The sequence below is a fragment of the Alistipes megaguti genome (assembly GCF_944320325.1).
GTDB lineage: Bacteria > Bacteroidota > Bacteroidia > Bacteroidales > Rikenellaceae > Alistipes > Alistipes megaguti.
Genome location: NZ_CALUHA010000018.1, coordinates 1 through 55,905 on the forward strand (window position 1 = coordinate 1; position 55,905 = coordinate 55,905).

General features: G+C 62.3%; 47 protein-coding genes and 2 pseudogenes. 24 read left to right on the forward strand and 25 right to left on the reverse strand.

Annotation, left to right across the window (positions count from 1 at the left end; translation table 11 throughout):
• The coding region (locus tag PUQ42_RS06155) for an NADH-quinone oxidoreductase subunit D-related protein (RefSeq protein WP_475652128.1) at positions 1-740 on the forward strand (740 nt) is incomplete at its 5' end.
• Here the strand turns inward: PUQ42_RS06155 and PUQ42_RS06160 are convergent.
• Complete coding sequence (locus tag PUQ42_RS06160) at positions 719-955, reverse strand: hypothetical protein (protein WP_273371995.1); 237 nt, start codon at positions 953-955, stop codon at positions 719-721. The genes PUQ42_RS06155 and PUQ42_RS06160 overlap by 22 nt on opposite strands.
• Positions 956-1,248: 293 nt before the next feature.
• On the opposite strand from PUQ42_RS06160, the gene PUQ42_RS06165 reads away from it, so the two are divergent.
• The 4 genes from PUQ42_RS06165 to PUQ42_RS06180 are packed head-to-tail and all read left to right on the forward strand — an operon-like array spanning position 1,249 to position 3,652.
• Complete coding sequence (locus PUQ42_RS06165) at positions 1,249-2,013, forward strand: NADH-quinone oxidoreductase subunit B family protein (RefSeq protein WP_122120423.1); 765 nt, start codon at positions 1,249-1,251, stop codon at positions 2,011-2,013.
• 9 nt (positions 2,014-2,022) lie between these two features.
• Positions 2,023-2,586, forward strand: a complete 564-nt coding sequence (locus PUQ42_RS06170; protein ID WP_273371997.1) for a chromate transporter — start codon at positions 2,023-2,025, stop codon at positions 2,584-2,586.
• A gap of 14 nt (positions 2,587-2,600) precedes the next feature.
• Positions 2,601-3,074 (forward strand): hypothetical protein, encoded by a 474-nt coding sequence (locus PUQ42_RS06175; RefSeq protein ID WP_273371999.1) that lies wholly within the window; start codon positions 2,601-2,603, stop codon positions 3,072-3,074.
• Complete coding sequence (locus tag PUQ42_RS06180) at positions 3,074-3,652, forward strand: chromate transporter (RefSeq protein WP_087311021.1); 579 nt, start codon at positions 3,074-3,076, stop codon at positions 3,650-3,652. The genes PUQ42_RS06175 and PUQ42_RS06180 overlap by 1 nt, the downstream gene beginning before the upstream one ends.
• Positions 3,653-3,741: 89 nt before the next feature.
• Here PUQ42_RS06180 and PUQ42_RS06185 read toward each other — a convergent pair whose 3' ends face one another.
• From PUQ42_RS06185 to PUQ42_RS06200, 4 genes are all read right to left on the reverse strand, one after another.
• Positions 3,742-4,188, reverse strand: coding sequence for a DUF4405 domain-containing protein (locus PUQ42_RS06185; protein ID WP_273372001.1), 447 nt, complete (start codon positions 4,186-4,188; stop codon positions 3,742-3,744).
• Between the two features lie 214 nt (positions 4,189-4,402).
• Positions 4,403-4,690, reverse strand: coding sequence for a hypothetical protein (locus PUQ42_RS06190; protein ID WP_087310963.1), 288 nt, complete (start codon positions 4,688-4,690; stop codon positions 4,403-4,405).
• 415 nt (positions 4,691-5,105) lie between these two features.
• Positions 5,106-6,104, reverse strand: a complete 999-nt coding sequence (locus PUQ42_RS06195) for a class I SAM-dependent methyltransferase (RefSeq protein WP_273372002.1) — start codon at positions 6,102-6,104, stop codon at positions 5,106-5,108.
• Between the two features lie 4 nt (positions 6,105-6,108).
• Positions 6,109-7,944, reverse strand: a complete 1,836-nt coding sequence (locus PUQ42_RS06200) for a peptidase U32 family protein (protein WP_273372067.1) — start codon at positions 7,942-7,944, stop codon at positions 6,109-6,111.
• Between the two features lie 144 nt (positions 7,945-8,088).
• Between PUQ42_RS06200 and serS the strand changes: the two genes are divergently transcribed.
• The 4 genes from serS to PUQ42_RS06220 all read left to right on the forward strand — a co-directional run bounded on the left by serS (position 8,089) and on the right by PUQ42_RS06220 (position 11,138).
• Entirely contained in the window at positions 8,089-9,360 is a 1,272-nt protein-coding gene (gene serS / locus PUQ42_RS06205) for a serine--tRNA ligase (protein ID WP_273372005.1), read from the forward strand.
• A gap of 64 nt (positions 9,361-9,424) precedes the next feature.
• On the forward strand, positions 9,425-9,592 hold the full coding sequence (locus PUQ42_RS06210; RefSeq protein ID WP_087260820.1) for a DUF362 domain-containing protein: 168 nt from the start codon (positions 9,425-9,427) through the stop codon (positions 9,590-9,592).
• A 69-nt stretch (positions 9,593-9,661) separates the two neighbouring features.
• Complete coding sequence (gene bla / locus PUQ42_RS06215; protein WP_162992862.1) at positions 9,662-10,549, forward strand: class A beta-lactamase; 888 nt, start codon at positions 9,662-9,664, stop codon at positions 10,547-10,549.
• Between the two features lies 1 nt (position 10,550).
• A complete protein-coding gene (locus PUQ42_RS06220; RefSeq protein ID WP_122120415.1) occupies positions 10,551-11,138 on the forward strand; it encodes a sugar O-acetyltransferase in 588 nt (195 codons plus the stop codon).
• Positions 11,139-11,336: 198 nt separating this feature from the next.
• Here the strand turns inward: PUQ42_RS06220 and PUQ42_RS06225 are convergent, their stop codons facing one another.
• The 6 genes from PUQ42_RS06225 to cysS all read right to left on the reverse strand — a co-directional run bounded on the left by PUQ42_RS06225 (position 11,337) and on the right by cysS (position 18,185).
• Positions 11,337-12,464: an exo-beta-N-acetylmuramidase NamZ family protein gene (locus PUQ42_RS06225; RefSeq protein WP_273372070.1), complete on the reverse strand. Its 1,128-nt coding sequence runs from the start codon at positions 12,462-12,464 to the stop codon at positions 11,337-11,339.
• Positions 12,465-12,573: 109 nt separating this feature from the next.
• On the reverse strand, positions 12,574-13,686 hold the full coding sequence (prfB, locus tag PUQ42_RS06230; protein ID WP_087310956.1) for a peptide chain release factor 2: 1,113 nt from the start codon (positions 13,684-13,686) through the stop codon (positions 12,574-12,576).
• 21 nt (positions 13,687-13,707) lie between these two features.
• Positions 13,708-14,343, reverse strand: a complete 636-nt coding sequence (locus PUQ42_RS06235; RefSeq protein WP_087404821.1) for a cytidylate kinase-like family protein — start codon at positions 14,341-14,343, stop codon at positions 13,708-13,710.
• A 6-nt stretch (positions 14,344-14,349) separates the two neighbouring features.
• On the reverse strand, positions 14,350-15,744 hold the full coding sequence (locus tag PUQ42_RS06240; RefSeq protein WP_087404822.1) for an MATE family efflux transporter: 1,395 nt from the start codon (positions 15,742-15,744) through the stop codon (positions 14,350-14,352).
• Positions 15,745-16,123: 379 nt separating this feature from the next.
• Positions 16,124-16,693 carry a hypothetical protein gene (locus PUQ42_RS06245; RefSeq protein ID WP_273372017.1) on the reverse strand — a complete coding sequence of 190 codons (570 nt, stop codon included), beginning with the start codon at positions 16,691-16,693 and terminating at the stop codon, positions 16,124-16,126.
• A gap of 16 nt (positions 16,694-16,709) precedes the next feature.
• Entirely contained in the window at positions 16,710-18,185 is a 1,476-nt protein-coding gene (cysS, locus tag PUQ42_RS06250) for a cysteine--tRNA ligase (RefSeq protein ID WP_273372020.1), read from the reverse strand.
• 90 nt (positions 18,186-18,275) lie between these two features.
• Between cysS and PUQ42_RS06255 the strand changes: the two are divergent.
• Together PUQ42_RS06255 and PUQ42_RS06260 are read left to right on the forward strand one after the other, a co-directional pair.
• Positions 18,276-19,472: pseudogene (locus PUQ42_RS06255) on the forward strand (DEAD/DEAH box helicase); the annotation flags it as partial.
• 793 nt (positions 19,473-20,265) lie between these two features.
• Positions 20,266-23,499: a glycosyltransferase family 117 protein gene (locus PUQ42_RS06260; RefSeq protein WP_273372023.1), complete on the forward strand. Its 3,234-nt coding sequence runs from the start codon at positions 20,266-20,268 to the stop codon at positions 23,497-23,499.
• Between the two features lie 474 nt (positions 23,500-23,973).
• On the opposite strand, the gene PUQ42_RS06265 is transcribed toward PUQ42_RS06260, so the two are convergent.
• The gene (locus PUQ42_RS06265) at positions 23,974-25,644 is read right to left on the reverse strand and encodes an AMP-binding protein (protein ID WP_087310949.1); all 1,671 of its coding nucleotides are present in this window, start codon (positions 25,642-25,644) and stop codon (positions 23,974-23,976) included.
• Positions 25,645-25,740: 96 nt separating this feature from the next.
• Between PUQ42_RS06265 and queG the strand changes: the two genes are divergently transcribed.
• On the forward strand, positions 25,741-26,706 hold the full coding sequence (gene queG / locus PUQ42_RS06270) for a tRNA epoxyqueuosine(34) reductase QueG (RefSeq protein WP_273372026.1): 966 nt from the start codon (positions 25,741-25,743) through the stop codon (positions 26,704-26,706).
• 373 nt (positions 26,707-27,079) lie between these two features.
• On the opposite strand, the gene PUQ42_RS06275 is transcribed toward queG, so the two are convergent.
• From PUQ42_RS06275 to PUQ42_RS06285, 3 genes are all read right to left on the reverse strand, one after another.
• The gene (locus PUQ42_RS06275; RefSeq protein WP_262580033.1) at positions 27,080-27,202 is read right to left on the reverse strand and encodes a hypothetical protein; all 123 of its coding nucleotides are present in this window, start codon (positions 27,200-27,202) and stop codon (positions 27,080-27,082) included.
• A 153-nt stretch (positions 27,203-27,355) separates the two neighbouring features.
• Positions 27,356-28,294: a tetratricopeptide repeat protein gene (locus tag PUQ42_RS06280; RefSeq protein WP_122120408.1), complete on the reverse strand. Its 939-nt coding sequence runs from the start codon at positions 28,292-28,294 to the stop codon at positions 27,356-27,358.
• Positions 28,295-28,397: 103 nt separating this feature from the next.
• Entirely contained in the window at positions 28,398-28,844 is a 447-nt protein-coding gene (locus PUQ42_RS06285) for a nucleoside deaminase (RefSeq protein ID WP_273372031.1), read from the reverse strand.
• A gap of 190 nt (positions 28,845-29,034) precedes the next feature.
• On the opposite strand from PUQ42_RS06285, the gene aspS reads away from it, so the two are divergent.
• Positions 29,035-30,798 (forward strand): aspartate--tRNA ligase, encoded by a 1,764-nt coding sequence (gene aspS / locus PUQ42_RS06290; RefSeq protein WP_273372034.1) that lies wholly within the window; start codon positions 29,035-29,037, stop codon positions 30,796-30,798.
• A 134-nt stretch (positions 30,799-30,932) separates the two neighbouring features.
• Here aspS and PUQ42_RS06295 read toward each other — a convergent pair whose 3' ends face one another.
• Both PUQ42_RS06295 and PUQ42_RS06300 read right to left on the reverse strand, forming a co-directional pair.
• On the reverse strand, positions 30,933-31,316 hold the full coding sequence (locus PUQ42_RS06295) for a DUF2752 domain-containing protein (RefSeq protein ID WP_273372036.1): 384 nt from the start codon (positions 31,314-31,316) through the stop codon (positions 30,933-30,935).
• Between the two features lie 12 nt (positions 31,317-31,328).
• Complete coding sequence (locus PUQ42_RS06300) at positions 31,329-31,685, reverse strand: CD225/dispanin family protein (RefSeq protein WP_122120405.1); 357 nt, start codon at positions 31,683-31,685, stop codon at positions 31,329-31,331.
• 87 nt (positions 31,686-31,772) lie between these two features.
• On the opposite strand from PUQ42_RS06300, the gene PUQ42_RS06305 reads away from it, so the two are divergent.
• The 9 genes and pseudogenes from PUQ42_RS06305 (at position 31,773) to trmB (ending at position 42,808) form a co-directional block, all read left to right on the forward strand.
• Positions 31,773-33,050 (forward strand): replication-associated recombination protein A, encoded by a 1,278-nt coding sequence (locus PUQ42_RS06305; RefSeq protein ID WP_273372039.1) that lies wholly within the window; start codon positions 31,773-31,775, stop codon positions 33,048-33,050.
• Complete coding sequence (locus PUQ42_RS06310; protein WP_273372042.1) at positions 33,029-34,339, forward strand: PDZ domain-containing protein; 1,311 nt, start codon at positions 33,029-33,031, stop codon at positions 34,337-34,339. The genes PUQ42_RS06305 and PUQ42_RS06310 overlap by 22 nt, the downstream gene beginning before the upstream one ends.
• A gap of 11 nt (positions 34,340-34,350) precedes the next feature.
• Entirely contained in the window at positions 34,351-34,872 is a 522-nt protein-coding gene (locus PUQ42_RS06315) for a metallophosphoesterase family protein (RefSeq protein ID WP_273372044.1), read from the forward strand.
• Positions 34,873-34,941: 69 nt separating this feature from the next.
• Positions 34,942-37,392 (forward strand): ATP-dependent Clp protease ATP-binding subunit, encoded by a 2,451-nt coding sequence (locus PUQ42_RS06320; protein WP_273372046.1) that lies wholly within the window; start codon positions 34,942-34,944, stop codon positions 37,390-37,392.
• A gap of 290 nt (positions 37,393-37,682) precedes the next feature.
• Positions 37,683-38,345, forward strand: a pseudogene (locus PUQ42_RS06325) (efflux RND transporter permease subunit); the annotation flags it as partial.
• A gap of 66 nt (positions 38,346-38,411) precedes the next feature.
• Positions 38,412-39,773 (forward strand): MATE family efflux transporter, encoded by a 1,362-nt coding sequence (locus PUQ42_RS06330; protein WP_122120401.1) that lies wholly within the window; start codon positions 38,412-38,414, stop codon positions 39,771-39,773.
• Between the two features lie 48 nt (positions 39,774-39,821).
• On the forward strand, positions 39,822-41,450 hold the full coding sequence (locus PUQ42_RS06335) for a regulatory iron-sulfur-containing complex subunit RicT (RefSeq protein WP_122120400.1): 1,629 nt from the start codon (positions 39,822-39,824) through the stop codon (positions 41,448-41,450).
• Positions 41,451-41,516: 66 nt separating this feature from the next.
• On the forward strand, positions 41,517-41,936 hold the full coding sequence (locus PUQ42_RS06340) for a hypothetical protein (protein WP_273372050.1): 420 nt from the start codon (positions 41,517-41,519) through the stop codon (positions 41,934-41,936).
• 119 nt (positions 41,937-42,055) lie between these two features.
• Positions 42,056-42,808 (forward strand): tRNA (guanosine(46)-N7)-methyltransferase TrmB, encoded by a 753-nt coding sequence (trmB, locus tag PUQ42_RS06345; RefSeq protein ID WP_273372052.1) that lies wholly within the window; start codon positions 42,056-42,058, stop codon positions 42,806-42,808.
• Positions 42,809-42,853: 45 nt separating this feature from the next.
• Here the strand turns inward: trmB and PUQ42_RS06350 are convergent, their stop codons facing one another.
• Complete coding sequence (locus tag PUQ42_RS06350; protein ID WP_087404837.1) at positions 42,854-43,948, reverse strand: alkaline phosphatase; 1,095 nt, start codon at positions 43,946-43,948, stop codon at positions 42,854-42,856.
• Between the two features lie 83 nt (positions 43,949-44,031).
• On the opposite strand from PUQ42_RS06350, the gene ung reads away from it, so the two are divergent.
• Positions 44,032-44,694, forward strand: a complete 663-nt coding sequence (gene ung, locus PUQ42_RS06355; RefSeq protein WP_087404838.1) for a uracil-DNA glycosylase — start codon at positions 44,032-44,034, stop codon at positions 44,692-44,694.
• Positions 44,695-45,024: 330 nt separating this feature from the next.
• On the opposite strand, the gene PUQ42_RS06360 is transcribed toward ung, so the two are convergent.
• The 7 genes from PUQ42_RS06360 to PUQ42_RS06390 all read right to left on the reverse strand — a co-directional run bounded on the left by PUQ42_RS06360 (position 45,025) and on the right by PUQ42_RS06390 (position 55,084).
• A complete protein-coding gene (locus PUQ42_RS06360; protein WP_087310933.1) occupies positions 45,025-45,885 on the reverse strand; it encodes a sigma-70 family RNA polymerase sigma factor in 861 nt (286 codons plus the stop codon).
• A gap of 67 nt (positions 45,886-45,952) precedes the next feature.
• Positions 45,953-47,425, reverse strand: a complete 1,473-nt coding sequence (locus PUQ42_RS06365; protein ID WP_273372054.1) for a trypsin-like peptidase domain-containing protein — start codon at positions 47,423-47,425, stop codon at positions 45,953-45,955.
• Between the two features lie 171 nt (positions 47,426-47,596).
• Positions 47,597-48,901, reverse strand: coding sequence for a methionine adenosyltransferase (gene metK, locus PUQ42_RS06370; protein WP_087310931.1), 1,305 nt, complete (start codon positions 48,899-48,901; stop codon positions 47,597-47,599).
• Between the two features lie 431 nt (positions 48,902-49,332).
• Complete coding sequence (locus PUQ42_RS06375; protein WP_273372058.1) at positions 49,333-51,366, reverse strand: transketolase family protein; 2,034 nt, start codon at positions 51,364-51,366, stop codon at positions 49,333-49,335.
• A 50-nt stretch (positions 51,367-51,416) separates the two neighbouring features.
• Entirely contained in the window at positions 51,417-52,706 is a 1,290-nt protein-coding gene (gene clpX / locus PUQ42_RS06380; RefSeq protein WP_087404842.1) for an ATP-dependent Clp protease ATP-binding subunit ClpX, read from the reverse strand.
• 5 nt (positions 52,707-52,711) lie between these two features.
• Positions 52,712-53,380 carry an ATP-dependent Clp endopeptidase proteolytic subunit ClpP gene (gene clpP, locus PUQ42_RS06385; protein ID WP_087310928.1) on the reverse strand — a complete coding sequence of 223 codons (669 nt, stop codon included), beginning with the start codon at positions 53,378-53,380 and terminating at the stop codon, positions 52,712-52,714.
• Between the two features lie 378 nt (positions 53,381-53,758).
• Positions 53,759-55,084 (reverse strand): trigger factor, encoded by a 1,326-nt coding sequence (locus tag PUQ42_RS06390; RefSeq protein WP_087404843.1) that lies wholly within the window; start codon positions 55,082-55,084, stop codon positions 53,759-53,761.
• A 162-nt stretch (positions 55,085-55,246) separates the two neighbouring features.
• Between PUQ42_RS06390 and PUQ42_RS06395 the strand changes: the two genes are divergently transcribed.
• On the forward strand, positions 55,247-55,905 hold a 659-nt coding region (locus tag PUQ42_RS06395; RefSeq protein WP_273372064.1), incomplete at its 3' end, for a glutaminyl-peptide cyclotransferase.

Genomic DNA, 55,905 nt, shown 5'->3' on the forward strand with positions numbered 1-55,905 from the left:
AGGTGGCCTGCGAGGCGCTGCGCACGATGACGATCAACACCACGCAGGCGTGGTGCGGCAACCGCTTCGGCAAGGGGTTGATCCGGCCCCACGGCACCGACCATCCGCTCACGCCGGCCAAATCGGCCATGATCCGCCGGAACGTCGCCGAGATTGCCCGCCGCTACGAGGAGGTACGCCGCGACCTGGAGTCGTCGCCCACGCTGCTGGCGCGTTTCGAGCAGTGCGGTATGGTTCCGCGCGAGGAGATGCGCCGCATCGGCGGCGTCGGACAGGCGGCCCGGGCCAGCGGACTGGCCCGCGACATCCGCGCCACGCATCCGTGGGGCTCCTACGGCAAATGCCTCCACCACGAACCCGTCATCGAGACATCGGGCGACGTGATGGCCCGGCTCGAGGTGCGCTGTCGCGAGGTTGCGCAGTCGGCCCGCTACATCGACCAGCTGCTGGAGATCTACGAACAGAAATACGGCGCACTGGAGAACCCCTGCGAGACGCCCGACTATACGACGCAGCTGACCCCGCAGTCGCTCTCGTTCGGCTTGGTCGAGGGATGGCGCGGCGAGACGTGCCACGTGGTGGTGACCGACGCCGAGGGTCATATCGAGGCGTGCCGCATCAAGGATCCGAGTCTGCACAACTGGCTGGCGCTGGCGCTGGCCGTGCGCGGCGAGGGGATCTCCGACTTCCCGATCTGCAACAAGAGCTTCAACCTCTCCTACTGCGGCCACGACCTCTGACGCCGCATCCGCCTCCCGGCCAGTCCGCGCAACACGCGCCCTACGCCGTGTGACGTACCCGGGAAAACGCCTTGCGGAAAGCCCCTGCGCGACTGCCACGTCGAGGGCAACGTCGACTTCATCTTCGGCTCGTCGACGATCGTAGTCGACCACTGCACGCTGCACATGAACCGCAACAACAGCGTCGTGACGGCCCCTCGACCCCGGCCGACCACCAGTACGGCATCGTTTGCATGGACTGCACGATCAGCTTCCCGCCGGCGGAGCGCTCTTTTCCTTCGTACTACTACCGGACTCTCCGCACTCTACGGAACCCTCCGCACCACCGAAACGCTCCATCCGGCCCGACTCAAGAGACCCCATCACTTCATTTCCCTTTTCGACCCGCGGGCCGGAGATCCACCGACGGAACTCCGGCCCGCGGTGTGTCGATTCCGGGGCAAAGTGCTTGCAGGTTCGCGGGAATTGCGTATTTTTGCGAACGATTAAGGGCCTAACATTTGCGACCATGATTCTACCGAAAATACGGGTGCTGCGCAGCCACGGGCAGCAGGCCATCGAGGACCTCGATGCTGTCGAACTGACCGAAGAGTTCCGCGGACGCCCCGAACTGACCTTCACCGAGGATACCACCGAGGCTGAACGCGCCGAAGCCCTCTGCCCGACGGGGGCTTTCCGGGCCGACCCGCTGGAGCTCGACCTGGGACGCTGCCTCTTCTGCGGGGAGTGTGCGCGCGTGGCGCCGCGCAACGTACGCTTCACGAACGACTACCGCATCGGTTCGCCCACGCGCGAGGGTCTCGTGCTGCACGCCGGCGACTCGCGCGTGGAGTTCGACCCGAAACGCGTGCGGCCCGAGATCCGGCGCTGCTTCCGCCAGGCGCTGCAGCTGCGCGAAGTCTCGGCCGGCGGCGACGGCTCGGTCGAGATGGAGCTCAACGCCACGGGCAACGTCAACTTCGATCTGGGGCGCTACGGCATCGGCTTCACGGCCTCGCCGCGCCATGCAGACGGCGTGGTGGTCTCGGGCCCGCTGACGGCCCAGATGGCCGAGGCGCTGGAGATCTGCTACGACGCCGTGGCCGAGCCGAAAATCCTCGTGATGTGCGGCACGGAGGCCTGCTCCGGCGGACTCTTCGCCGAGAGCCGCGCCTTGGACCGCAGTTTTCTGGATTCGCACACGCCGGACCTCTGGCTCCCGGGGGCGCCGACCCATCCGATGACCTACATCGACGGTCTGCTGACGCTGCTGGGCCGCAAGAATCGCCTCTGAGAAATGCCTATGGAACGTCTGCGCACGATATTCGTCTCGTTCTTCAAGATCGGGCTCTTCACCTTCGGCGGGGGCTACGCCATGATCCCGCTGATCGAACGCGAGGTGATCGACAACCGGCGCTGGGTCGAACGCCGGGAGTTTCTCGACCTGCTGACGCTGGCCCAGTCGGTTCCGGGGCCCATCTCGCTCAACACGTCGGTCTTCGTCGGATACAAGATGCGCGGACTGCGCGGTGCGACGGCAGCCCTGCTGGGCACCATTCTCCCGTCGTTCGTCATCATCCTCATCATCGCCCTCTTCTTCGCCAACATCCGCCACAACCCCGTTGTCGACGCCGCCTTCAAGGGGATGCGTCCGGCGGTCGTGGCGCTGATCATCGGCCCGGTGATTTCGCTGGCCCGCGGCATGCACTGGTCGATGTTCTTCATCATCGCGGCTGCGGCGCTGGCCGTCTGGGGTCTCGGGTGGTCCCCAATCTGGGTACTGGCGGCCGGTGCGGCCGGCGGCATCGCCTGGGAGCTGGCCGTCGCCCCGAAGATCGCCCGACACAAAAAGAATCCCGAAGCATGAATCCGACAAAAAACATGAAATACAGTCTGTCTCTGGGGCTTCTGTTCCTTGCGCTGCTGACGGCAGGGTTCTCGACGGCCCGGACCACCGCTGCCGCCTCTACAAAAAAGCTCATGGCCGGCACCGACTCCTCCACGGAGAAGGTCCGGCAGGCGCTGGAACGCTTTTACCGGGCATACGCCGGCTGGATCGCGGCCAGCTACAACGAGCATCCGGAGAAGCCCGCCCTGCCCCTGGACAAGGCCACCCGTCGGAAGGTGGAAAAGGCTGCCGCCGAAACGGACGGGGATCCGCTGCTGCGGGCCCAGGACTTCAACAAGCGGTCGCTGCCGACGATCCGGGTCGAACACGTCGAGGGTGAATGGTATGCCATCGCCTATCTGGCCACATACGAAAACCGCTGCGTCGTCATTCCGGTCCGCGCCCTGCTGCGCAATGGACAGCTGGTAATCACGGATGTCACACTTCCCTCACTCACTGCGGAATGATTCTTCTCTGGCAACTCTTCGTCTCGTACCTCAAGATCGGATTCTTCGGATTCGGCGGCGGCTACGCCATGCTCTCGCTCATCCAGAACGAGGTGGTCGTGCAGCACCAGTGGCTCACCAACGCGCAGTTTGCCGACATCGTGGCCATCTCGCAGATCACCCCCGGCCCGATCGCCATCAACTCGGCCACCTACGTGGGTTACACCGTGGGGCTGGAGACGGGTCATGTCTGGTGCGGCATCCTGGGCTCGGCCATCGCCACGCTGGCCGTCTGTCTGCCGTCGCTGACGCTGATGATCCTCGTGGCGCGGTTCTTCCTGAAGCTCAAGAACAACCGGCTGGTCGAAGGGGCCATGCGGGGGATGCGCCCCGTAGTGATCGGCATGATCGCCGCCGCAGCCCTGCTGCTGATCTTCCCCCACAGTTCGGAGCCCGACGAGCAGAACTTCATCGACGCCTGGAGCTGGGTGCTCTTCGGAGGCGTCTTCGTCGGATCGTGGCGCAAGGTGAACCCCATCCTGCTGATCATCCTCTCGGCCGCGGCCGGTATCCTGATCTACTACGTCTTCGGCCTTTAGCCCCGGCCAGGGGAGGGTGAAAAAACAGAGCGGGTGCGGAGGAGAAAACCCCTGCACCCGCACAGACACGGTTGCCGACACGCCGGATGTCAGCGTCCCTTTCCGGTTGCGGAGTTCCGACCGCGGCCGAACAGCTGCCTCCATCGTCTGATGATGTGCAGCAACGCCAGCACCCCGAGCGCGAGACCACCCACATAGTGGTAAAATCCGATATGGGCGCCGAACAGCCACTTGACAATTCCCATTACGGCCACCACCAGAAAGGCCACCGCAAGCAGCAACACCATCCACCGACGCAACCCCTTGCAGCCCGCCGTAGCCAGCGAACGGTACCAGGCCCAATGCCCGTAGACGTGGAGTCCGACAAGGACCAGGAACAGCAGCGAAAGGATGATATGCACCAGCTTCCAGACGTGCCGGATTTCGGGAGCGCCGGCATGTTCGAACAGGTGGAGTCCGATACCGGACCCGCACAATCCGACCAGCGCGGGGAACAAGACCCGATCGGTCCAGAGATTCAATTTACGTTTATCCACTTTTATCTTATGAACATAAGGTTTCCCAATCCTGCAGGCGCGTAACGCAGTCCGGCCGGATCCGATCCGGGAACCGACGTGGGCTATTCGGGCCCCTGCTGCGGGGACACCGAGAGGCAGAGGCCGACCTCGCACATGAACCATCGCGTGAAACAGGCGACATCGGTCATCCGCACAGCCCGCAACACCGTCAAAACACGCTCCGCGTGTTTTCTCACAAGGCGAGGGCCATGGCTCCGCCCGTAAGCAGCAACATCAGAAAGACAATCAAACAGAGGATTCCGAGCAGTGCAACGGCGGTTCCGATGCAGCCCCAGCGCCGTTCGCAATCGGGCAGCGGGTCGGTCAGCAACGCGATGATCAGCCCCACGAGCGGCGTGAAGATCAGACTCAACAGAAAGGCCCAGCCGAAACCGATGCGGCGCCGGCTGCCGATGATGCCCACCAGCACCGAGAGCAGCGAACCGCTCAAAAGACCGAAAATGACAGCAAGAATACTCATATCTTCCGAATTTTTGTTTTCATCAAATCATTGATCAACAGGCGAAAGCCCACCTGCTGCATTCTCTCTCTTCTCCTCTCCTCTTCTCATCCTTTCTACGGTTGTCCATCCCCCTCTCGTATCTCTTCTTCCCCTCCCCTATTTTCTTTCTCTCCTTCTGTTGTATGCTTACGCTCTTACGCTGTCGGACCTCTCTCTGCCAGCCCCGCTCTGCCAGCCCTTCTCTGTTGGTTCCTCTCTCTGCCAGCCCCGCTCTGTTCTCTCACTGTTGGCCACCCCTCTTTCCGGACTCTCTCTTTGCCTCCCTCTTTGCCCCTCTCTTACCGGCCACACGCTCTTTGCCACCTCTCTTTCCGACCCGGAGCAGCCGTGCAGGCGATGGAACAGGCAACGGGCTGTGCGATTCAGAATCGGATCAGCGTCTGAAGCGGTAATAGGTCCCCAGCGGGAGCTCCTTGCCGGCACGGTCCGTGAAGCACAATTCGCCCCATTGCTCCTCCTCGGGAGCGCCGAAGGCCTGTCTGACGGCCGTGCGGGCCAGCGTCGACGACAGTCCCATCGAGTAGAGGTTCAGCACCAGGAAGGCCCCGCGCGGCTCGAGCAGCTGCGCACAGCAGTCGAGCATCTCGCCGATGTTCTCCTCGAGGACCCACTTTTCGCCGTTGGCACCGCGTCCATAGGCCGGCGGATCGAGAATGATGCCGGCGTAACGGTTTCCGCGGCGCACCTCGCGGCGCACGAACTTCAGCGCATCCTCGACGATCCAACGCACACCGTCCAGACCGCTCAGCTCCATGTTCTCGCGGGCCCACGTCACGACGGGCCGCACCGAATCGACGTGCGTCACCTCGGCTCCGGCGGCCCGGGCGGCAAGCGTCGCACCGCCCGTGTAGGCAAAGAGGTTCAGCACACGGGGTGCGGCAGTCGGAAGGGTCTCGGCGACCGACGCATTCCGGACGGCCGATTCCGCAGCGACGTGTCCGGCAGCAGCATGTCCGGCGGCGGCGTGTCCGGCAGCGGCATGTCCGGCGGCGGCCTCCGCACCGCACAGACGCAGCACGTTCTCGTAGATGAAAATCCAATTGGCGGCCTGCTCGGGGAAGATCCCGACATGCTTGAACGACGTAAGGGCCATCCGCATGCGGAGTTTCATTCCGCGGTAGGCATAAGCGATCGTCCAGCGGTCGGGCATCTTCGGATCGAGCTGCCACTCGCCGCGTTCATCGTTGCGCAGGTCGCGCCGGAACGAGGCATCGGCCAAGCGTCGCCACTCCGCCTCGGGGAGCGAACGCCGCCAGATGGCCTGCGGTTCGGGACGCCGCGTGACGAAACGGCCGAAACGTTCGAGCTTTTCGAAATCACCCGTATCAATGAGTTCGTAATCCGCAAAATCGGGGGTCAGTTGCTGCTGCATATCTCTAATGTTTTTTCTCCTTGTCCATCCGGCGGCGCGGGCACTCCACCAGCGTCATTTCGCACGCCTTGCAATCGAACCCGAGCCGGAAACGGTCCGCACCGTGCTCCAGATAGAGATCACCGCGCAGGCGCGACCCTTCGCGCAGGCACTCGCCGATCTCGCGGCGGATGCAGTAGGCCGAGCGCATGACGGTGCACCCCTCGAGCGACGGAGCCAGTTCCAGCGGCCGTTCGATCTTGCACACCCCGTGGTCGCGGTAGAAGGCCTCAGCCAGATGATTCGTTACGTTTTCGTCGGCATCGAGCCGCTCCGACGGGTAACGCGCCGCCCGGTTTTCGGGGAGGATGCGGTGTTCGAGCGGCCGCTCCTCGCGCTGCCGCAACAACCCGGCCAACGCTTCGCGCCGCAGCTCGGCAGCCAGCGACGCGGGGACGAACCACTCGCCGCCCCGCACCTCCACCTCGCGCACGGCGAAGATCGTGTCGCCCGACTTCATCGCCTGTGCGCGCAGCGTCGCGGCATTGGCCTCGGGGTTCTTGGCCCGCTCAAGCGGCACATCACGCCGGGCTGACGCCTCCAGCCCCTCGCAATCGGTGCAGGTGACGATCACCCCTTGGGCCGAGGCTTCGACCAGAGCCCGCGTCGGAATAACCCGCCGCATGCGGCTGCGCTCCAGAGCCAGCGAGAAACGCCGGTCGTAGTTGCGGCAGAGCTCCGCCCCGGGCGTAATCCCTTCGATGCGGTTGGGGGTAATGCGGCGCCCCTCGACGGCGTTGATGTTCGTCCCGACGACGCCACGCGGCGTAATGAGGCAGATGCCGTCACCCGGAGCCAGATCGGCATCGCCATCGATCCGGAAGCTTCCGCCCGAGACCTGCGCTACACGCCCGATACGCTCGCCGACGGCCTTCGGCGTATCGAACGAGGCCACACCGGCCCGCTTGCCGTCGAAGAAATATTCGGATTCGCCGCGCGTAAAGCTCTTTGCCGGATCGGGTTCGAAATCGGGCACACTCTCCCCCACCGAGGCGCGCCGCAGCGCAGGCCGTGCGGCCAGCACCTCGTCCAACGCCCGGCGGTACCAGGCCACCACGTTGCGGATATACCCGGCATCCTTCAGCCGCCCCTCAATCTTGAACGACGTGACGCCGGCGTCGACCAGTTCGCCCAAACGGTGCGAGAGGTTCAGGTCGCGCACCGAGAGCAGATGCTTGCCGGTGATGATCCGTCGGCCGCGGCCGTCGACGAGGTCCCACGGGAGGCGGCAGGGCTGGCTGCAGGCGCCGCGGTTTCCGCTGCGGCCCGACATGGCCCGCGAAAGGAAACAGCGGCCGCTGTAACCGACGCAGATGGCACCGTGGACGAAGACCTCCACCTCGGCCGGCGTGGCGGCACAGATGGCGCGGATCTCCTCCAGCGAGAGGGCTCTCTCGAGAATCACGCGTGCGAAGCCCGCCTCGGCCAGAAAGCGGGCCCCTTCGGGCGTACGGTTCGAGACCTGGGTCGAGGCATGCAGCTCGACAGGCAGATCCATGCGCCGCAGGGCCATGTCCTGCACGATGAGGGCATCGACCCCGGCGTCGATCAGTTCGCGGGCCGTGCGTTCGGCCTCGCGAAGCTCGTCGTCCCAGAGCAGCGTGTTGAGCGTGGCATGGACCCGCACGCCGTAGCGATGGGCATACTCGACCACGCGGGCGATCTCCGCGGCGGAGTTTCCGGCTGCCTGACGAGCCCCGAAACGGGCGCCTCCGATATAGACGGCATCGGCTCCGGCATCGACGGCCACGACGGCCGACGCGTAATCGCGGGCCGGAGCCAGCAGTTCGACAGTTCTCAAAGCGATGGAATTTTGCACAAAAATACGAAATTTCGCCGCACGGACAACCCCGGGGTGTTTTTCCCGCGGAAAAAGATACACTTTTCCGCATTTTTTGTAATTTTGCCCTGCGTAACGCGAAAACACACAAAAACATCCGATATCATGCTTACGATCAAGCAAATCCGGGATGATCGGGATGCCGCCGTCCGCAAACTCGCCAAGAAAGGCGTCGACGCCGCCCCCGTCATCGACAAGATCCTCTCGCTCGACGACCGCCGCAAGGCCATCCAGCTGGAACTCGACAATACGCTGGCCGTACAGAACAAGGCCGCCAAGGAGATCGGCGCCCTGATGGGCCAGGGCCGCCGCGACGAGGCCGAGGAGCGCAAACACTTCGTTACGGACCTCAAGGAGAAGTCGGCCCGGCTGCAGGCCGAGTCGAACGACGTGCAGCAGGAGCTGCAGGCCACGCTCGTCACGCTGCCCAACTTCCCGGCCGACATCGTCCCCGAAGGCAAGACGGCTGCTGACAATCTGGTCGTGAAACTCGTCGAGAGCTACACCAAACTGCCCGAAAACCCGCTGCCCCACTGGGAGCTGGCCAAGAAATACGACATCATCGACTTCGATCTGGGCGTCAAGCTCACCGGTGCCGGTTTCCCCGTCTACAAGGGCAAGGGAGCCCGCCTGCAGCGTGCGCTGATCAACTACTTCCTCGACTGCAACACCCGCGCCGGCTATCTGGAGGTCGAGCCTCCGGTGATGGTCAACGAGGCCTCGGGCTTCGGCACGGGCCAGCTGCCCGACAAGGAGGGTCAGATGTACCACGCCACGGTCGACAACTACTACCTCGTGCCGACGGCCGAGGTACCCGTGACGAACATCTACCGCGACGTGATCCTCGACGAGAAGGACTTCCCCGTCAAGATGACGGCCTATACCCCCTGCTTCCGCCGCGAGGCCGGTTCCTACGGCAAGGATGTGCGCGGTCTGAACCGTCTGCACCAGTTCGACAAGGTGGAGATCGTCCAGCTGTCGCTGCCCGACGTATCGTACGAGGCGCTGGACGGCATGGTGGCTCATGTCGAGTCACTGGTCAAGTCGCTGGGTCTTCCGTACCGCATCGTACGGTTGTGCGGCGGCGACATGTCCTTCACCTCGGCGCTGACCTACGATTTCGAGGTCTACTCCGAGGCACAGAAGCGGTGGCTGGAGGTTTCTTCCGTTTCGAACTTCGAGTCGTTCCAGGCCAACCGTCTGAAGCTGCGCTACCGCGACGCCGAGAAGAAGATCCACCTGGCCCACACGCTCAACGGTTCGTCGCTGGCCCTGCCGCGTATCGTCGCCGCAATGCTCGAGGACTTCCAGACTCCCGAAGGCATCCGTATCCCGGAGGTGCTGGTTCCCTACACGGGCTTCGATATGATCAAATAGTTTGATTTTATCAAATAAGTTTCTATATTTGCACTACACACATTAACCACAAACACGAAAAAAAATGGCTTACAAGATTACTGATTCCTGCGTAGCATGCGGGACCTGCATCGGCGAATGCCCGGTAGAGGCCATCTCGGCCGGCGACATCTATGTCATCGATCCCGACAAGTGCATCGACTGCGGCACGTGCGCAGGCGTTTGCCCGAGCGAGGCTATCGTTTCGGAGTAACGAACGGATATGACCGTAAAAATACACCTCGGAATCTTTCTGAGGTGTATTTTTTATGCCTCCCTCCCCATGATGCGACTCCTTCTTTTTTGCGCAGGGCTGCTGCTGACGGCCTGCGGCTCCCGAACCCGCACCCTCGAACAAGATCTGGAACAACTCGCGGCATCGCTCCCCGAGGCCCGAATCGGTATCGCCATCCGTACTCCCGACGGGGAGACCATCTCCCGGCAGGATGTGCCGCTGCCGCTGTTGAGTGTCTTCAAGTTTCCGGTGGCCCTGGCCGTGCTGGACAAGGCCGACGCAGAGGGGACTCCGCTCACGACGCCCGTCGAGGTAGGCCCCGAATGGCTCGATCCCGACACCTACAGCCCGCTGCGTGACTCCCTGCCGGCGACGGGCGGACGGGTTACGCTCGGCGAATTGTTGCGATACAGCACGTCCCTGAGCGACAATATCGCCTGCGACCGTCTGTTGGAATACGTTGGAGGCCCCAATGCCGTGGAGCGCTACGTGTGCGAGAAGGCCGGGATCGAGGGATTCCGGATCGCCGCCACGGAGCGCACGATGCACCTCGATCCTGCCAATCAGCGGATCAACGTCGCACGTCCTTCGGCCGTCTGCGCACTCTTTGCCCGCTTGCTCGAGGGCGGTCTGCTAACACCGGAGCACGAAACCCTGCTGCAACGGCTACTGGAGGGTGCAATTACCGGCACGGACAAACTCCGTGCAGGGCTTCCCGAAGGGGCCGTCCTCGGGCATAAGACCGGCTCGTCGGACCGCACGCCGGAGGGTCTCCGCATCGCCGATAACGACGCCGGCTATGTCGTACTGCCCGACGGCCGCCACTACTGCGTGACGGTGTTGGTCACCGACTCCCCGGCCGACGATGCGAAGAACGCTGCCGTGATTGCGGCCATTTCGAAACGTATTTACGAACATTTCACCGAAAAACAATAGCATGAACGATCTCGAAATGATGCGCGCGGGGCGGTGGCTCCACGCCGTGACACCCCGCATCGGCGAGGCACTGCTCCGGGCCGAAGAGCTCTGCTTCCGGCTCAACCGACTGCCGCCTTCGCGGCGTGAGGAGCGCGAGGCGATCATCCGCCGGCTCTTCGGCCGCGTCGGCCGCAACATCACGCTCCACAGCCCGTTCCACTGCGACTTCGGGGAGCAGATCTCCGTGGGCGACCACTTCGTGGGAAACTTCAACCTGACGATCCTCGACGAGGCACCCGTGACGATCGGCAACCACGTTTACATCGGCCCCGACGTGGGGATCTACACCGTGCGCCACGCCCTGCTCGCGGAGCAGCGCAACGAGGGGATCATGCAGTCGCTCCCCGTGACCATTCACGACGACGTCTGGATCGGGGGCCACGCGACGCTGCTCCCCGGTGTGACGATCGGCCAGGGGGCGGTGATCGGCGCCGGGAGCGTCGTGACACACGACATTCCGCCGCAGGTCGTGGCCGCAGGCAACCCCTGCCGGGTGCTGCACCCCGTCACCGAGGCCGACCGTATTCCGGAATCGGAGACAGATTGACCCGCTGCGGCGTAGTTTCGCTCCTTCACGCCGCAACGGTCAAAGGATCTTTCACGAGAGCGCAGCCCGTCAAACTCCCGAAGATCTTTTTCATGAAAAAGCCGCCCCAAAACGGAGCGGCTTTTTTGAGGATAGCGGGGGCTGAACGAGGCCGGTAAAGAACGACGAAACCGAACATGCAGGTCGGCTCCGGCGCGATCACTCGTAAAGCAGATATTTTGCCCGCAACTTGCGGAAGGCCTCAGCTTCGGGCAGCCAGCGGGCGCGAATCTCCTCGTCCGAGGCACCGTCGAGGATCATCTCCCGCACCCACCCCACGCCGATCAGCTTCTCGAACATCGGCGTAAAGAAATCCTCGCCCATCGCCAGATCCCCACAGGCATCAATCACATATTTCAGTGAGAAGCCCACACTGCGGGCCTCTTCGAGCGGCATGCGGCTCAGATCCTCACCCCGACACAACTGCCCCTCAAGCGGAGGATGCTTGGCACCAGGCGTCGGACGCGGCGTGAAGGAGAACGAACGCCCCTTCATCGAGGGATGGCCATAGATTTCAAACGGCTTCGAAGTTCCGCGTCCGAGGCTCACGACCGTTCCCTCGAAGGGACACAACGCCGCATAGAGGTAGACGGCACGCTGCGTCGGGAGGTTGGGCGACGGCGCCACGGGCAGCCGATACTCCGTGGCGTGGGTGTAGTTGCGGCAGGGGACTACCGTCAGATCGCACGCGCAGGCCCACCCCTCGCCCACGGCCATGCGGGCGATCTCGCCCATCGTCAGACCGTGCAGTACGGGGATCGGCAGCGCCCCGACCCCCGACCTGTAACGCATGTCGAGCAACGGCCCCTCGACCTTGTCGCCGTTGGGATTCGGACGGTCGAGGACGATGACCGCCCGGTTGAACGCGGCGCAGGCATCCATCATCCTCAGCATCGAAATATAATAGGTGTAGAAGCGCAGTCCGACATCCTGCATGTCGACCACCAACACATCGAACGAGCGCATCGCCTCATCCGACGGTCGCAGCGTCCTCCCGTCATACAACGAACGGATCGGAATTCCCGTACGGGCATCCACCGAACCGGAGACCTTTTCGCCGGCGTCGGCCGTCCCGCGGAAACCGTGTTCGGGTGAGAAGATGGCCTCGACGTCGAAACCGCTCTCGTGGAGCAGATCGACCAGATGAACCCTTCCGGCGGCATCCACCGTCAGCGGGTGTCCCTCGGCGCCGACGGCTCCGGGCATCCGCGCCACCGAGGTCTGGTTGGCCAGCACGGCGACCCGCCGGCCGCGCAGCCGGGGGAAGTAGGCGGCCGTATCGGTCATGCCGACCTGCACGCCCGCGTTTTCGACCGGACACGCCGCCTCCGCGGCCCCCGCCGCAAGGAGCCCGGTCAGCAAGGCAACGCACCCCGCGGTCCGGCGAAGGAATCCGCTACGCATTGGCGCCGAACTCCATGAGATAGGCCTTGATGAAGGCATCCAGATCGCCGTCCATCACCGCCTCGACGTTCGAAGTCTGGACACCCGTACGGTGGTCCTTGACGCGGCGGTCGTCGAAGACATACGACCGGATCTGCGAACCCCACTCGATCTTCTTCTTCGAGGCTTCGAGCGCCTGCTGCGTGGCCATGCGCTTGTCCAGTTCGCGCTGGTAGAGTTTCGACCGCAGGATGCGCATCGCATTCTCGCGGTTCATCAGCTGCGAACGTGTCTCCATGTTTTCGATCAGATACTCGACCGGTTCGCCCGTATCGGGGTCCTTGCCGTGGTAGCGCAGCCGCACGGCCGTCTCGACCTTGTTGACGTTCTGGCCGCCGGCCCCCGACGAACGGAACGTATCCCACTCGATGTCGGCCGGGTTGATCGTGATCTCGATCGTGTCGTCAACGGCCGGCGAGACGAAGACCGACGCGAAGGTCGTCTGCCGCTTGTTGTTGGCATTGAAGGGCGACAGACGCACCATGCGGTGAACGCCGTTCTCGCTCTTGAGGTAACCGTAGGCGTATTCGCCCTCGAACTCCAGCGTGCAGGACTTTACGCCCACCTCGTCACCGGCCTGATAATCGAGCACCTTGACCTTGTAGCCGTGAGCCTCGCCCCAACGCGTGTACATGCGCATGAGCATCGAGGCCCAGTCCAGCGCCTCCGTACCGCCCGCTCCGGCGTTGATATCCATGATGGCTCCCAACTTGTCCTCGTCGCGGCGCAGCATGTTACGCATCTCGAGCTTTTCGATCTTCTCGAGCGTCGAGGCGTAATGGGCGTCGAGTTCGGCCTCGGTCATGACCCCCTCCTTGACGAAGTCGGGCATCAGTTCGAGATCCTCGACATCCTTGCGGATGGCGTCGTAATCCTCGACCCACGCCTTGATGCCGGCCACCTTGCGCAACTGTTCGCGCGCCCGGTCGGGGTCACCCCAGAAGTCGGGCTCCTGTGTCTTCTCCTCCTCGTTGCGCAGGTCGATGCGCTTCTGCTCGATGTCCAGGCAGCGTTCCAAAGCCTCGCGCCGCTGTTCGAGCTCCTTGATCTGATCGGATAATACCATATGTTGCAGTCTGCTTGTTTGCTAAAATTTCTCGTGAAGCCTGCGTCCCGCGAAGTCCAGAATGAAATCGGCCGTCTCCTCTTCGCCCAGCTTCGAGGAGTTGACACACAGATGATAGGTGGCGGCCTGTCCCCAGGTTCGCAGGCTGTAGTAGTTGTAGTACGAAGCCCGCTGCGCGTCGATGCGCTCCATCATGGCGCGGGCCTCCTCCTCCGAGCAGTCGTGCCGCTTGCGGAGGCGCGCTACGCGATCGGCCTCGTCGGCCGTAATGAAGACGTTGACGCAGCGCGGATTGTCGCGCAGAATGTAGTCGGCGCACCGTCCGACGAAGATCGCCGACTCGCGTGAGGCAATCTCGCGAATCACATCGCTCTGGATGCGGAACAGCGATTCGTTGGCCAGGATATTGTTCGTGTTGCCCCCTTCGTAGCCCGTGAACGGAGCACGGAAGTAGCCGATCAGCGTAGCGAACGTACCCTTGGCTTCGCGTTCGTCGGCCCGTTCGAAACACTCGGGACAGAGCCCGCTCTCGCGGGCGGCGAGATTGATAAGCTCCTTGTCGTAGAGCTTGATGCCCAGACGCCGGGCGATGATCTCGCCGACGATCTTGCCGCCGCTGCCCAGCTGGCGGCCGATATTGATGACGAATTTATCCATAGACGATCACTGTTTTTCGGGTTCGGAAGCCTGCTGTCTGCGGAAATAGCGCAGCTGCCAGGTCAGCATGAAGAAGGCGACGATCGAGGCCAGCAGATCCGAGAGCGGCATCGAGGCCCAGACGCCCCAGCTGCCGTCCCACGACGTATATCGGTCGAAGATGTGCGGCAGGAAGATCAGGAACGGCATGAGGAACAACAGCTGCCGCGACAGCGACAGGAAGATGGCCTTGCCGGCCATGCCGATGCTCATGAAGAAGTTCGTGGCCACCATCTGGAAGCCGATGATCGGATAGCAGATGAAGGTGATGCGCATACCCTCGACCGAGAGGCGAATCAACTCCTCGTCCGCCGTAAAGAGGCTGACGGCCAGCCGCGGAAAGAGTTCGCCGATCAGGAATCCGCATACCGTGATGCACGTGGCGCCGATCATCGTCAGTTTCAGCACCCGCATGACGCGGTCGAACTGCCGTGCGCCGTAGTTGTAGCCGGCGATGGGCTGCATGCCCTGGTTCAGTCCCATGACGATCATCACGAAGAAGAATCCCAGACGGTTAACGATGCCGTAGGCGCCGATCATCAGGTCGCCGCCGAACTCCTTCAACCCCTTGTTGATGAGAATGACGATGAAGCAGGCGGCCAGATTCATCAGGAAGGGCGACATGCCGATCGAGAGGATGTCGCGGACAATCTTGCGGCGCAGGCGGTAGATGCCGCGTCGGAAGTGGAGCAGCTCCTGCCGGTCCGACAGGAGCCGGAACTGCCAGACGAGCGAGATAATCTGGGCCAGAATCGTGGCGATGGCCGCCCCGCGGATGCCCCAGTCGAACCAGAAGATGAAGATCGGGTCGAGGATGGCATTGATGACCACCGTACTGATCGTGGCGTACATCGACTTGCGGGGGTGCCCCGCGGCGCGCAGGATGGAGTTCAGACCCAGATAGATGTGCGTGACAACGTTGCCGAGCAGGATGATGACCATGTACTCGCGGGCGTAGCCGATCGTCGCCTCGCTGGCCCCGAAGAAGTAGAGGATCGGATCAAGGAAGAGCAGGGCGACAATACTGAAGGCGATGCCGATGATGATGTTGAGCATCACGACGTTGCCCAACACGCGCTGGGCCGTCTCGTAGTCGCGCTGCCCGAGGCGCATGGAGACCAGTGTCGCGGCACCCACGCCGACGAGCGATCCGAAGGCCGCGGCGAGGTTCATCAACGGGAAGGTCAGCGCCAGTCCCGAGATGGCCAGGGGACCGACACCATGGCCGATGAAGATACTGTCGACCATGTTATAGAGCGAGGAGGCCGTCATGGCGATGATCGCCGGCACGGCATACTGTACAAGCAGCTTCCGGATCCGCTCGGTACCGAGTTCCAGAGCCGCCACTTTAAGTTCCGCCATAGTTTCTGTTATTGCTTGCTTCTTGTTTTTGTTATTCGTTCGGTTCCTGCAGGGCGCGTTCCAAACCATTCAAGGAGGTTCAAGGACAGCTCCGGGCAGCCCGTTCGGGAACGGATGCCACAATGGAGAGTCTGTTCGGATTGCCGCAGGTTTCGTCTCTCCGGTTCTCCGGTCCTGCCGGGTGCACCGGGTCCTCTCCGCCTCCCGGGCCGTGCGGGGCTTCTCCCCGACTCTCCGGTCCTGCCGGGTGCGCCGGGTCCTCTCTGCCTCCCGGGCCGTGCGGGGCTTGCCTCGGCCTCTCTTCCCCCTCTCTTCCCCCTCTCCTTCTCCTTGGCCACTCACTCCAGTCCTGTCTCCACGGCTTCTCTCCCCCCCCCGATTATCGCGGCACGGCACGGTCGAGGCGGTCAAACCACCCGGCGTAGATCTCCGGCGAGGTCGAAAGCCCCAACTCCTCCGTCATGAAGGCCGACGCATCGCCCGAATACCACTGCCGCGTGACGTAGACCGTCAGCCGCACTTCGGAGGTGAGCCCCGTCGACTGCACGACAAAACTCAGGTGGCGGATCTCGCCGGCCATCGGCACAAGGATCTCCGGTTCGGCGGGCAGCACCTGCCGCGCCACAACGAGTCCCGATGCCCGGTCGGCACTCACGATCAAACACCCCTCACGCTGCAGCAGGTCGAAAAGCAGGTCGTAACACTCTGCGGCGCCGACCGTCATCCGGTGACGGGTAAGGCTGTCCAACTGCTGCGGATCGGGCATTCCGTCGACGACGGAGGTTTGTTCGCGGGCCGCAAGGTAGGCGTTCGACGTGCACGCCTGGAGCAGGCCTCCCGCCAGCACCACCACCGCTGCGACACAGCCCCACCATCCGTTGCCACGGCCCCGCCATCCGCCGCCACGGCCGGCCGGCCGCCGGCCGTTTTCCTGCAGGATACGCTTCATACGACCGGATCCGTAGTTACTCCAACTCCCAGTCCGAACCGTCCTTGCGGTCCTTGACGCGGATGCCGGCTGCGGTGAGTCCGTCGCGGATGCGGTCCGACGTAGCCCAGTCCTTCGAGGCCTTGGCTCCCTGACGGATATCGAGCAGCATCTCCACGAGCGGTGTCACGTAGTCGCGGCCCGAAGCCGTACCGGCAGCCTTTTCGTCGCGCAGTCCCAGGATGTCGAAGGCATAGAGGCGGAACGTCCGGCGCAGCTTCTCGAGATCCTCGGCCGTAATGGTCTGCGTACCGTCGGCCAGCTGGTTGATCGTGCGCACCCAGTCGAAGAGGGCCGAGATAACCATCGGCGAGTTCAGATCGTCATCCATGGCCGTGCGGCAGCGCTCCTCGAGTTCGTCGGGCGAGACGGTCGACACGGCCGAGGGCCGGATCTTGCCCAGCGTCTCGATTCCCTTCATCAGACGGTCGAGCCCCTTTTCGGCGGCCTGCAGCGCCTCGTTCGAGAAGTCGAGCGTCGAGCGGTAGTGGGCCTGCAGCACGAAGAAACGGATCGTCATCGGCGAGTAGGCCTGGGCCAGCAGGCGGTGCGAGCCCGTGAAGAGCTCCTCGAGCGTAATGAAGTTGCCGAGCGACTTGCCCATCTTCTGGCCGTTGATCGTAATCATGTTGTTGTGCACCCAGTAGCGGGCCGAGTCGTGGCCCAGGGCGGCGGTCGACTGCGCGATCTCACACTCGTGGTGGGGGAACATCAGGTCCATGCCGCCGCCGTGGATGTCGAAACGCTCGCCCAGATAGCGCGTCGACATGGCCGAGCACTCCATGTGCCAGCCGGGGAAACCGTCACTCCAGGGCGAGGGCCAGCGCATGATGTGTTCGGGCGAGGCCTTCTTCCAGAGGGCGAAGTCGTAGGAGTGGTGCTTGTCCGACTGGCCGTCCAGCTCGCGCGTATTGGTAACGATGTCCTCGAGGTTGCGGCCCGAGAGGCATCCGTAGTGGTATTTGCGGTTGTATTTCTCGACGTCGAAATAGATCGAACCGTTCGATTCGTAGGCGAAGCCTGCCTCGAGGATACGCTTGACGAACTCGATCTGCTCGATGATGTGGCCCGAGGCGCAGGGTTCGATCGAGGGCGACTCGACATTGAGGGCATCCATCGCCCGGTGGTAACGCTCCGTGTAGTAGTGGGCCACCTCCATGGGTTCCAACTGCTCGAGGCGTGCCTTCTTGGCGATCTTGTCCTCACCCTCGTCGGCATCGTGCTCGAGGTGGCCGACGTCGGTGATGTTGCGCACGTAGCGGACCTTGTAGCCCAGCGCCTTGAGGTAGTGGAAGAGCAGGTCGAAGGTCACCGCCGGACGGGCATGGCCCAGATGGGGATCGCCGTATACCGTCGGGCCGCAGACATACATGCCGACACGGCCCTCGACCAGGGGTTCGAACTCCTCCTTGCGACGGGAGAGCGTATTGTAAAGTACGAGTTTGGATTCCATAATAATTCGGTTTAACGACGTTTTGAACGGGTAAAGATACGAATTTTATGCGTTATCCCGAAAATTTATCGTACCTTTACCCCGATTATTATGAAATTTCAGGATTTAGGACTCTCGGCGCCGCTGCTGCGCGCCGTCTCGGAAAAGGGTTACGAAACCCCCACCCCCATTCAGGAACAAGCCATACCGCCCGCCCTCGAGGGCCGCGACCTGCAGGGTTGCGCCCAGACCGGCACGGGCAAAACCGCAGCCTTCACGCTGCCCATTCTGCAACTGCTGGCCCAGGAGCCGCCCGTACGGGGACGGCGTCCGATCCGGGCGCTGGTGCTCACCCCCACGCGCGAACTGGCCATCCAGATCGACGAGTGCTGCCGCGACTACGCCCGCTACACGCCGATCCGCCACTGCGTCATCTTCGGCGGCGTCAACCAGCGGCCGCAGGTCGAGGCGCTCGAACGGGGCGTCGACCTGCTCGTGGCCACGCCGGGGCGCCTGCTCGACCTGATCGGCCAGGGCTACATCTCGCTCGACGCCATCCGCTTCTTCGTCCTCGACGAGGCCGACCGCATGCTCGACATGGGCTTCATCCACGACATCCGGCGCATCCTGCCGCTGCTGCCCGCGAAGCGGCAGACGCTCTTCTTCTCGGCCACCATGCCGGAGGAGATCGCCGCACTGGCCGCCCGGATCCTGCACGACCCGGTGCTGGTGACCGTCACGCCGCCGGCTTCGGTGGTCGAGACCATCGCACAGCGGGTCTACTTCGCCGAGAAGAGCGAGAAGAGCGAGCTGCTGATCCGCCTGTTGCGCGAATCGGATGCGCGGCAGGTGCTGGTCTTCACCCGCACCAAACACGGCGCCGACCGGCTGGCCAGGATCCTCAACCGGGCGGGGATCGACGCGGCGGCCATCCACGGCAACAAGTCGCAGAATGCCCGCGTACGGGCGATGAACGACTTCAAGTCGGGAGCGTGCCGCGTGCTGATCGCCACGGATATCGCCGCCCGCGGCATCGACATCGACCAGCTGCCGCTCGTAGTCAACTATGACCTGCCGGAGGTGGCCGAGACCTACGTCCACCGCATCGGCCGTACGGGGCGTGCCGGGCGGGAAGGCTCGGCGTGGTCGTTCTGCTCCGAAGCCGAACTGGAATACCTGCTCGGGATCCAGAAGCTCACGGGGCTGATTCTCCCCATCGAGGGGGAGACCCCGGCCTATGCCGCCGAGGCACTGGAGGAGGCCGCGCGGCGTCAGGCCCGGGCCGACAGGAAGAGCCGCAGCGCCAAGCCGACGGCTCCGAAGCGAAACACTCCTGCCGCACAGACTTCCGCTGCTTCATCCGCCGCTCCGGCGACTTCGGAGGGGGAAAAGCCCCAACACTCCGGACAACCCGCTCCGACCCGAAAGTCGCCCCGGGACACCGCGCCGACAGCCGCCGGGAAGGTGGCAGCACCCGCCCAAGAGACAATCCCGGACAGCAAAGCGACGGTCCAATCTGCCGAAGCAACGGCTTCTACCGTCCGGGAAACGGCCCCGAACGCCGGAGAACGTGCCGGCACCGCCCCGAAACGCCGACGCCGCCACCGTCGCCGCGGGGCTGCCGCAACCCCGGACGCCGCCACCTCCGCACCTTCCGGCCTCTCCTCCCGGAAGCCGAAACAAGCCCCCGAGGTCTCCGCCGGCCAACCGGCCCCGGTGAAGGAGGCAGCCCGCGACATGGCGCAGCCGAAATCGGTCCCGACGAAGAATAGCTCCCGCAACGCGGTGCAACCGAAGCCGAACAGCGGCCATGCCGGCAAACGCCCGGCGGCTCCGACCTCCCGCAACGCGTCGACGGAGCCCCGTCCGGAACCGTCACCGTCACGCAACACCCGCCCGCGCAACGACCGGAACAACGACCGGCGCCATGGCAGAGACAAGACCTCGCCGAAGGGCTCGCCGCGCACGGGCCGCACCCCGCGCCCCGAGGTTCGGGAAGAAAATCGCATTTCGCATACGAACGATTGGAAAAACCGCGTTAAATCACTACTTTTGCGAACATTCGGCAAATAACCACCGCCTTTAGGAATTTGTGAACGATATGCATCTCTTCAAACGCTGGAACAACCTCGTCGGATGGGGCGTCTTCGCCATTGCGGCGATCGTCTACCTGATGACCATGGAACCCGTGTCGAGTCTCTGGGACTGCTCGGAGTTCATCGCCACCTCCTACAAACTCGAAGTGGGACACCCGCCCGGCGCTCCGCTCTTCATGATGCTGGCCCGGCTGGCCACCCTCTTCGCCTTCGGCAACCCCGATTACGTGGGCATGGCCGTCAATGCGATGAACTCGCTGGCCAGCGCCTTCTGCATCCTCTTCCTCTTCTGGACGATCACCCACCTGGCCCGCCGCATGGCTACGCGCAACGGTGCCGAACTGACCCGCCCGACCATCGTGGCCATCCTCGGTGCCGGCGCCGTCGGAGCCCTGGCCTACACCTTCACCGACACCTTCTGGTTCTCGGCCATCGAGGGTGAGGTCTACGCCCTCTCGTCGATGTTCACGGCGCTGGTCGTCTGGCTCATGCTCAAGTGGGAGGAGCAGGCCGACGAACCCCACGCCTCGCGCTGGATCGTGCTGATCGCCTACCTGATGGGACTCTCGATCGGCGTGCACATCCTCAACCTGCTGTGCATCCCCGCGCTGGTCTTCATCTACTACTTCCGCAAAACGGAGCACATTACCTGGAAAGGCGTCGTCGGCACCACACTGCTGGCCGGAGCCCTGATCATCTTCGTCAACTACATCATCATCCCCTGCACGATCTGGATCGGCGCCCAGTTCGACACGCTCTTCGTCAACACGCTGGGACTGCCCGTCAACACGGGCTTCGCCCTGAGCATGCTGGGACTGCTGGCCCTGATGGGCTGGGCCACGTGGCAGAGCCACCGCCGCCAGCGGCCGCTGCTCAACCTCTTCCTGCTCTCGACGACGATGATCCTCATCGGCTTCTCGTCCTACGCCTCGGTGGTCATCCGGGCCTCGGTCAACCCGCCGATGAACTCCAACAACCCGAACAACCCCCATGCGCTGCTCTCGGTGCTCAACCGCGAACAGTACGGCAACCGTCCGCTGTTGTACGGCGCCCAATACTCGGCGCCTCCCGAGAACGTTACCTCCAAGGAGGTCCGCTATCTGGACGAGGACGGCAAATACAAGAAGGCCTCCATCCTGACGGGCTATACCCACGCGCCGGAGTTCATGACCCTCTTCCCGCGCATGTGGAACGCCTCGAAGGGCGAAAAGGAGTACAAGCAGTGGGCCGCCTACCGCACCAAGACCGAGACGCTGCGCGATGAAAACGGCGAGATCCAGCGCGACGCCTCGGGGCGTCCCGTGCGCGGCGAGGTGCTCGACTACGGCCGCAAGCACGTCTACACGGACTCCTACGGCGATACGCGCAGCATCGTCGAGCCGACCTTCGGCGAGAACCTCTACTTCTTCTTCAACTACCAGCTCTCGTACATGTACTGGCGCTACTTCCTGTGGAATTTCGTCGGCCGCCAGAGCGACATCCAGCCCTTGCGCACGACGATCACCGACGGAAACTGGCTCTCGGGCATCCAGTGGATCGACCGCATGTACGTCGGGCCGCAGGACAACCTGCCGCGCGAAGTGGCCGAGAACAAGGGGCGCAACACCTACTATTTCCTCCCCTTCCTGCTGGGTCTGATCGGACTGATCTACCAGTTGAACCGCGATCCGCGCAACTTCTCGATCGTCATGTGGCTCTTCATCATGATGGGTGTAGCGCTGGTCGTCTACTTCAACACCTCGCCCGGCGAACCGCGTGAACGCGACTACGTCTATGCAGGTTCGTTCTACGCCTTCTCGATCTGGATCGGGTGCGGGGTGCTGGCGCTGCGCGAGCTGATCGAACGGATCGCCAAACGCCGCAACCTTGCCACGGCGGCTGCCGCCATCGTCCTTTCGCTGAGCGTGCCGGGAATCCTCGCGGCCCAGAACTGGGACGACCACGACCGCTCGCACCGTACGATGGCCCGCGATATCGGCTGGAACTACCTCCAGTCGACACTCCCCAACTCGATCATCCTCAACTACGGCGACAACGACACCTTCCCGCTGTGGAACAACCAGGAGGTCTACGGCGTACGGCCCGACGTGCGGATCGTCAACACGTCGTACCTCGGCGGCGAATGGTACATCGACGAGATGAAGACCCGCGCCAACGAAGCGGCCGGCGTCCCCTTCTCGCTGCCCAAACACAAGTATACCTACACGAACGATCTGGTGCCGGTGCTGGAGAAGCTGGACCGCGTTCCGGAGCTGCGCGAGGTGATCGACTTCGTGCGCAGCGACGATCCGCGCAGCCAGGTGCAGTACAGCGACGGCACGTGGGCCGACTACATCCCCGCCAAGCGCATTGCGCTGCCCGTCAACAAGGAGAATGCCATCGCTTCGGGGATCGTGGCCGAGAAGGATCGCGACAAGATGGTCGATACGGTCTACATCAACCTGCGGGGCAATTCGGTGGACAAGAGCCAGCTGATGATCCTCGACATGCTCGCGAACTTCGACTGGAAACGCCCCGTCTACCTCACGCAGGTCTACATCATGCAGGACCTCGGACTGATGGATTATCTGCAGTTTGACGGCTACGCCTACCGTTTCGTGCCGATCCGCACGCCGGTGGAGAACCCCTACGAGATCGGGCGCATCGACACGGACTACACCGCACCGCTGCTCCGGGATACGTTCCGCTACGGAAACCTCAACGATCCACGGGTTTACGTCGATTACTTCATCCAGTACAACCTCGCGGCCTCGCATGCCCGCGACGCCTTTGCCCGTGTGGCCAAGGAACTGCTGCGCGAAGGAAAGGTCCAGGAGGCCGTCGAGCTGCTGGACCTGGGTCTGGAGAAGCTGCCCACGTCGCAAATCCGCTTCACGGACTCCAACACCTACCCCTTCCTCGAGGCCTACTATGCCGCCTCGGCCATGGGAGACGAGGAGGCAGCCGAGAAGGGGGATGCCCTGCTGCGGGAGTATGCCCAGACGCTGATCGAGTATATCGAGTACTATCTGCGTTTCGAGGGGGCTCAGGGCGACATGGTTTCGGGACTGATCGACGAAAAGCTGGACCAGCTGGGCGACGTCTACTACCTGGCCAGCTATGCCGGACGCCGCGGCATCGTGTCCGAACTGAACAACTACTACCGTACGCTGGGCGTCTCGGAGGAGAATCTCATCCAGGTAGACAGCATCTCCGAAGCGGTCGATTCGGCCCAGAATCTCCCGGCCGAAGCCAAATAGAAACTTCCCGAAGGGGCGGGTGGGGACGAGTTGACCCGAAGCCGGCCCCTGGTCCATACAAATAAAAAACGCACGGATAAAACCGTGCGTTTTTTATTTCGTCTTTGTTTGATTGTGTCAGTCCGACTTCGGTCCGTCGCCATTCAGAGAGTGTCCGGGGCAAGATTTTAATCAGGGCATCCGGTTCGTCCGTTCATCCGGTCTTTCGGTCCTTCGGGCAGCCCATTATCCAACTCACCGGTCTACCAAGCCATCGCCCCCCCCTTTGGTCAGCCGCCGTCCAGCCTCGGTCAACCGCATTCCGTCTGGTCGGTCCCCGTCAGCCGCTCTCCGTCCACTCTCCAGTCGGGCGTTCCGTCCGGCGTCCGGTCACCCGGGGCAAACGTTTCATCCGGACAGCCCGGAAGCCTTCCGGGCCTCCAACCGGACATTCCATCCGCTCTTGCTCTTCCTCCCAGCCTCCGGGGCCTCCGGTCAGGATTTCTCGGGCGTGGGATGCTCGGAAGGCTTGTTCTTCGAACCGTTCTTGTTGTAGAGGAACCGCCGGATCTTCTGCGTCGGCGTCTTCACGAAATCCTCCTTCTCCTCAACTACCTCCGAAATCCGCGAAAAACGGTTCACCTTCGCATTGACGAACTCCATGATCTCCTTCTTCAACTGTTCGGTCTTGGCCTCCAACGCCTCCTTCTTGGTCGCCCACTCCTCGCGCCAGTTATCGATCATCGACTCAATCTCCTCGCGATTGAAGTGAACCAGGGCAATCAGACGCCCTTCGTGCTCCGTAACAATCGAATCGGCAATGCAGACATGCGAGTTCAATACACTTTCGATATCCTCGGGATAGATATTCTCTCCGCCGGGGCCCACGATCATGTTTTTCAGACGTCCCTTGATGTAGAGCCAGCCGTCCTTGTCGAATTCGCCCAGGTCGCCCGTACGGAACCACCCGTCGGCCGTAAAGGCCTCGCGCGTAGCCTCGGGATTCTTGTAGTAGCCGAGCATGATGCTCGGCGTGAGGGCGACGATCTCGCCCTGCCGCGTCTGGGGGTTGACGTTATCCAGCCGCAGCTGCACGCCCGGCGCCTGGGGGCCCGTCGAGCCCAGTCGCACCTGTGAAGGCGCCGCACCGGCCAGCAGCGGAGCCGTCTCGGTGAGTCCGTAACCGATGGCATAGGGCACACGGGCTTCCAGCAGAAAGCGTTCGGCTCCCCGATCGAGTTTCGAACCGCCGATTCCGAGGAAACGCATCCGGCCGCCGAAGACCTTCATGAGTTTCTTGCCCGCCACCCGGTTGAGATAGCGGCGCAGGAAGCCCACACGGTAGGCAGTGCGCCAGAAGCCGTTGGAGTTGAACTTGGCCAACACCTGATGGCGGTAGATCTTCTCGATCACGAGCGGCACGATGAGCATCACCGTAGGCCGCACGCTGCGCAGCGCCGGCATCAGGGCCGAGGCCGTGGGCGGACGGTCGAGGTAGACCACCCGAGCTCCCTCGGAGAAGGGGTAGATCATGCCGATCGAGCACTCGTAGGTATGCGACAGTGGCAGTACCGAGAGGAAGATATCGTCCCAATGAACCGGGAAGATCGAAGACGAAAGGTCGATCTGCCGGCACAGGGCCGCATGGGTCAGCATGACACCCTTGGGTTTGGAGGTCGTACCCGACGTATAGATGATCACGGCCAGATCGTCGGGTTTGGGGATGGCCGTGGCCCCCTCCTCCCGGACGTGCTGGGCAATGACACCGAGATTTTTCGTACGGACCACGACATTCAGACGGTCGATGGTCTTGCGGGAAAGTTTCGTGAAGAGACGGTCGGAGACCAGCAGCGCCCGGGCTTCGGCGTGTTCGATGATCATGTCGAGCTCCTCGCCCGAGAAGTCGGGCAGAATCGGCACGGCGACCATGCCGGCCGAGGTGATGGCAAAATAACAGATGCCCCAGTTGGGCATGTTGCTGCTCAGCAGGGCGACCTTGTCCCCGGGACGAAGTCCCGAGGTAGTCAGGATCTCCTGCACACGGGCAATACGACGGCCCACTTCAGCATAAGTCACATCCTCGCCGTCGAACATCGAGTAGGCGATCCGCGATGCGAACTTCTCCACACTGTTGCGAACCAGTTCGTACAGGGTATTGATAATCATGACGTATTCTTGTTATCCGTGAAAGGAACGCAATATTACGGGGCTAAGTTACGAATTTCCAACCAAAAAATACTATTTTTGGCGTAAAATATCAATATGCTCGACCATTCGAATATCAAAAGGCTCGCCGCGGAGACGGGGTTCGATCTCTGCGGCGTGGCGCCGTGCCGTCACCTGGACGAGGGCGAGTCGCGTTTCCGCGAATGGATCGCCTGCGGCTACCAGTCGTCGCTGGCCTATCTGGAGCGGAATACGGAGAAGCGCTTCGATCCGCGGCTGCTGGTCGAGGGGGCCTGCACGGCCGTAGTCTGCGCCGTGGGATACAAGAACGTCGTCAGCGACGGTTATCCCGCCGCTCACCGCACGAAGATCGCCTCGTATGCCTGCGCCGTGGATTACCACACGCTGCTGCGCGGAATGCTCCGCCAGCTGTTCGAGGGGTTGCGCGAGACTTCGCCCGAACTCCGGGGACGGGTCTTCGTCGACACGGCTCCGCTGGCCGAAAAGCTGCTGGCCGTGGAGGCCGGGCTGGGATGGATCGGACGCCAGTCGCTGCTGGTGACCCCCGAGTTGGGGAGTTTCCTCGTCCTGGGCGAATTGATTCTCTGCGAGGAGTGCGACCGCTACGACACGCCCTTCGGCGAATCGCGCTGCGGAACGTGCCGCGCCTGCGTGGAGAGCTGCCCCACGGGGGCGGTGATGCCCGGGCGGGGAATCGACACGGCACGCTGCATCGCGTGCCACACCATCGAACGCGAACCCGCACAACGGATCGATCTCCACGGCTGGATCTTCGGCTGCGACGCCTGTCAGAGCAGCTGTCCCTGGAACCGCCGCGCCCCGCTCCACCGCAACCGGGCATTCGATCCCGTGTTCGATCCGCGCGGCATGGATGCCGCGGCGTGGCGGAAGATGGACGAAGCGGAATTCGAACGCCGCTGCGGCCAGACGCCGCTGACACGCAGCGGTCTGGAGCGCATCCGCGGCAATATCGCCGCGGAGCCGGCCGCAAGGGCCTGCGACGACGTGCGGCCCGCCCCCGAAGAGACGGACCGCAGCTGAATAGGGATAACAGGCGTAAAGCGTATAGGAGGAGGCCCCTGCGCGAGGGTGATCTCCCCGTTGAAACTCCCGCCCGAGGCCGGTTCCAAGCCCGTATAGACAAACGGCGCATTGATCGTCGGAAAGCTGCTGCCGCCGGTGACGAAGACACCGGTCGTGTCGCCGGGGCTCCAGAGCATGTTGCAACCGTCGTCGGCCAACTGCGTGCGCGACGCCGGAACGGCCGCCTCGAGGCGAATGCGATGCGTGACCAGACGCTGAGCCCCGGCCGACGGACTCTCTGCCGTGGGGTCCGAGGCGCACCCCGTCAACAGGGCGGCACTCCAAAGGATCAGTGCGGCGATGCAGATCGCCGCACCCGTTCGCAGTCGTTTCATGACCACTCCTCCCGATCGAAACCTTCGATCTCTCCGTCGACCTCCGAGACGGCAAATCCGCGTTCGACGCAGACCTCCAGCACCTCGATCTCCGGGCTTTCATACGTTTGCTTTTCCATGTCGTTGCGTTGAATGATGTGGCCCGGTTTCCTGCACTATCGTACCGGAGTCTCTTCCACGCGGGAAAAGAAGGCAGGAGAAAAAACAAGGAGCGACCCCGCAAGCGGGATCGCTCCTTCTATCATCCGCACCGGAGAACTCCGGCGTCGAAATTACTTCTGCAGTTCAGCCAGCGCAGCCTTGGCATTCTCGGCAGCCGGTCCGGCCGTCACCTTCTGGAAGGCCGAGATGGCCTGAGCCTTCATCTCCTTGGCGTTGTAGGCGGCACCCAGCAGGTAGTACATCAGACTCTTGTCCTCCTCCTCGGTCTGGGCATCGGCAGCAGCCTGAGCCAGTTCGATCACCTTGTCGTAGTCCTTCTTGTTGGCATAGGCCTGCAGGCGCACGTTCTGGAACAGAGCGCTTGCCGGGTTCTTCTCGAGCTGTGCGTCGGCCAGCTTGATGATGCCGTCGAAATCACCGGCAGTCTGCATCTCGGCCACCTTGTTGTTCGTGTAGAGGGCCATCATCTCCTTGGCCTTGGCCACGTCCTCGGCATATTTCGGGTGGGTCTTGGAGGCAATGGCCTCGTAGATGTCCATACCCTTCTCGTACTCGCCCATCTCGCAGTAGCTCATCGCCAGGTTCAGCGCCATGGCCGTGTTGTCGGGATCGGCCTTGTAGCCCTTCTCGAAGATGCCGGCAGCCGTCACATAGTCCTTGTTGTTGAAGGCCTCACCGCCCTGCAGCTGGTAGATCTTGGCCACCCAGCCGTTCGATTTGGCAGCCTGCGACATGTCGCCGTAGAGCTCGGCCAACTCGGCCGACTTGGAGAAGTTCTTCAGCGCCTCGTCGTAATTCTTGGTCTTGATGGCGGCTCCGCCTAGGTAGTAGTAGCATTTGGGCAGCGTCGACTTGGCCGTGGTAACCTGCGTAGCCACCTCCTCGTTGTCGCCTCCCAGGTCAATCACCTGCTCGAACTTGGCTGCGGCGCCGGCGAAATCCTTGGCGTTGAACGCCGCACCGGCTTCGTTGTAGAGCGTCGTCACATCCTGTGCCGAAAGCGACAGGGCCGCCATCAGCGCTACGGCCGAAACAAAAATCTTTTTCATTTTCATTTTCAATCGTTTTAATTTTTTAGGTTCCGAGTCATCAAAACGTCCGCGTAGGGCGCGTTGGGACAAAAATACAAAAAAATTTCCGCTTTTGCCAAATTTAATTCCGCAACGAGGCAAAAAAAGAGGTCATCAGAGCTTCACACTCTCCGCCCAGCACACCGCTCGCAACCTCCGTTTTGGGGTGGAAAACCCGTTCGCTGTAGCGGCGGAAACCCCGCTTCGGATCGTCCGCGCCCCAGACCACCCGGCCCACCTGCGCCCACGCGATCGCCCCGGCACACATGATGCACGGTTCGACCGTCACATAGAGCGTACACTTGGGCAGATACTTGCCTCCGAGCGTCGAGGCGGCAGCCGTCAGGGCCTGCATCTCGGCATGGGCCGTCGGATCGGACAAGGTCTCCACGAGGTTGTGCCCGCGGCCGATTACCGCATCGCCCGACACGACGACCGCCCCGATGGGCACCTCCTGCATATCGAACGCTTTTCGGGCCTCGTTTAGTGCCAGGCGCATGAATTTTTCATCGATTTGACGCTGATCCATATCGGTTTTTCTGCAAAAAACGCAATTTTTCCGCGATTTTCCAAATTTTCGCAACTCCCCGCAACGGGGTTCCGACTCCGGAGCTCCTTTTTTTCAGCCCCGGCGGCTTTTTCTCCGCAAAAGTTATTACCTTTGTGGGTTGTTTGAAACAAACCTACGTTCACTCACGGACAAACAAACTTACACGTCAATGTACAGAACTCATACCTGCGGGTGCCTCCGGGCCTGCAATGTCCACGAAAACGTCACCCTGGCCGGGTGGGTGCAGAAAGTCAGAAACCTCGGCGCCATGACCTTCATCGACCTGCGCGACCGTTACGGCCTGACGCAGATCGTCGTCGAGGAGCACTCCCCCGCCGAAGCCCGCCAGACGGCCGCCCGCCTGGGCCGCGAATGGGTCATCCAGGTCGAGGGCGAGGTCGTCGAGCGCCAGTCGAAGAACCCCAAGATGCCCACGGGCGACATCGAAGTCTCGGCCCGCCGCATCACGGTGCTCCACGAAGCCGAGATCCCGCCCTTCACCATCGAGGAGGTCTCGGACGGCGGCGACGACCTGCGCATGAAATACCGCTACCTCGACCTGCGGCGTCCGCCCCTGCAGCGCAACCTGATCCTGCGCCACAAGATGGCCCAGGAGATCCGCCGCTTCCTCTCGGACGAGGGGTTCCTCGAGATCGAAACCCCCTATCTGGTCGCCTCGACGCCCGAAGGCGCCCGTGACTTCGTCGTCCCGAGCCGCATGTCGCCCAACCAGTTCTACGCCCTGCCGCAGTCGCCGCAGATTCTCAAGCAGCTGCTCATGGTGGCCGGCTATGACAAGTATTTCCAGATCGTGCGCTGCTTCCGCGACGAGGACCTGCGCGCCGACCGTCAGCCCGAATTCACGCAGATCGACTGCGAGATGTCGTTCGTCGAGCAGGAGGACGTTCTCGAGGTCTTCGAGCGCTGGGCCAAGCACATGTTCAAGACCGTGCTGGGCATCGACTTCACCGAGCCGCTGCGCCGCATGCCCTGGATCGAGGCCATGGAGAAGTACGGCTCGGACAAACCCGACCTGCGCTTCGGCATGGAGTTCTCCGATCTGACCGACCTGGCCAAGGGACACGGATTCTCGGTCTTCGACCAGGCCGAATACGTCACCGGCTTCGCCGCTCCGGGCTGCGCCACCTACACGCGCAAGCAGATCGACGTCCTCACGGAGTTCGTCAAACGGCAGCAGATCGGCGCCAAGGGGCTGATCTGGATCCGTATGGAGACCGAAGGTGGCGTCAAGTCGTCGATCGACAAGTTCTACTCGCCCGAGGAGGTGCGCGCCATGGCCGAGCGTTGCGGCGCCAAGGCCGGTGACCTGGTCCTGATCCTCTGCGGCAAGAAGTTCAAGGTGCTGCCGCAGTTGTGCGCCCTGCGTCTGGAGGTGGCCCAGCAGCTGGGGCTGCGCGATCCGAAGAAGTTCGCGCCGCTGTGGGTCGTCGACTTTCCCCTGTTCGAGTGGGACGACGAGACGCAGCGCTTCTACGCCGTACACCACCCCTTCACCTCGCCCAAACCCGAGGATATCGAATTCCTCGACAGCGACCCGGGCCGCGTGCGGGCAAACGCCTACGACTTCGTCTGCAACGGTACGGAGATCGGTGGCGGCTCGATCCGTATCCACGATTCGAAACTCCAGGAGAAGATGTTCGAACTGCTGGGCTTCACGCCCGAACAGGCTCAGGCCCGTTTCGGCTTCCTGATGAACGCCTTCAAGTACGGCGCACCCCCTCATGGAGGTCTGGCCTTCGGTTTCGACCGTTTGTGCGCGCTCTTCGGCGGTTCGGACTCGATCCGCGACTACATTGCCTTCCCGAAGAACAACGCCGGCCGCGACATGATGCTCGACGCGCCGAACTTCATCGACCAGTCGCAGCTCGACGAACTCTACCTCACGCTGCGCAAGCCCGAGGCCGGCAAATAGCCGATCGCGTGCCATAAAAAAACGGTCCGGATCGATCCGGACCGTTTTTTTATGGCAAATGTTCGGCTCCCGCTTCATGGTTTGCCGACCGACCGCCGGAGGATTGTGCGCCACCTTCCACCGGACGACGGGATTTACAGCTTGACACCCGGCAGGTTGCGCACCACCCACCAGACCATGAAGAGCAGACAATAGACCCATGCAAGCCACCGGTGCTGCACCACGGGACGCCAGCGCCGGGCCACCCGACCGTTGTCGAGCGACGTCCAGACAACAAGCAGAAGATAGGGAACCGCCACCACCAGAAAGAGGTTGTAACCGAGGGCCTCGCGCACCTGTCCGTGCAGCAGGCTGTGCAGGGCGCGCTGTCCGCCGCAGGCCGGACACTGCCAGCCGGTCCACTCATGGAACCAGCAGCGCGGCAGCCAGTCCGCATGCGAGGGATCGACGCCGTAATAGAGCAGCACGGCCCCGACAAGCAGGACTGGGACCCCGATCCAAAGGTATCTTCGGGACACGCAGCCGCAGCATCAGAGACCGGCGGCCGACCAGGAGAGCAGCCCCAGCACGACGGCCAGCAACAGATAGATCACCCAACAGCCGACGGCCACCCCGACCGAGACCCACGTCCAGGTCCGGGCCCGTTTGGCCGAACGGAAGGCCGCTTCGCGGTTGCCCGAGAACCAGTAGGAGTCGACCTGCGTCGAATAGACGATGGCGACGATTCCGAAGGGCAGGCAGCAGAAGAGCGTGCTGAGAATGGCCCACGGCAGGAAATTGTCCGGTTTCTCCGCTTCGGGCTTCTGAACCGATGCGGCGGCACCGGTTTCGCAGGCCGAAGAGCGAGTCGTCGACCCGTCGGCCGGTTTGGGATCCAAGATTTCCATAGGCGGCATATGAATTGGTTTCAGCAAAACAAATATACGTTTTTTTTCGAAATTGCGTATCTTTGATCCGTCAAAACGCGTCGAATCATGCCGAATATCCCCTTAGCCGAACGCCTGCGCCCGCAGACCCTCGATGAGTACATCGGGCAGGAACATCTCGTGGGTCCGAAGGGCGTTTTCCGCAAATTCTTCGAGACGGGAAACGTCCCCTCGTTCATCCTCTGGGGGCCTCCCGGAGTCGGGAAGACCACGCTGGCGCGGATCGTCGCCTCGCAGCTCAACCGTCCGTTCTTCACCCTTTCGGCCGTCACGTCGGGCGTCAAGGAGGTCCGCGAGGTGATCGAGTCGGCCCGCAAGCAGCGGTTCTTCGACCAGCAGCCCCCGTTCCTCTTCATCGACGAGATCCACCGCTTCAACAAGTCGCAGCAGGATTCGCTGCTCGGGGCCGTCGAGCAGGGGATCGTCACGCTGATCGGCGCCACTACGGAAAACCCCTCGTTCGAGGTAATCTCCCCGCTGCTGAGCCGCTGTCAGGTCTACATCCTCAAGGCGCTGGAGGATGCCGACCTGCAGAAACTGCTCGACCGCGCACTGGCCAAGGACACCGAACTGCGCGAACGACAGATCGAGGTGCAGCAGACCGCGGCGCTGTTCCGCTTCTCGGGGGGCGATGCCCGCAAGCTGCTCAACATTCTCGACATCGTGGTGGGGGCCACCGACGGCAAGGTGACGATCACCGACCAATACGTACAGGACTGCCTCCAGGAAAACATCGCCCTCTACGACAAGAACGGCGAACAGCACTACGACATCATCTCGGCCTTCATCAAGTCCGTTCGGGGCAGCGACCCCAACGCCGCCATCTACTACCTGGCGCGGATGCTGGCCGGCGGTGAGGAGCCGCGCTTCATCGCCCGGCGGCTGGTGATCCTCGCCTCCGAAGATATCGGGCTGGCCAATCCCAACGCCCTGCTGCTGGCCAACGCCTGCTTCGACACGGTGCATAAGATCGGCATGCCCGAGGCCCGCATCACGCTGGCCGAAACGACCATCTATCTGGCCACCTCGGCCAAGAGCAACTCGGCCTACATGGCCATCAACAAGGCCCTCGCGATGGTCGAACACGACACGACGAACCGTCCCGTGCCGCTCCACCTGCGCAACGCCCCGACGCGGCTGATGAAGCAGGCGGGCTATGCCGAGGGGTACAAGTACGCCCACGACTACGAGGGGCACTTCGCCGAGCTGGAGTTCCTGCCCGAATCGCTCGCGGGGACGAAATTCTACGAACCCGACACACAGAATGCCGCCGAGGCCAAGATCGCCGAACGCATCCACGCGTTATGGAAAGAGAAGTACCGATAGAGCAGCGGCCGCTGGCGGATCCGATGGCAGCAGATCCGGCTTACGACATCTCGCCGCCTGACGACACACAAGCCTTCATTAAACGCCTGATTATGAAAAAAACACTACCACTTCTGCTATTCTCAGTTCTGCTCTCCTTGAAGAGCGTTGCCGCCGTTCCGGAGGGAGCGATTCCCTTCATCTTCGACAGGCATCTGTACCTGCAGTCTACCCTGAATGATTCGATTCCCGTTACCGTTGTTTACGATACCGGAGCCGATTTTCTCTATCTTGACAAGGACTTCCTGAAGCTCAACGATCTTCAAGACGCTTTCGGAAGAAGGGGCAAGGCAAAAATGGGAGGGGCGGGAAATGGAGGACCCCAACTCACGGAGATCTTTATCGACCCGGTCCGGATCCGTTGCGGAACAATGGAATATCAAAACAAGATTACCCCCATAATCGCGTTACGTGATATTCTGGGGAGGCATACGGACGGCTTGTTAGGCAATACGCACCTGTTAAGATCCCCTCTGGAGATCAATTTCAGCGAGGGCTACATGCTTCCGCTCAAAGCGCCCGTTCCGACCGAAAGGCTTGCCGATTACGTGAAACTCGAAGCCCGATTCGAGAACAACCGCATTGATGTAAGGGCAAGGCTGCAGATTGACGATAAAAATACGCTGGAGGGATGGTTCAGAATGGATTTGGGATGCGGCTCCACCGTTATTCTCACAAATGAAGCAGCCTCGACACTCAATCTGGGAGAGCTGCCCAAAGCCTGTTTCCGCACTCAAGCCGGAGGAATCGGGGGCGGCTCGGACGAAGTTACGATACGGGCGGCAAAATTCTGCATGGCCGATACGCTCAGGAACCTCGTAATAAGCTATTCGCTCAATGAAAAGGGAGCCCTGTCGTCCGACAAACCCTACCTCGGTTTGATTGGCAACGGGATATGGTCGCTATATGATATTGTCCTGGATCCGGCAAACGCTTCGGTGTGGGTGAAGCGGAATGCGGACAAAGGGACCTACATGCAGTCGTCCGTAACACACATGGCAGCTTTTGACCGTACAGACATCTGCGACGGCTGGGTTGTCAATGGACTCTACAGAGACGGCATAGCCGAAAAGGCGGGCATCGAAATCGGGGATATCATCATCGCCATAAACGGCCGTCCGGTGAAAGATATACCTTGGGAAGAGCAGCGGAAAGGGCTGGACCTTCAGGGAGAAACCATATATACCGTAAAAAAAGCCGATGGCAGGACCGTTGTCTATACATTGTTCATCGACCTACCGATAATCTAATCGAAGCAGCATTGAAAAGGATAGGAATCATCTCCGATACGCACGGGACCTTCGACGAACCGTTGCGGGAATTCCTGAAGGAAGTCGACGAAATCTGGCATGCCGGCGACATCGGCTCGCTCGAGCTGGCCGACCGCATCGCCGCGTTCAAGCCCCTGCGCGCCGTCTGCGGCAACATCGACGACGGGATCACCCGCCGCGTCTACCCGCTCTTCCAGTCGTTCGAATGCGAGGGGGTGCGGGTGCTGATGACCCACATCGGCGGCTATCCGCGCCACTACGATCCGCGGGCCGTCGCCCGGATCCAGGCGCTGCGGCCGAAGCTCTTCATCGCCGGCCACTCGCACATCCTGAAGGTGATCTACGACCCCGTCTACGAGATGCTGGCCGTCAACCCCGGGGCCGCCGGCGAACGCGGCTTCCACCGGGTCCGCACGGCCATCCGCCTGAAGATCGATGGCGGCGAAATGCACGACATGGAGGTCGGCGAATGGCCCCGCCGTCAGGCAGATAGCACGGAGGTGTCCGAATAGACGATTCCGGCCATATACTAAACAGAAGCGTCCGGCCGTTAGTGATGCGAATTCTAACGACGACGCAACATGCAACCGAAAATCTCAAAGACGCTGGAGGGCATCATCGCCCGGGCGGCATTCAACACCACCAAGGCCGAGATCACCCGCTCGCTCAAGGACCGGCTTACGCTCGAACTGCTGCGCGAGGAGGGGTCCCTGGCCTACCAACTTCTTTCGGCCCGTCTCAGGGACTGGGAACTCTACCAGGTACGCCTGCGCATCGAACGCGAAATCGACGCAGCGGGCAACCCCGACGACGGATCGCCCGAAGAGTTCTACCGCAACTTCACCCGCGAACTGCTCGAAGCGTTCCCCGAGGTGAAGAGTATCTCCACGGCCCACGCCCTGCAACGCATCGCCGAAGAGCGTGCGAGCGTCACGGCCCGCGTGCTGGAGATGTACGGCATCACGGCCGCCATCATCGCCGAGGGGCTCCGCCGCTTCGCCTCGGGCAACGGCCTGCACATCGAAATCCCGGTGGCCGACCTGCTGAATTTCCACGAGGAAAACCGCCCGGCCGGGAAAAACGCACTGCTCGACAAGTTCGGCACCGACCTTACCCGGCTGGCTCGCGACGGAGGTATCGACCCCGTCATCGGACGCGACGCCGAAATCGAACGCGTCGTGCAGATCCTCTCGCGCCGCAAGAAGAACAATCCGATTCTGATCGGCGAGGCGGGCGTGGGCAAAAGTGCCATCGTCGAGGGGCTGGCGCTGCGCATCGCGCGCGGCGAGGTCCCCTACACGATTGCCGACAAGCGGCTCTTTGCGCTGGACCTCGCCGCCGTGGTCGCCGGAACGAAGTTCCGCGGCGAGTTCGAGGAGCGTCTGCAACAGCTCCTCGACGAGCTGCGCAGCGCCGACGACACGATCCTCTTCATCGACGAGATCCATACGATCGTCGGGGCCGGCGCCACGCAGGGAAGCCTCGATACGGCCAACATCCTCAAACCGGCACTGGCCCGGGGCGAGATCCGCGTCATCGGCGCCACGACACTCGACGAGTACCGCACCGACATCGAGAGCGATTCGGCCCTCGAACGGCGCTTCCAGCGCGTCATGGTCGAGCCCACGACTCCCGAACAGACGCTGCGCATCCTGCACCACATCGCCCCGCACTACGAACACCACCACCGCGTGCGCTACACCGAAGAGGCCCTTGAGGCGTGCGTGCAGCTGGCCGACCGCTACATCCCGGACCGATACTTCCCGGACAAGGCCATCGACCTGCTGGACGAGGCCGGATCGCGCGTCCACCTCGCATCGGCCGCCCAGCCCGAAGAGCTGCGCCACATGGAGGCCGAACTGCAGCAGGCGCGCAGCGAACGCCGCGAGGCGGTTCGCGAACTGGTCTACGAGCGAGCCGCCACGGCGCGGCTGCGCGAAATGGCCCTGCGCACGAAGATCGACGAGAGCCGCAACGCATGGCGGCAGCGTCTCGAGACGCATCCGGCCGAGATCGGCGAGGCGCAGATCCGCGCCGTGGTGGCCTCGATGACGGGCATCCCCACGGAACGGCTCTCCACCGGCGAGCAACACCGGCTGCAACAGCTGGGCGACCACCTCGCCCGCCGGGTCATCGGCCAGCCGGAGGCCGTCGAACGCATCTCGCGGACGATTCTCCGCTCGCGCACCGGACTGAAGGACGAACGGCGGCCTATCGGCGTCTTTCTCTTCGTCGGGCCCACGGGCGTGGGCAAGACGCTGCTGGCCAAGGAGGTCTCGCGCTGGCTCTTCGACGAACGCCGCGGACTGATCCGCATCGACATGAGCGAATACGCCGAGAAGCACAACGTCGCCCGGCTGATCGGAGCCCCTCCGGGCTACGTCGGCTACGGCGAGGGCGGACAGCTGACCGAAGCCGTCCGCCGGCAGCCCTACGCCGTGGTGCTCTTCGACGAGATCGAGAAGGCCCATCCCGAGGTCTTCAACGCCCTGCTGCAGATCTTCGACGAGGGCCATCTGACCGACGGTACGGGACGCCGGGTCGACTTCCGCAACACGATCCTGATCATGACCTCGAACGTCGGATCGCGAACCGCCGCCGTCCGCTCCGCACAGGTGGGTTTCGCCACCCCTTCGAAGCACCTGGCCGTCGACAGCACCCCGCAGTCCGAATACCGCAAGGCGCTGGAAAGCACCTTCTCGCCGGAGTTTCTCAACCGTATCGACGACATCGTCGTCTTCCGCCAGCTCGGGGTCGAGGACGTGGAGCGCATCGTCGATCTGGAGCTGCGGCAGCTACTCGACCGCACCCGCCGGCTGGGCTACCGGCTGCGCATCACCGACGGTGCGAAACGCCGCCTGGCCCGCATGGGCTACGAGGCGCGCTACGGAGCCAGGGCGCTGAAACGTACCCTCACCGACGAGGTCGAAGAGCCGCTTTCGACGCTGATCGTCGACGGCAAACTGCCGGCCGGCGGCACCGTGATCGTCGAATCGGACAAGCAGCACGGCATCCGGCTGCGCGTGGCCTGACACGGCGGCGGCCGGAACGACCTCCCCGGCATCTGTGAAAAAGGCGGACGGATTCTTTGTGAATCCGTCCGCCCTGCGTTTGTCCGCACCCACCGCGGGGATCACTGCCCCAGCCTCCGGAACAGCTCGCCGGCAAACTGCTGTCCGACGGGTAGCGACACACCGCCGCGAAGCGTCACCCCGCAGGGGATGCTCACCTTGTTGTACTCCTGCTTGACGACCAGCGTCGCCGTGACGGGGGTCCGCCGCGCCTCGACACGGCGGAAAGCCCGCTCGACGGCCGTCTCGAAGCGCTCGTAGGCACGTTCGCCTTTCTCTACGCCGCGGGCTTCAGTCTGAACATGCTGACGCTCTTCGCCCTGGTACTGGTCATCGGTACGGTGGTCGACAACGCCATCGTGGTCGTCGAGGCCGTGCAGGCCAAGTTCGACGAAGGGTACCGTTCGGCCTACCGCGCCACGCTCGACGCCATGGACGGCATCACCTCGGCCCTCGTCACCACGACGTTCATCTTCATGGCCGTCTTCATCCCCGTAAGCTTCATCGGAGGCACGACCGGCACGTTCTACACCCAGTTTGGATTGACGATGGCCGCCGCAACCCTCCCGACGGGTTACGGCTTCGAATTCGGCGGCATGTTGCGCGAGGAGTCCTCGACGGGTAACACCACCACGCGGGTCTTCGTCATCTGCGTCGTGTTCATCTACCTGATTCTCTGCGCGCTGTATGAAAGCCTCTTCGTGCCGCCGGCCGTCATCCTCTCCGTACCGTTCGGACTGGCCGGCAGCTTCCTCTTCGCACGCATGTTCGGACTCGAAAACAACATCTACTTCCAGACGGGTCTGATCATGCTGATCGGCCTGCTGGCCAAGACGGCCATCCTGCTGACCGAATACGCCTCGGACCGCCGCCGCGACGAAGAGCCCGAAACAACGGAAGCCCCGGCCAAATAGCCGGGCGGTCCAGCGCACTTTTCGGAAAGATTTTTGTACCTTTGCCGTTCCGAAACGATCCGCATGTTGTACCGTTTTTCAACCTACAAGGAACAATACCGACAGAATCTGCGTCTGGCCCTGCCCGTGGTGCTGACCCAACTGGGACAGATTTTCACGCAGTTCACCGACAATCTGATGGTCGGCCGCTACGGCGGCAACGACCCCCTGCCGCTGGCTGCCGTCTCGTTCGGCGGCTCGGTCTTCTTCATCCTCTTCATCGCCTCGATCGGCATCGCCATGGGCATGACCCCGCTCGTGGGCGAACGCTACGTACAGGGCGACCGCATCCACTCGGCCCGCCTGCTGCAGAACGGAATCCTCTTCTACGGCCTGCTCGGGGTGGCGATGTCCGCCATCCAGTATGCCGCCATCCCGCTGCTCTACCACATGCGCCAGCCGGCCGACGTGGTCGACATGGCCATCCCCTACTACAAGATGCTCGTCTGGAGCATGCCGCCGGTGATGCTCTTCTTCGCCTTCAAGCAGTTCCTCGAAGGGGTCGGGAACACCCGCGCCGAGATGTACGCCACGATCGTCGCCAACGTGGCCAACATCGGTTTCAACTGGATATTCATCTACGGCCACTGGGGATTCCCCGAGATGGGGGCCGAAGGGGCCGGACTGGGGACCCTGCTGGCCCGCGTGATCGGCATGGCGATCATGATCGGATACTTCTGCGCCCGGAGCCGCTACCGGCAGTATTTCGGGTGGTTCTCGTGGCGGGGCTTCTCGCTGCGGCGCATCGGCGAACTCTTCCGCATGGGCGGCCCGATCTCGCTGCAGATGTTCCTCGAATCATCGGCCTTCGTCGGCACGGGCATCATGATGGGCTGGTTCGACAAGCAGACCCTCAGCGCCAACCAGATCACCATGACCATCGGCAACTGCGCCTTCATGATCGTCATGTCGATCGGCGCCGCCACCACGATCCGCGTCTCCCACTGCTACGGCGCCCGCAACTTCGGCGAACTCTCGCTGGCCGCCCGGGCCTCGTATCACCTCGTGCTGGCCTGGAACGCCCTGGCCGCCGTGCTCTTCATCTCGCTGCGGCATGTCATCCCGACGCTCTTCACCTCGAATCCCGAGGTCATCGCCATCACCTCCCAACTGCTCGTGCTGGCGGCGCTGTACCAGCTCTCGGACGGTCTGCAGAATGTCTCGGTGGGCATTCTGCGCGGTATCCAGGACGTGCGCATCATCATGCCCATCGCCTTCGTGTCGTACTGGCTGCTCAACCTCCCGGTGGGCTATCTGCTGGGATTCACCCTCGGAATGGGGCCCTCGGGACTCTTCCTGGGCTTCTCGTTCGGGCTCTCGGCGGCCGCCCTGCTGATGATCCTGCGCATCCGCCACAGCGTGCGGCGACTCCGAACGGCAAAAGTTTAGACGGCGGATTCATTTTTTTTTCGTATCTTTACGCAAATTATACCCGAAATGGAGATCGAAAAACCACATGATACCGGCGCCTTCAAACCCGAAGTGGGTCGCGGATGCGCCTTCTGCAACTGCGGCGCCGAACCCGAAGTCCGGCTTTGCGACGGTTGCTTCAAACTGCACGAGACCCCCTGGCTCGACGAATATCCCGTTAATGAACCGACCGATATCGTCGAGGTGCGATTCAAGAACACCCGGCGGTCGTTCTATCAGAATGTCAACCACCTGGACCTCAAGCGCGGCGATATCGTCGCCGTCGAGGCCTCGCCCGGCCACGACATCGGAATCGTCTCGCTGACGGGCGACCTGGTGGCCCGGCAGATGCGACGCATCGGCTTCAACCCCTACAACGGCGAGTACAAGAAGATCTACCGCAAGGCCAAACCCTACGACATCGAACGCTGGCAGGAGGCCATCGCCCTCGAACACGAAACGATGATCGCCTCGCGTCAGATCGCCGCCGACATGGGGCTGAACATGAAGATCGGCGACGTCGAGTACCAGGGCGACAAGATCAAGGCCATCTTCTACTACATCGCCGACGAGCGGGTCGACTTCCGCGAACTGATCAAGGTCTTCGCCGAGCGATTCCACATCCGCATCGAGATGAAGCAGATCGGCGCCCGTCAGGAGGCCGGCCGCATCGGCGGTCTGGGAGCCTGCGGCCGTGAGTTGTGCTGCGCGTCGTGGATGTCAACCTTCTCGAGCGTGACGACCGGTGCGGCCCGCGTGCAGGACATCTCGCTCAATCCGCAGAAGCTGGCCGGGCAGTGCTCGAAGCTCAAGTGCTGCATGATGTACGAATACGACGCCTACGTCGATGCGCGGAAGGAGTTCCCGCGGCTGCGCGAACCGCTCCAGACCGAAGAGGGCGAATGGTTCCTCGTCAAGAGCGACGTGCTGGCCGGAACGATGACCTTCTCCTCGTCGAAGGAGACGATGTCGAACCTCACGACGCTGCCCGTTTCGCGCGTGAAGGAGATTCTGGCGCTGAACCGGCAGGGCAAGAAGGCCGAACGGCTGCAGCATGCCGACGATATCCGCCCGACCGAGGAGGAGCCGACCTACCGTTCGGAGGAGGACAGCATCACGCGTTTCGACCAGGCCAAACGCCGCAAGCGCGGAGGCAAAAACAAGAACCGCAACAATCCGAACGGTCAGAACGCCGGAGAGAACACCCCGAACGGCCAGAAGGAGCAGGAGACCAATCCGGCAAACGGAGCCGCCTCCGCGAATGACGGCCATTCGGCACCGCGGTCCGAGAACGGCCGCCGCAACAATCGCGGCAACCGGGGCAATCGGGAAAATCGCGGCAACCGACAGGAGAACCAGGGAGGTCCGGGAAACCGGGGAGACCACCAAGATAACCGAGAGAGTCAGGATAACCGGGAGCCGCGTGAGAACGGCGCACGGCCGGCCAACGGAGGAGACGCCGCCAACGCCAACGCCAACAACAACGGCAACCGCGAAGGACGCCGTGAAGGGGGACGCAACCATCGCCGCAACCATCGCCGGGGCGGCCAGAACGGCCAGAATGGCGGCAACGGCGGCAACAACGGCAACGGCGAAGCCAACGGCAGCAAGACCAATGGCGGAGGTACGGCCCCGGTCAACAGTTCCAACGAATAGAGAAAAACACCCGGCAGCTGCCGGGACGGGAGAAAGTTGAACGGACGATTGCAACAGATTACGGCGATGCTGACACTCGGGCTCCTGCTGGCGGGAGCCACAGGTTGCTCGTCACCCTGTCAGACGGCAGCCGCGGATGTCTCGCCGCGGCGCTGGGAGGCTTCGGCCGAAATCCGGCTGGAAAATGTCGATACGGTGATGCTGCGCAATGCGGCGCTCTTTCTGCGCTGCAACGACCGCTTCACGGAGGATACCCTCACGGTGCGCATCGCTGCGCTCTCGCCCGATTCGCTCCGCTTCGAGGAGCCCTTTCTGCTGGCTCTCACCCGTACGAACGGACCCGCAGCCCTGATGCGCGAATACCTCGTCCCCTACCGTCACCGGATCCGGCTCGGACGTACGGGCGAGTATCGCTTCCGCATCACGCCGATCCGTCCCGTCCGCGGGGTGGAGGCCATCGGGATTCAGCTCTCGGAGAGTCGCTGACCCGGTCCGAAGAGGGGGGGGGCCGATGGGGCCCAACAGGCTGACCGGAAGCCTTGCGTCCCCCAAAAACCAGAAACACCAAGACCCCAGGAAAACCATTCACACGATCAGCAACACACATGGGAAAAGACAAACTCCGTCGCTTCAGCGAGAACCTCACCTTTGCCTGCTTCGTACAACCCGAATTCGAAGAGGTCTTCCGCCACGACCACCCGCTGAAGGGGCATTGGAACCGCGATTTCTTCCACAACGACCACCCGATTGTCCTCGAACTCGGGTGCGGAAAGGGTGAATATACCGTCGCGCTGGCCGAACGCGCCCCCGCACGCAACTACATCGGCATCGACATCAAGGGGGCCCGCATGTGGCGCGGGGCGAAGACCGCCACCGAGCGCGGCATGTCCAACGTCGGATTCCTCCGCACGCGGATCGAATTCATCAACGGACTCTTCGCCGAAAACGAGGTCTCCGAACTCTGGATCACCTTCCCCGATCCGCAGCTCAAGACGCGCCGCGCCAAGAAACGCCTCACCTCGCCGCTCTTTCTGGAGTATTACGCCCGGATGCTGCGTCCCGACGGTGCCATCAACCTCAAGACCGACTCGCAACACCTCTACGCCTATACGAACGAAGTGATCCGGCGCTTCGGCCTTCCGTGCGAAGTCTCCGAGCCGGACATCTACGGTTCGGGATATGCCGACGAGGTGCTCTCGGTGAAGACCGCCTACGAGGAGCGTTTCCTCGGTATGGGGCTGCCGATCACCTACACGCGATTCCGCCTCGACGGACGCCGCGACTTCCCCTGGTTCGACTGGGAGGAGGACGAAAAACTCGAAAAGGATGCCGAAGAGGCCCGAAAGGCCGGACGTTGAGTCCGGCCCTTTTTCAATCCCGACAGAAGGTCCCTCCGGCCCCGGCTACTGCAGGCCGAGCAGCTCCATGATCCGCCGCGAGAGTTCGGTGTTGTCCATCACGCCGTGAATACGGTCGGCCCCCGTGCCGTAGAGATAGACGGGCACCATCGTGGCCGAATGGTTGCGCGTCGAGAGGTGGTAGTCGATCCCGCTGTCGGCCCGGGTGAAGTCCGCCTCGAGGGCCGGAATCGAAAGACCCCCCGTCTCGTGATCGGCCGTCACGACGACCAATACGCCCGGCACGCGGTCGGCATAGGCCATCGCCTCGGCCACCGCCCGGTCGAAATCACGCATCTCGGCCTGCATCCACGCAATATCACCGGCATGCCCGGCCAGGTCGATCTGCGAGCCCTCGACCATCAGCAGAAAACCCGTTCCGCGCCGTGCCGCCTCGCGATCGAGCAGTTCGAGGGCCTTGCGCGTCGCCCGGGGCAGGAAATCACCGCGCCCAAGGGCCGGAGCCAGGTGCTCGTCGGCCGCCACGCACAAGAGGCGGCCCTGCGTCACGGTATCGGCTTCCGCGAGCGAACCGGCGACAAAATACCCGCGCCGGCGAAGGGCGTCCAGACCGCTGCCGCCCTCGGGACACTCCTCCGCAAGCCACTTGCGGCCGCCCCCGAACAGCACGTCGACGCCACTCGCCAACAGATCACGGGTAATGGATCGGGTATCGTTGCGATCCGGCACATGGGCATAGAAGGCCGCCGGAGTCGCGTGTTGCAGATAGCAGGTCACGGCAATGCCCGTGGGCATCCCTGCCTCGCGGGCCCGGGTCATCATCGACCGCAGGGGATGACCCTGCAGATCGACACCCAACATGCCGTTGCCGGTCTTCGAGGCCGACGAGAGGGCTGTGGCGGCCGCCGCCGAATCGGTCACCCGGCTGTTGGCCGAACGGGTGCGGATCAGTGCCACCCCCTGCGCCCGATCGAACGACGTCAGCGTATCGCCCTGTTCCAGCTGCAGCATCGAGACCTGAGCCAGCCCCATGCCGTCGCCGATCATCAGAATCAGACTGCGCACCTCACCAGGTTCCGAGCCCCGGACCGTCGTCATCGCGACGAGCATCGCGAAAAGAATCCATCCCCTCATTTTCATCCTTCATGCTTGAATTCGGAGCGAAGATAAGCCCTTTTCGCGAACTTTTTACTACCTTTACACGAGTTTAACCACCTTGTAACATGGATGTAAAGATTGCCCCGGACTGGAAAGAACTCCTCGCTCCGGAGTTCGAAAAGCCCTACTTCGCCCAACTCACCGACTTCGTGCGTCAGGAATACGCCACGCACCGCATCTTCCCGCGGGGCAGCAACATCTTCCGCGCCTTCGACAAATGCCCGTTCGAGCGACTGAAGGTCGTCATCATCGGCCAGGACCCCTATCACGGCCCGGGACAGGCCAACGGGCTCTGCTTCTCGGTCTCGGACGGCATTCCCTTTCCGCCCTCGCTGCAGAACATCTTCAAGGAGGTCTCCGACGACACCGGACGTCCGATCCCCGCAAGCGGCAATCTCGACCGCTGGGCCGAACAGGGCGTCCTGCTGCTGAACTCCGTACTGACGGTCCGGGCCCACGAAGCCGCCTCGCACGCCGGACGCGGCTGGGAGACCTTCACCGACGCCGTCGTGCGGGCCATCGCCGAGCGCAAACAGGGGATCGTCTACATGCTCTGGGGCAGCTACGCCCAGCGCAAGGGGGCCATTGCCGACCCCTCGCGCAACCTCATTCTGAAGGCGCCGCATCCTTCGCCGCTCTCGGTCTACCGGGGATTCTTCGGCTGCCACCACTTCTCGCAGGCCAACAACTACCTCCGCAGCCAGGGCAAGGAGCCCATAGACTGGTAGGCGCCACAAACACGCCGCCCCGTGCTCCGGCCCTGCAAGGTTATCCGGAGATGGGGGAGGGCGAAGCAAGGGGGGGGGCACCCCGGAACACCGCCGCTCCGAAGCATCACCGACCCCAGAGTACTGCCGATACCCTCCGGAACACCGCCGTTCCCCGGAGCAACACCGGCCCGACACATAACGACACAAAAAAACCGGAGGTTTTATAGCCTCCGGTTTTTCATGTTTTCTGTTTCCGGTTCTCAAGGCACCGACCCATTCAGTCCTGCGCCCGCTCCGGCTTGGTTCACTGGTCCGGTTCCAGCCCCTCCTCGGCCCTCTCCGGCCCCTCTATCCCAGATAGGATTTCAGCAGCTTCGAGCGCGACGAGTGACGCAGACGGCGAATCGCCTTCTCCTTGATCTGACGCACACGCTCACGCGTCAGGTCGAACTTCTCGCCGATCTCCTCGAGGGTCATCTCCGAGCAGCCGATGCCGAAGAAGTACTTGATGATATCGCGTTCGCGTTCGGTCAGGGTTTCGAGCGCCCGCTCGACCTCGGTCGACAGCGACTCGTTGATCAGTCCGCGGTCGGCGTTGGGCGAATCGGGATTGACCAGCACGTCGAGCAGCGAGTTGTCCTCGCCGTCGGCAAACGGTGCATCCACCGAGACGTGGCGTCCGGCCACCCGCAGCGTATCGGTCACCTTCTCCTTCGGGAGTTCGAGCTCCGTGGCCAGCTCCTCGGGCGACGGCGTACGCTCGTGCTCCTGTTCGAAGCGGGCGAAGGCCTTGTTGATCTTGTTGAGCGAGCCGACCTGGTTCAGCGGCAGACGCACGATACGCGACTGCTCGGCCAAAGCCTGGAGAATCGACTGACGAATCCACCACACCGCATAGGAGATGAACTTGAAGCCACGGGTTTCATCGAACTTCTCGGCGGCCTTGATCAGACCGAGGTTACCCTCGTTGATCAGGTCCGGAAGGCTCAGACCCTGGTTCTGGTATTGTTTGGCGACCGAGACCACGAAGCGAAGATTCGCCTTGGTCAGTTTTTCGAGGGCCTCCTGATCGCCTTTCTTGATTCGTTGGGCGAGTTCCACCTCCTCTTCCACCGTGATGAGCTCCTCCTTGCCGATCTCCTGGAGATATTTGTCCAGCGAGGCGCTCTCGCGGTTGGTGATGGACTTTGTAATCTTGAGTTGACGCATATCTTTATCCTAACTTCCTAAAATGTTTCCGTTCCATTCGACACGAAACCCGCCTCCGAATCGCCGGCTACTCGACCAGCATGTAGCTTGCCGAACGGCCGTTGGGATAGATACCGTCGATCGAACGGATCTTGTCGGTCATGCGCTGCATGTCGCTCAGCGAATAGACCGGCTGATCGTTGATGTGGGTAATCACGAATCCCTGCTTGACGCGGGCGCGGGCCAGAATTCCGTTCGCCTTGATCCCGACGACCTGTACACCGCCCCGAATATCGAGTTCGCGGCACAGTTTCGTCCCGGCATCGGCGAACTTTCCGCCGAGGGCCTCGACCACGTCGACGTCCTCTTTGGTCATCAATTCCGTTTTACCAGCCTTATTACGTAAAGTGACCACAAATTGTTTCACCTTGCCGTCCCTTTTTACCGATAATTTGACCGTATCGTTGGGTCGGCGTTTGGCGATCTGCTCCTGGAGCGTCGAGGGCTCGGTGATCTTCACCCCGTCGATATCGAGAATGATGTCGCCCTTGCGGATGCCGGCCTCCGAGGCCGAACCGCCCTCCGAGACACTGGCCACATAGGCGCCGCCAAGCTCCTTGATGTCCAGATCCTTGCCTTCCGAGTCGAGGAAGTCCTGATCCACCATGCGGAACTGAATGCCCAGCATGGCGCGCTGTACGACGCCGTACTCCTTCAGGTCGACGACCACCTTGCGGACGATCGACTCCGGAATGGCGAACGAATAACCCACGTAGCTGCCCGTCTGCGACTTGATCAGCGTATTGATGCCGACCAGTTCACCGTGCGTGTTGACCAGCGCACCGCCCGAGTTGCCGGGGTTGACCGCCGCGTCGGTCTGGATGAACGACTCGATGCGGAAATCGTTGGGGATGGCCCCCAGCTGACGCGCCTTGGCGCTCACGATACCGGCCGTGATGGTCGACTGCAGGTCGAACGGCGAACCGATGGCCAGCACCCACTCGCCCAGACGCAGCGCATCGGACGACCCGAAAGGCAGCGTCGGCAGATCCTTGGCCTCGATCTTCACCAGCGCCAGGTCCGTGGCCGAATCCGTACCGATGAGCTTGCCGTCGAACATGCGGCCGTCGTTGAGTTTCACGCGGAGTTTCGTGGCACCGTCGACAACGTGGTTGTTCGTCACGATATAGCCGTCCTCCGAGATGATGACGCCCGAACCGCCGGCCCGCTGTTCGCGGTACTGCGGACGGCCGTCGCCGTAATCCTGCGGGATGCCGAAGAACTCCAGGAAGGGGTCATACCCCCGGCGCGGCATCTCCACCTGCTGGATGGCCTCGATGTTTACGACCGCCTTGACCGCATTCTCGGCGGCATAGGTCAGGTCGGGATATTGTTCATTCTGGTAAGAGGTAAAGTGGTTGCCCAGCGCCGGCGTACGCTCGACCTGGTGCTCGACGTATGCCACCGAACCGTTCTGCTTTCCGCTCACGGCCCAGGCTGTCAGACCGCCGGCTGCGGCCGACACGGCAACAAGTCCCAAAATCAAAAATGCCTTTTTCATAGTTGTTCAAGAGTTTAGTGTCTAACTTTCGGAGGCAATTTTTACTGCATAGGCTTTGTTCTGAATTTCTTTTGTGGGATAAACGGTCGGAATTGTCGGGTTAGTATGCCATTTCACACAAAAAAATCGGGCATTCCCGCGGAATGTCCCGATTGTCGCAAATTTCGTGCATTAGAGCCCGAACTCCTTGCGGATGGCCTCCACGGCGTCGAGCTTCTCCCAGCCGAAGAACTCGATTTCGCGCTCCACTTCGCGGCCCTTCTCCCAGACTTTCACCACCTTCTTGTAGGGGCGGTTGCCGAAGTGTCCGTACGAAGCCGTCGCCTCGAAGATCGGGTTCTTCAGACCGAAACGCTTCACGATGGCAGCCGGACGCAGATCGAAGAGGCGGCCGATGCGACGAGCAATCTCGCCGTCGGTCATCCCCTCGAGGGCCTTCGGGCGCGGCGAGTGGCAGGTGTCGACGTAGATCGACAGCGGCTCGGCGATGCCAATGGCGTAGCTCAGCTCGACGAGCACCTCATCGGCCACACCTGCCGCCACGAGATTCTTGGCGATGTGGCGGGCGGCATAGGCGGCCGAACGGTCGACCTTCGAGGAGTCCTTGCCCGAGAAGGCGCCTCCGCCGTGGGCACCGCGGCCTCCGTAGGTATCGACGATGATCTTGCGGCCCGTCAGACCCGTATCCCCGTGAGGGCCGCCGATGACGAACTTGCCCGTCGGGTTGACGTGCAGGATATAGTCGTCGCCGATCAGGTCGGCCAGTTTGTCTTCGGCCCGCTCCAGACGCGCCTTCACACGCGGAATGAGGATCGTGCGCACATCCTCGCGGATGCGCTCCTGCATCTGCCGCTCGGCCTCCTTCTCGCTCAGGCCGTTGCCCGGGCGGATGAATTCGTCGTGCTGCGTCGAGACCACGATCGTGTGGACGCGCAGCGGCTTGTTCGTCCGCTCGTCGTACTCGATCGTCACCTGCGACTTCGAATCGGGGCGCAGATAGGTCATCACCTTGCCTTCGCGGCGGATAACGGCCAGCTCCTTCAGGATGACGTGCGAAAGGATCAGCGTCGCCGGCATCATCTCGCGCGTCTCGTTGCAGGCGTAGCCGAACATGATGCCCTGATCGCCGGCCCCCTGCTCGTACTCCTCGTCGCGCTCGACACCCTGGTTGATGTCGGACGACTGTTCGTGGATGGCCGACAGCACGCCGCACGAGTTGCAGTCGAACTGATATTCGCTCTTCGTATAGCCGATGCGTTCGATCACGCGCCGGGCCACGCCCTGCACGTCGACATAGGCCTCCGAGCGCACTTCACCCGCAACGACCACAAGGCCCGTGGTGCAGAGCGTTTCGCAGGCGACCTTCGAATTGGGATCGTGACGAAGAAATTCGTCGAGAATGGCGTCGGAAATCTGATCCGAGACCTTATCGGGGTGTCCTTCCGAAACGGACTCCGATGTAAACAAAAAACCCATTTTGAACCGTTTTTTTAAGGTTAAACGTCTAAAATGGGAAAAATTGGCTGTTGGAAAATAAAAAACGTGCTGTTTTAGCGATTTTTTATTGTGGTTTGCAATCAGTCAAATCTTTCCACATTCCCCGCTTGACAGACGGGATCGCAAAGATAAGGGCTTTTCGTGGATTGGCAATGGATTTTCGGGAATTTTTTTTCAAAAAACCGCAGAATCGGGCATCTCACCTATATATAAAGAGGAGCCATCTTCAGGATGGCTCCTCTCCTCTTGTGTATCTTGTTTCGGGTGGGGAGGGGTTGCTGCGGCCTTCCGGCTTCCGCACCCCGGCTGCGATTCTCCGGTTTCAGCACCCCTGGCTGTAGCTCCCAATTGCGGCGCTCCTCCAGCTGGCACCTTTTCTTTTCTTTTTTTTTCCCCCCCCCGGCCCCGGGCTAACGGCCCAGCATCTTCTTCACCTCGGCGGCTACGGTCTTGCCGTTGTAGCCGAACTTCTCGTCGAGCACCTTGTAGGGGGCCGAATATCCGAAGTGGTCCAGACCGTGGATCATGCCCTTCTCGCCGACGAGTCCCAGCAGGTTCACCGGCAGGCCCGAGGTCATGCCGTAGCGCGGCAGTCCGGCAGGCAGCACCGTCTCCTGGTACGACCGGGGCTGGTCGCGGAAGAGCCCCTCGCTCGGAGCGCTAACCACCCGAACGGCGATGCCCTCCTCAGCCAGCAGTTCGGCACCCTCGACCAGCGTCGAGACCTCCGAACCCGAGGCGATCAGCACGGCGGCCGGTTTGGCGGCATCCATCACCACGTAGGCACCCTTGGAGATCTGGGCGGCCTCTTCGCGGCGGCTGGCACCCAGCGTCGGCAGGTTCTTGATGTTCTGACGCGAGAGGACCAGCGCTACCGGGCGGTGCTCCTCGACGGCCAGTTTCCAGGCCATGACCGTCTCCTCGGCATCCGCCGGGCGCAACACGACCATCGAACGTTTCCCCTCGTGGTTCCGCAGATGTTCCATCAGACGGATCTGGGCCTCCTGCTCGACGGGCTGGTGGGTCGGACCGTCCTCACCCACACGGAACGAGTCGTGCGACCAGACGTAGATCACGTGCAGACGCATCAGCGCCGCCATGCGCACGGCCGGCTTCATATAGTCCGAGAAGACGAAGAAGGTGCCGCATACGGGAATCACGCCGCCGTGCAGCGCCATGCCGTTCATCACGCAGGCCATCGTCAGCTCCGAGACGCCCGCCTGGAAGAACTTGCCCGTGAAGTCGCCCTTCGTGAAGGCCTTGGTCTTCTTCAGATAGCCGTCCGTCTTGTCCGAGTTCGAGAGATCGGCCGACGAGACGATCATGTTGTCGATCTTCTCGGCATAGACGCCCAGCACCGACGACGAGGCGGCACGCGTCGCCACGTCGGGCTTCACCTCGATCAGCTTGTAGTCGATCTCGGGCAGACATCCCGAGAGAAATTCGTCGAGTTTGCGGGCCAGCTCCCGGTGTTCGCTGCGCCACGACTTCTCGACGGCGGCCTGCTCGGCAGCCCAGGCCCGCAGCGCCTCGCGACGCTCGGCGAAGACCTCGCGACTCTCCTCGAAGACGGCGAACGGGTTCTCCGGATCGCCTCCCAGATTCTTCACCGTGGCGGCGAAATCGGCTCCGGCCGCACTGAGCGGCTGGCCATGGGTCGAGACGCGGTTTTCGTAGCTCTCGCCCTCGGGACCCTTGGCACCTTTGCCCATCGTCGTATGGCCGATGATGAGCGTCGGACGTTCGGTCTCGCTCTGGGCTGCCACCAGCGCCTCACGGATCTGGTTGATGTTGTGGCCGTCGATCGAGAGAACGTTCCAGCCCCAGGCCTCGTACTTCATGGCCACATTCTCCGTGTCGACCTCGTCGACCTTCGTCGACAACTGGATGTTGTTCGCATCGTAGAACATCACCAGGTTCGAGAGCCCGAGGTGGCCGGCAATACGGCCGACGCCCTGCGAGATCTCCTCCTCGACGGCGCCGTCCGAGATATAGGCATAGGTCCGGTGGGCCATCCACTCGCCGAAGCGCGCCGCCAGGAAGCGTTCGGCAATGGCGGCTCCGAGGGCCATGGCATGACCCTGTCCGAGCGGACCCGACGTATTCTCCACTCCGCGCAGGACGTCGACCTCGGGGTGCCCCGGCGTCACGCTGCCCCACTGCCGAAGCGACTGCAGATCCTCGGTCGAGTAGTGGCCCGCCAGCGAAAGCGTCGCATACAGCATCGGCGACATGTGGCCCGGATCAAGGAAGAAACGGTCTCGGAACGGATAGGCCATGTTGTCGGGATCATAGCGCAGAAATTCGGCATAGAGCACCGTGATGAAGTCGGCACCGCCCATGGCTCCGCCCGGATGTCCCGATTTCGCCTTTTCCACCATCGCCGCCGACAGAATACGGACGTTGTCGGCTACGCGCGTCAGTTTTGAATTCGTTGTAGACATTGTTGTTGCAGTTATTTAAGCGTTGGTTGTCGTAGTTATCGCACGCAGGATCACCCCACCTGCTTCAGCACCGGGAGATTGGCCTTCTCGACCTTCTCGCGGGCGTAGTCGAGCGTCACGGTGAACTCCCTGGCGCCGGTCGACGGCAGTTCGAACATCGTGTCCATCATGACCGCCTCGCAGATCGACCGCAGACCGCGGGCTCCGAGCTTGAACTCCACGGCCTTGTCGACGATGTAGTCGAGCGCCTCGTCGGTGAAGGTCAGTTTCACGCCGTCCATCTCAAACAACCGCACGTACTGCTTGATGATGGCATTGCGCGGTTCGGTGAGGATCGAACGCAGGGCGTCGCGTCCCAGCGGCTGCATGTAGGTCAGCACCGGCAGACGCCCCACCAGTTCGGGGATCAGTCCGAACGACTTCAGATCCTGCGGCGTGATGTACTGCATGAGGTTCGAGCGGTCGATCGGGTCGGCATTGATGCGGCCGTAGCCCATTGCCCGCGTGTTGAGCCGCTGGGCGATCTTCTTCTCGATGCCGTCGAACGCACCGCCGCAGATGAAGAGGATGTTGCGCGTGTCGACCTGGATGAACTTCTGTTCGGGGTGCTTGCGCCCGCCCTGGGGCGGAACGTTGACCACCGTACCCTCGAGGATCTTCAGCAGAGCCTGCTGCACACCCTCGCCCGAGACGTCGCGCGTGATCGAGGGGTTGTCCCCCTTGCGGGCGATCTTGTCGATCTCGTCGATGAAGACGATGCCGCGCTGGGCCTGCTCGACGTCGTAGTCGGCCACCTGCAGCAGCCGCGAGAGGATGCTCTCGACATCCTCACCCACGTAACCGGCCTCGGTGAGCACCGTGGCGTCGACGATCGTGAAGGGGACCTTCAGCAGTTTGGCGATCGTGCGGGCCATCAGGGTCTTTCCCGTACCCGTCGGGCCCGCCAGCACGATGTTCGACTTGTCGAGTTCGACGTCGTTCTCCTTCGGGGCGTAGAGCAGCCGCTTGTAGTGGTTGTATACCGCCACCGAGAGGTAGCGCTTGGCGGCGTCCTGCCCGATGACGTACTGATCGAGGAACTCCTTGATCTGGGCGGGTTTGAGCAGCTCCTCCTTCTTCAGGGGAGCAGCCTTCGAACGACCCTTGCGCCCCTCTGCGGCGACCATGTCGTTGTCGAGCAGGATGCGGTAGCCGTTCTCGATGCACTTATTGCAGATGTTGGCGCCGTCCATGCCCTGGAACATGATCTCCACCTCGGAGCGTTTGGCGCCGCAGAACGAACAGCTGTCGCCGCCGTTCTTCGTATTGTCGGTTTTGTTGTTGTTGCGATTCTGTGCCATGGAGGTTACTTCTCACGTTTGGAGAGTACGGTATCGATCAGTCCGTACTCCTTGGCCTCGGGGGCCGAAAGCCAGTAGTCACGATCGGCGTCCTTCTCGATCTTGCGGATCGAGACGCCGGAATGGGCCGCGAGGATCTCGTAGAGCTCGCGTTTGGTCTTCATGATTTCGCGGGCCGTGATTTCGATGTCGGAGGCCTGGCCCTGAGCGCCTCCGAGGGGCTGGTGGATCATCACCCGGGCATGGGGCAGCGCGGCGCGCTTGCCGGCGGCACCGGCCGTCAGCAGCACGGCACCCATCGAGGCGGCCAGTCCCGTGCAGATGGTCCCCACGTCGCAGGACACGAGCTGCATCGTATCGTAGATACCCAGTCCGGCCGAGACCGAACCGCCGGGCGAATTGATGTAGATCTGGACATCCTTGTCGGGGTCGACCGACTCCAGGAACAGCAGCTGGGCCTGGATGATATTGGCGGCATCGTCGTAAATCGGTGCTCCGAGGAAGATAATGCGGTCCATCATCAGACGCGAAAAGACGTCCATGGTGGCGACATTCAACTGGCGTTCCTCGATGATCGTCGGCGAGACATAGGCCGCACTGACCGATTGGAAATCATGCAGTTTCAGCGAGCTGATCCCGCAATGCTTCCGGGCATATTTTTCAAATTCAGACATATTCTTCGATTCGTTATCCTTTCAACACTCATTTGCGGAGAGGGGGATCTGCCTACGGGACCCGCGTTTGGGCGGGCCCGCGTCCGGCGTCAATCACCGAATCCGGCAACCGACCGACCGCAGCGTTTCCCAGCGTTCCCGCCGCCGTTCACAGCACCCGGCAAGTTCCTTCACACCAACCGGCACTCACAACGTCCGGCCCTTTCCAGCACCCGGCTAGCTCCTTCACACCAACCGGCACTCACAACGTCCGGCCCTTTCCAGCACCCGGCCGCCGTTCACAACGCCCGGCCCGACTCTCTCGGCCCCCCCGCATAAAAAAGGACTTTGCAAACATCGCGCCTGCAAAGTCCAAAGATAATCAAAAATCCGCGAATCCTAAAGCTCCTTTGCCAATTTGGCGAAATCCTCTGCGGAAACGGCCTTTTCCGTCACCTTGATCTTCGACTTGATGTCGTCGACGACCTTCGTCTCGTAGAGCTTCTCGTAGATCTTCTGACCCTGATCCTTGTCGGCGAGGATCTTCTCGGCATATCCGGCCAGCATGTCATCCGGTGCCGACGGCATGCCGTACTGCGCGAACTGGGCGGCAGCCAGCGCCTTGGCCTCGGCCGTAGCCTCCTCCTTCGTCACGGTGAGGTTGTCGGCCTTGATGAAGTGCTTCTGCAGATAGTTCCAAGTGAACATCTTCAGGAATTGATCGAAGTCCTTCTCGATCTCCTCCATCGTGAACTTGCCCTCGTTGATCGTATAGAGCCAGCGCTTGAGGAACGGAACCGGCATCTTCAGATCGGCCTTCTTCAGGAGGTAGTCGCGCAGCTGCAACGTGAAGAGGTAGTCGCTCTCACGACGCAGTTCGCTCTCGATCTGAGCGTCGAGGTACTTGTCGAACTCGGCCTCCGAGGTGACGTTGCCCTGCGGGAAGGCCATCTTGAAGAACTCCTCGTTGAGTTCGGGCTCGGCGAAGCGGCGGATCTTGGTGATCTCCATCTCGAACTCGGGATTGATGCCGTCGAGCTCATGCTCCTTGACCTGCAGGCAAGCGGCACGCTGGGCCGGAGTCTTGTAGAGTTCGTTGATGTTGACCTTCATCTTGTCGCCGACCTTCTTGCCGAGGAAGGGTTTGCGCTCCTCGTCGGTCATCGAGATCAGACCCACGTAGGCATCGGCCACGTTCATGTCGCCGTTGTCGAGCGTCACGGTCAGGGCCTCGTCCGAGGTCACCTCGTCGGCGTCGACCAGACGGCCGTAGCGGCGCAGGTAGTTCGAACGGTAGTCGTCGTGCATCTTCTTGTCGATCTTGATCGAGTGGTAGGTCAGCTTGTCCTTGTCCGAGAGCTCGAGGTTGATGGCCGGAGCCTCACCGATCTCGAAGACGAACTCGAATTCGGTGTTGTTCTCGAAATCGAAGGCACCCTGCTCCTCGGCGGGGATGACGTCGCCCAGGTAGTCGATGCCCTCCTTCTGGAGGTACTCGAAGACGGAGTTCGAGGCCTTGCGGTAGGACTGCTCGGCCACGACACCCTTGCCGTACATCTTGCGGATGATGCCCATCGGGACCATGCCGGGACGGAATCCCGGAATATTGGCCTTGCGACGATACTCGCGCAGCGCCTTTTCGACCTCCTGGCCGTAATCGTCCTGACCGACGGTCACGCGGATCAGCGAGTTATTCTCGCCGTGTTGTTCTCTTACGATCTTCATAATGAGTTTGTTATATCTGATTTCTTGCGTTTTTCCACTCGGAATCGGGAGGCAAAGATACGAAATTATTCCGATCCGCCCAACAGATAGCTCCATATTATAGGTGAAATTATGATTTGTGGTTTGCTTTTCGTACCTTTGTAGGCTTTATCTCCGCGAACGATGAAACTTGTGACGACTCTTCTGCTGGCGAGCGCCCTGCTCACGGCCTGCGGGAACTCCCCGGCCAGGACACGCTCGACGGCCCGAAAACATACGACGGCCTCCGTGCCCGCCGAACCGAAACACTACACCTACCGCGTCAAGGCCTCCCACACTCACTCCACGAAGGCCTATACGCAGGGTCTGCTGTGGCACGACGGCGCGCTGTGGGAGGGGACGGGCCAGTACGGCGAATCGGTCGTGCAGACGCTCGATCCGGCCTCGGGCCGCAGCCGGGTGCTGGCCACGCTGCCGCGCTCGGAGTTCGGCGAGGGGATCGCCATCCTGGGCGACGAACTCTTCCAGCTCACCTGGCAGTCGAACACCGCCCACGTCTACCGCATCACCGAGGGCGGTCTCGAGAAGCTCCGCGACCACCGCTACGCCGGCGAGGGATGGGGAATCACCACCGACGGACGACAGCTCTACATGACCGACGGATCGGCCAACCTCTACACGGTGGACCCGGCGACGTTCCGCCGCAGCGGCCATGTGACCGTCACCCTGAAGGGCGAACCGGTCCCCTTCCTCAACGAACTGGAGTGGATCGACGGCCGCATCTGGGCCAACGTCTACACGACCGACCAGCTCGTCATCATCGACCCGGCGACGGGCCGCGT

What these genes read in the sequence shown, in the direction of transcription:
- PUQ42_RS06165 (WP_122120423.1), top strand. Translation starts at nt 1,249, where the DNA reads ATGATTCTACCGAAAATACGGGTGCTGCGCAGCCACGGGCAGCAGGCC.
- PUQ42_RS06170 (WP_273371997.1), top strand. Translation starts at nt 2,023, where the DNA reads ATGGAACGTCTGCGCACGATATTCGTCTCGTTCTTCAAGATCGGGCTC.
- PUQ42_RS06175 (WP_273371999.1), top strand. Translation starts at nt 2,601, where the DNA reads ATGAAATACAGTCTGTCTCTGGGGCTTCTGTTCCTTGCGCTGCTGACG.
- PUQ42_RS06190 (WP_087310963.1), bottom strand. Translation starts at nt 4,690, where the DNA reads ATGAGTATTCTTGCTGTCATTTTCGGTCTTTTGAGCGGTTCGCTGCTC.
- PUQ42_RS06195 (WP_273372002.1), bottom strand. Translation starts at nt 6,104, where the DNA reads ATGCAGCAGCAACTGACCCCCGATTTTGCGGATTACGAACTCATTGAT.
- serS (WP_273372005.1), top strand. Translation starts at nt 8,089, where the DNA reads ATGCTTACGATCAAGCAAATCCGGGATGATCGGGATGCCGCCGTCCGC.
- PUQ42_RS06210 (WP_087260820.1), top strand. Translation starts at nt 9,425, where the DNA reads ATGGCTTACAAGATTACTGATTCCTGCGTAGCATGCGGGACCTGCATC.
- bla (WP_162992862.1), top strand. Translation starts at nt 9,662, where the DNA reads ATGATGCGACTCCTTCTTTTTTGCGCAGGGCTGCTGCTGACGGCCTGC.
- PUQ42_RS06220 (WP_122120415.1), top strand. Translation starts at nt 10,551, where the DNA reads ATGAACGATCTCGAAATGATGCGCGCGGGGCGGTGGCTCCACGCCGTG.
- PUQ42_RS06225 (WP_273372070.1), bottom strand. Translation starts at nt 12,464, where the DNA reads ATGACCGATACGGCCGCCTACTTCCCCCGGCTGCGCGGCCGGCGGGTC.
- prfB (WP_087310956.1), bottom strand. Translation starts at nt 13,686, where the DNA reads ATGGTATTATCCGATCAGATCAAGGAGCTCGAACAGCGGCGCGAGGCT.
- PUQ42_RS06235 (WP_087404821.1), bottom strand. Translation starts at nt 14,343, where the DNA reads ATGGATAAATTCGTCATCAATATCGGCCGCCAGCTGGGCAGCGGCGGC.
- PUQ42_RS06240 (WP_087404822.1), bottom strand. Translation starts at nt 15,744, where the DNA reads ATGGCGGAACTTAAAGTGGCGGCTCTGGAACTCGGTACCGAGCGGATC.
- PUQ42_RS06245 (WP_273372017.1), bottom strand. Translation starts at nt 16,693, where the DNA reads ATGAAGCGTATCCTGCAGGAAAACGGCCGGCGGCCGGCCGGCCGTGGC.
- cysS (WP_273372020.1), bottom strand. Translation starts at nt 18,185, where the DNA reads ATGGAATCCAAACTCGTACTTTACAATACGCTCTCCCGTCGCAAGGAG.
- PUQ42_RS06260 (WP_273372023.1), top strand. Translation starts at nt 20,266, where the DNA reads ATGCATCTCTTCAAACGCTGGAACAACCTCGTCGGATGGGGCGTCTTC.
- PUQ42_RS06265 (WP_087310949.1), bottom strand. Translation starts at nt 25,644, where the DNA reads ATGATTATCAATACCCTGTACGAACTGGTTCGCAACAGTGTGGAGAAG.
- queG (WP_273372026.1), top strand. Translation starts at nt 25,741, where the DNA reads ATGCTCGACCATTCGAATATCAAAAGGCTCGCCGCGGAGACGGGGTTC.
- PUQ42_RS06275 (WP_262580033.1), bottom strand. Translation starts at nt 27,202, where the DNA reads ATGGAAAAGCAAACGTATGAAAGCCCGGAGATCGAGGTGCTGGAGGTC.
- PUQ42_RS06280 (WP_122120408.1), bottom strand. Translation starts at nt 28,294, where the DNA reads ATGAAAAAGATTTTTGTTTCGGCCGTAGCGCTGATGGCGGCCCTGTCG.
- PUQ42_RS06285 (WP_273372031.1), bottom strand. Translation starts at nt 28,844, where the DNA reads ATGGATCAGCGTCAAATCGATGAAAAATTCATGCGCCTGGCACTAAAC.
- aspS (WP_273372034.1), top strand. Translation starts at nt 29,035, where the DNA reads ATGTACAGAACTCATACCTGCGGGTGCCTCCGGGCCTGCAATGTCCAC.
- PUQ42_RS06300 (WP_122120405.1), bottom strand. Translation starts at nt 31,685, where the DNA reads ATGGAAATCTTGGATCCCAAACCGGCCGACGGGTCGACGACTCGCTCT.
- PUQ42_RS06305 (WP_273372039.1), top strand. Translation starts at nt 31,773, where the DNA reads ATGCCGAATATCCCCTTAGCCGAACGCCTGCGCCCGCAGACCCTCGAT.
- PUQ42_RS06310 (WP_273372042.1), top strand. Translation starts at nt 33,029, where the DNA reads ATGGAAAGAGAAGTACCGATAGAGCAGCGGCCGCTGGCGGATCCGATG.
- PUQ42_RS06320 (WP_273372046.1), top strand. Translation starts at nt 34,942, where the DNA reads ATGCAACCGAAAATCTCAAAGACGCTGGAGGGCATCATCGCCCGGGCG.
- PUQ42_RS06335 (WP_122120400.1), top strand. Translation starts at nt 39,822, where the DNA reads ATGGAGATCGAAAAACCACATGATACCGGCGCCTTCAAACCCGAAGTG.
- PUQ42_RS06340 (WP_273372050.1), top strand. Translation starts at nt 41,517, where the DNA reads ATGCTGACACTCGGGCTCCTGCTGGCGGGAGCCACAGGTTGCTCGTCA.
- trmB (WP_273372052.1), top strand. Translation starts at nt 42,056, where the DNA reads ATGGGAAAAGACAAACTCCGTCGCTTCAGCGAGAACCTCACCTTTGCC.
- PUQ42_RS06350 (WP_087404837.1), bottom strand. Translation starts at nt 43,948, where the DNA reads ATGAAAATGAGGGGATGGATTCTTTTCGCGATGCTCGTCGCGATGACG.
- ung (WP_087404838.1), top strand. Translation starts at nt 44,032, where the DNA reads ATGGATGTAAAGATTGCCCCGGACTGGAAAGAACTCCTCGCTCCGGAG.
- PUQ42_RS06360 (WP_087310933.1), bottom strand. Translation starts at nt 45,885, where the DNA reads ATGCGTCAACTCAAGATTACAAAGTCCATCACCAACCGCGAGAGCGCC.
- PUQ42_RS06365 (WP_273372054.1), bottom strand. Translation starts at nt 47,425, where the DNA reads ATGAAAAAGGCATTTTTGATTTTGGGACTTGTTGCCGTGTCGGCCGCA.
- metK (WP_087310931.1), bottom strand. Translation starts at nt 48,901, where the DNA reads ATGGGTTTTTTGTTTACATCGGAGTCCGTTTCGGAAGGACACCCCGAT.
- PUQ42_RS06375 (WP_273372058.1), bottom strand. Translation starts at nt 51,366, where the DNA reads ATGTCTACAACGAATTCAAAACTGACGCGCGTAGCCGACAACGTCCGT.
- clpX (WP_087404842.1), bottom strand. Translation starts at nt 52,706, where the DNA reads ATGGCACAGAATCGCAACAACAACAAAACCGACAATACGAAGAACGGC.
- clpP (WP_087310928.1), bottom strand. Translation starts at nt 53,380, where the DNA reads ATGTCTGAATTTGAAAAATATGCCCGGAAGCATTGCGGGATCAGCTCG.
- PUQ42_RS06390 (WP_087404843.1), bottom strand. Translation starts at nt 55,084, where the DNA reads ATGAAGATCGTAAGAGAACAACACGGCGAGAATAACTCGCTGATCCGC.